This window comes from Nostoc sp. (assembly GCF_036917535.1).
Taxonomy (GTDB): domain Bacteria; phylum Cyanobacteriota; class Cyanobacteriia; order Cyanobacteriales; family Nostocaceae; genus Nostoc.
In genome coordinates this window covers 57,282-106,291 of the sequence record NZ_JBALDA010000107.1, presented here as the reverse complement: position 1 = coordinate 106,291, position 49,010 = coordinate 57,282, and the positions used below count along the sequence as shown (strand labels likewise).

Below are 49,010 nucleotides of genomic sequence, written 5' to 3'. Positions count from 1 at the left end.
TGGTTTTGCCGTCCGGGCTGAAACTCACACCCCAGACTGTGCCTTGATGCCCTTTGAATTCTTGCAGCAGTTGCCCTTGCAGGTTCCACAACCGCGCTGTCTTGTCAGATGATGCCGTGGCGATGGTTTTGCCGTCCGGGCTGAAACTCACACTATAGACTGTGCCTTGATGCCCTTGTAACTGGTTACGTTCTTTAATATTATTGAGAATCGTATCCAAAGCATAAATTGGGCTGATAGCTGGATATTTTTCTAGAGGGCGACCATCTTTTACCAGACTTTTTAACTCTTTGCCACTCTGCATTGCTGCCACTAGCGATTCTAACTGCGTATACTCAAACTGTTTTAAAGCATTAACTCCAGCCCGTTCTAATTCCGTTCCCTTTTGTGCTTCTTTTTGTGCTGCTTCTGCTCCTTTTGTTTCTTTCTGTGCTTGTGTAAGTTTTGCTTGCGCTTGGTTGAGAGTGGTTTGGGCTTGTTGAGCTTGAGATTCTGCTTGCTGTTGTTTTGTCGTTGCTTGTTGTAATTTTACTTCAGCAGTTTTTATTTTTTCACTTGCCGTTTTTATTCTTTCCTGGGCTTGGGCATTTTTATCTTGTAATTCTGAGGCTTTCTGGTTTACTTCTTCCAAGTCTGCTTTAGCGGTAGCAAGGTTTTGGTTTGCCTGTTGAGTTTTCTGTTTTGCTAATTTTGATTCTCTTTGTGCAGTTTGCTGATTCTTCTGCGCTACTTGAAACTTATACTCTGCATCTTGCTTCTTATTATCAGCATCTTTAGCCACTTGAATTTGACTCAATGCGTATCTTGATGATATACCTGCCAATAATAATAGACATAGCGCTAAACCAGAACTCACCCTCAACTGCATCCGCCCTTGGCGAATTTTTCGGTCAGCTTCTTGTTGAGCATCAACTAATATCTGCCTCGCATCTTGTTGTTCGCGCTTCAGCTTCTCTTCTGCTAGCAAGCGTTGTTCTCGCTCTCTAGCTAGTTCTGCTAACATCTCATTGCCCTGTTGTTGGCGAATGAATGACACAAGGTAATCATGTACCAGTTGATAACGGTCAGCAGGCGATTCTGGTAACAGCAAGACTAACCTTGATGCTACGAAAATCTCTAACACTAAATCTAATTTCTCGGCTTCATCTGGCAAATCTACTGCTAACTCAGCACGAGTCTTCAGGGGACGAGTACCATTTTCATCTGTGAGTAAATATAAAACCAGCCGTGCAATTTGTTCATTCTTTGCGCCACAATCATGAATGACTTCTTCTAAAAATCGCTCAACCAGTTTTTCTTTAGTGCCAAGCTGACGATACTTTTCTAAAGTTGTAATTTTGTCAGTTTGCAATTGCGTCCCCACAATTTGTAACTCAATTGGGCGTACTTCCCCCAAATCACCTGCTAAATCTCGGACTAATTCATCAATTAATGCAGGCTCTAGATAAAAATGAGAGCGTTCTGTTAAACTCTGTACAACAGCTTTAGCATCTGCTGGCGAAAAGTTACCCAAATAATAGCGAATATTTTTATCAAGAATATTATTATTAATTGTACTTAAATTAAATAGACGTTCTAATTCTAATAAATTAGGTAAATAATCTTCCCGTAAAGACAGAATTACCTTCACAAAAGGAATATCTAGACAAACTCGCAGAAACTCATAAAATGCTCGTCGTTGACCTTGGTCAGTATAAACAAAGAAAAACTCTTCAAACTGGTCAAACATTAAAACCGTCAACAAATTCCGGTCAGCATTTCTTCGTAATTGTTCTAAAATAGCTGCTGAAGAATTAAGATTAGCAAATAATTGATTACCTCTGACTTCCTCAAAAACCTTAGCCAAACTCTGCCCTAACATCTTTACCCAATCTGTATAAACTCGCACCAAAATAGGTAAAGCATCTCGCTCACCAATTGCTTGCTGTTGCAGCGCTGGTATTAATCCACCCTGCAAAATTGAACTTTTACCCACTCCTGACTGACCATGAATCACAGTCAATTTATGCTCAGTCCCACCAATTCTTTCTCGCAACCGCTTCACACCTTGTCCTCGACCAGAAGCGGCAATTTCTTGAGCAATTGTTTCAGGATTTTCTATTTGCAACTGTGCAGAATTAATTGCTTGTAGCTGCGGGTTGAGATAAGATGCACCAACAAAGGCACGAAAGCCATACTGCTGTTCAATTTGTAATTGTTCTTGTTTAATATGAAAAGCTTTGAGATATTCACCTTGTTCAAAGTAGAGTAAGCATAATCTTTCTAATATAGATATATATAATTGTGGTTTGTACTGATGATTAATTTCCAGCTTTGCAGTTTTTAAACTATTAATCGCTACTTGATATTGACCTAAACCCTGTTGAGATTTGGCTAAAATAAATCGATGCAATCCAAATTCATCTGATTGAATATTATAAATATCAGCGAAGATTTGCAATGCTTGCCCAGCGAGTTGATTAGCTTCTGCCCAACGTGACTGCTCTAAAGCTACTTCTGCCAAAAAACCATAATCTTGAGCCAACTGCAACGATGTGCCATAATTTTGATGTAGTGGCAGAGATTTTTCCACAAGGATTTGCAACTCTGACCATGCTTGCAAATCTCGTAGTACTTCACCCAGTTTAGTAATATGTTTTGCAACTAAATCTGAACGTTGTGCTTGTTCAAAAATATTAATAGCTTGCTGAAAGTAATTTCTCGACTCTTGCCAATAGCGTTGATTTTCTGTTTGGTTTTTTTCAGATTGGCGGTTATAAGCTGAAGCAATATTAACGAGTAGTATACCTTGTCGCTCTAAATAATTATTTTGTCGCCAGAACCCTAAGCTTTGTTGATAATGTGATAAAGCAGAATCTATCTGGTCATGTAGATAATCATTTAAACCAAACAAAAACTCTAAACTTGCTTGAAGTGCTGCTTCTAATACTTCTCCTCGATTTTGCAAATCTTGACGGGCGGTTTCTAGTTCCCGGCACATTTGGGGATTAGGCGTGATATTACCAGCAAAGATTTCATCACTTTTTTGCTGAAGGAAGTTGACTAACTCATCAGTAGGGTTTTCAAACTCAATGATAGTTGCCCAATTTTCTAAATCAGTTGCTAATCGAATAAATTTTTGCAGAACTGAATCATTAACCCACAACAATATCGGAAACGGGAAGTTCTTTCTAAACTCCTCCCGTACTTGGTTAGCTGAAGTCAGAACTGTATCAATATCTTTAACCGACTCTAAACCAAAAATCATCAATGCAGGTGGCTGTTCATCTCCCAGTTGTTCACGTATATTTGTGTAAAGCGTTTTGACTGATGCAGGTAAGGTAATTTCGCATATTTCCACAGGAGAGACTTGGTGCAGCCGTTCTACGATGCGCTGACGTAAAGCAACATAATTACAGCGCAATATAATCAGCGAAAATTGCCCCTGCGAAAGGGTAATTGCTCTGACTAAAGTTTGTAATGAACCCTCATTGTCAAAGGCTAAATTTTCCGGTTCTTGCTGATTACTCATAACATACAGCAGTTTTGTTTTGCATGAAGTACAAAGCTACGGGTTTTGAGGCAGGAGGCAGAAAGGACGATTTATGCTAGTTGTAAAAAGCTGTAGTTGTGAAGATGACGACTGACACGGCTGCCGCACTTGCTGATATAACTCCCACATTTGTTGATGTAGTTCCCACACTTGTTGATATAGCTCCCACACTTGTTGATATAGCTCCCACACTTGCTGATGTAGCTCCCGCACTTGCTGATGTAGTTCCCGCACTTGTTGATATAGCTCCCACACTTGCTGATGTAGCTCCCGCACTTGTTGATACGGTTCCCGTAATTGCTGACCAGAAAGAAAAAGGTACAAGCCCCGAAATTTATTTATGAGGTTCTTACTTTTGACTTTTAACTTTTGACTTTTGACTTCCCCAAAGGGGCATACCTGATAGCTAAGAGCGTACAACTCTACGCCTCTATAGCGGATTTATAACCTAAATTCCTTGGCTTGTGCCAAAATCGGATTGATATCAAACCATGAACCATCCTCATTCCGGTATTCAAATACAAACATACTGCGGAGCAAAAGTTCGTATCTTTCATGACCTCTCAAGTTTTTCTCTTGCGCTACCTCACGTAATAATTCCCATTCATCGGGCGTAATTGCCAAAGTTAGCTCATTGCGGCGTTGTTTAATCACCCTATCCACACACTCCTGCGACAAAGGTGGGTCTTCTTGCTGAAGACAGCGAAACAATAACATCAACAAGTTACGCAAATGACCACCGCTAACTTGGCAAAGTCGCTCTAAAGTATCAGGACTATCAAAAACCTCAGTAATTAAATTCCGACTTTGTTCCCAACTGACACCAGGAAAAGCCCTCGCCATAACCATCTGTTGCAGCAACGTAATTCCTTGTGAAAATTGCGAACCATCTTGTAATTCCACAGGAACCATCGGCAAAACCTTGGGGTCTACGCCAAAACGATTCGTTAACCTTCCTAAAGCGTTGGAAAAAATCAACACTAACGGAATGGTATAAACAACATGACAATTTAGCTGGTTTAACTGTTCGCCCCGTTCCACAAAGAGATATTCTGGCTGATAATGACCAGAAGGTTTTTGAGAATTATCCACTCTGTCGAGATTATCTATAATTACCACTAGTCCTTTTTTACCCTGCTGCTTGAGTTTTTCTCTAGCAGGCTTGAGCAATTCTTTGTTAATTGATTCTAAAATGCCGTTGGTGCGCGGTTCTAAATATTGCCGTAACTGAGAGCGAAGTTTGGGACTATCTTTAGTTTTGGCAGTAATTTTGGCAATACCTACAGATAACTCTCCCCCAAGTTCTATCGGCGTTTGCAAAAATTCGCCAAGTTCAGTAAACAGAGTTTGAAAGTATCCTGGCTTGAGGTTAATTTTGATTGCTTCCAGACTTTGACTAACCTCACGAGCTACTGCTAATAAAATATCTGTAACATCAATATCAGCCATATCCAGGCTTTGGCTAGACTCGAAATAAACCACATGAAATCCCTGCTGCTCTAACTCTGCCTTTAGCCGCAGTAACTCAGTGGATTTGCCACAACCGATATGTCCGGTAAACAATTGACAAGTGGGTTGCTCAGGTGAAAGGCGGGTGATAGTTCGCCCAAGTTCCTCAATAATCTTAGCACCACGCACTTTAGAGAAATCAATATAATATTGTCTATCCTCCGGTTTGCTCACGACCAGAGTTTTACTGGGGTTGCAAGCTTGAAAAAACCTGACTAAATCTAGTTTCATCACAAATTACCCGAAATCAGCCTAACGCTCTTGCCTATTTCAGTGATTATACAGACGATAATACCATACAGTTAGTACCATTTTTCGATTTTGGTACGGGGTGGAATAATCTCGTTAGTAATCCTAGTCTCCAAACCCTTACTAGCTTGGGTTTAGGCTTGCGATGGCAACCGTTTCAGGGATTAAATTTACGCGCAGACTACGCAATTCCACTGTTTGAAGTAGATAATAAAGGTGACTCACTGCAAGATAATGAATTTAATTTCTCAGTGCGCTATCAACCTTTTTAAATGTTTGAAGTTTTAAAGAAATTGTCAGACTATTTATTGTTATTAAATATAGATGTGCATAAAGTTGCAGTCTAAGTAGTAAACTTATGCACATTTATAAGCAGAAATAGTACATGAATTCAGTTATCAATAACTGTAATATACAAATAAAGCAAAAGTAATTGAATTACTCTTTAAATTACTCGAATTGGAAATAAACAAATACCAATTCAAAAAGCTAGTCTGTAACTTGGAGATATTCTTTTTTTTCAAGTAGTATTAAGTGCGATCGCATGTTTTTAAAACGTGCATTTACTAGATTTTTGCATAGTGCGATCGCTCGCGTTCAATAATTAAAAAAATCCTTGGAGTCAAAATATGGATTCTGTTAAGCGATTTCTCCCAATCGTAATGTTTAGCTTCAGTTTTTTTACTGCATTTATCCTACTTGGCGTTCTAGTAAATAATAGCCTGACGGATGAAGTACAACTTTTCGAGGGAATTATAATATCCGTTATTAGCAGTCTGTTATTTGTAACTGGAAAATGGTTTGTTAGTAAGATTGAAGCTGGTGATTCTTTATCAGAGAAGATGGATGATAACCTAGCACAATCAGTCCTCAATATTTGGATGATCATTGGAGCAGCAGCGTTATATATCAGCTTTAATGCTCACAGAAATTTAGAAGATTTTGTGTTGCTAGAAGTAATTGTCTTCTCTCTAATTATATGGAAAACTTCAACTAAACAATTGAAGTTGACTGACAATGATCTTAAAAAAATCAAGAGTGAGTTAGAAGTAACTGAGAGCAAGCTGAAAGCAAACGAGGATGAGTTAGAAGCAACTAAGAGTAAGTTGAAAGCTGCTGAGGCTGAATTAAAAACAACCAAGATTGAACTGAAAACAATCGAGAGTAATCTGAAAGCTACTGAGGCTGAACTCAATGCAGCAAAGGAACAACTCAAAGAAGCTAGTTTCGATAAAGAATACAGCCTCTAAAAGTATGTTTTCAACGAACTAATTGCAAGCTTGAATGAAAATAGGAACGCAACATGATAGAAAATTTAACTGATTTCGTTAATACTTCTGTACACTGGCTGATCGGTGCGTTGGTAAGTATATTGAGTTGGAGTATTATTTGTGTACAGGCGATCGCTTCTGTAGTTTACTTTCTATATATTGCTGTAGTGAGAGTAGCGATCGCAGGATTTCACTGGTTAATTACCTCCTTGGAGTGGCTATTCAATGTCATCGCTACATTCTGTGACTGGCTGATCACATCTTTGGGAATTGCGGAGAATGGGCTTCCATACATTTTAGGTGTGATAATAGTTGCGATGATAATTATGCTTTCCCAACTGATAGGTAAGATAGCTTATCTCAAATCTGAGAACGATCAACTTAAAAAAGATAGACAAGAACAAATAGAGCAAGAGAACAGAAAAGCAATAATCAACGGTGCTATGAAGCTTATACATTGGTTTGTACAACAGTAGTACGAAGACACATGCCATGAAACTTAAAGAGATTAGCTTTAGGCGGCTACTGTCAAATAATTCCACGTAACAATAAAATCGTTGCAGAGACGTTATATGTAATGTCTCTGCATACTAATTCATAAGGCTTTTATTTATTTGGCTTACGCTCCATTTTAGCCAATCATCAAACAGTTTTCTGACTTGCGATCGCAATTATTCGCATGGACGACTCATTACCAGTCGTCCGTCGGAGAGTCGATATACACCAGTTGGTTCCACAATTGGATCGCCTTTTTTCCAAGGACGTGATGTAATTTCATTATTGACATCACGCACTCTATCTGTGGAATAGTTAGACATTAATACATTACCGGGACGATTGGGTAAAGCACCTCCACCTGTGATGATGAAGCTATTTTCTTGTTTTTTATTTGCACGGGCTATACAACTATTAGCAATGAGCGCGTTGGTGTCAATCACATTTGTGGGGAATGAGGTGAGGCTATTTTGAATTGAACTGTTATCAGGGGAGTTAACATCAACGTTTCCCGATAAACCAAGTTGGGAACTTGCTGTAATGTCGTTGGTTTTATCTGATGCTTGGATGCGTGGTTCAATACCAAAAATGCCCCGACTTTGAATGTTAATATTACCACCTTTGCCGCTATAGGCATTTGCTGTTATATCGTTGTTTTGATTGGGTATGGCGACAATAAATCTTGAGTTGATATCGATGTTACCGCCATCACCGCCTGCTTGGGCTGTACCTGCGTTGGTGGTGATTTGACTACTGCGACGGAGTAAGAGTAAATCGCTGTTGAGATTGATGTTACCACCATTACCAGATATAGATTCAGCATTGAGTCGGGCTTGGTTGTCTAGAGTGATTTTGGGTGAGTTGATTTCAATATCACCTGTGATTCCTGAACCTGTGGAACTGACGAACAAGCCACTGTTAGCTCCGATATTGGAGATGCGATCTGGAAAATTGACAACTCGGTCATTGTAATTTGGGTCGTTAGCACTAATAATTACTTTGTCTGTGGCGTTAACTGCAATTTTACCTGCACTTCCACTGCTTGATGTAGTTGTGGTGAGTTGTCCGCCACTAAACGCTTCAAAGACATTTGCGTTTATCGTAATATTTCCACCCCGATTGTTATTTTCAGTGCGTGCATCTAATAAAGCACCATCTCGTACCTTCAACGAATCTGCATTAATAGTAATATTGCCTCCATTCCCTTCTGTACCTATTTCTACACGGCTGAAAATTGCACTGGATAGTCCATTTTTCACACCAGCAATATCAACTTCCCCCGCAACTTTCAAATTTACATTTCCGGCATCACCTCTACCTGCTGGTTGAGTGTCAGATGCATTGCTAGTACTAGTCAGTAGTTGAGCGCCATCCCGTATTGATAAAGTTGCAGCATTAATATAGATATTGCCACCCTTACCCACACCTCCTGCTTCCACCGTGCTAAAAATTGTAGTTTGCTCACCTAAAAGGGAAACAGCATCTTTGGCAGTTACCGTTACATTGCCTGCATTTCCTCGTCCAGAAGTTGAAGCAGCAAGCTGTGCACTGTCTCTTAAATTAAAGGAAGCCGCATCAATAGTAATATTACCCCCATTACCTTCTGCTCCCGTTCCAATATCGCTGAAAATTGTACTATAAAGTGTATCTTTTTTGCCAGCAATATCAAGTTCTCCAGAAACTTTAACACTTACATTTCCCGCGTTTCCCTCTCCATTAGTTGAAGCAATAAGTTGAGCGCCATCTCGTAACTTAAATGAATTTGCATCAATGGTAATATTTCCTCCATTTCCTCTTCTCCCTCTACCAATGCTGCTACCAATACCACTGGGAAATGTACCATTTGTACCAGAAATATCGACTTCACCCGTCACATTAATATTTACATACCCTGCATTTTTTGGTTCTGTGGGTTGATTTTCTGATGTTTCACGAGTAGCAGTTAATATTTGAGCACCATCTTTGAGTGATAAACTTGCTGCTATAATATTAATATTTCCACCTTTGCCTACACCTCCTACTTCTACTGTGCTGAAGATGCTAGTTTGTTCACCAGCTAAAGAAATAGCGTCTTTCGCATTCACTGTTATATTTCCCGCGTTCCCTTGTCCAAAGGTCGAAGCAACAATTTGAGAACCATCCCACAGCTTGAATGAACCTGCATCAATCGTAATATTTCCACCTTTTCCTTCTGCTCCTGTTTCCAGACTACTGACAATTGCCTTTTTTTTACTTGCAATATCGACTTCTCCAGTAACTTTCAAAGTGATATTACCCGCATCTCCTTGTCCTGCCTTTTGAGTATCAGATGCTTCTCTAGTAGAAGTGAGTAACTGAGCGCCATCTTGCAGTGATAGAGTTGCCCCATTGATGTCAATATTGCCACCCTTACCCACACCTCCCGCTTCCACCGTGCTAAAAATTGTAGTTTGCTCACCTAAAAGGGAAACAGCATTTTTGGCTGTTACCGTTACATTGCCTGCATTTCCTTGTCCAAAAGTTGAGGCTGCAAGTTGAGCGCCATCTTGTAAGTTGAAAGAATTAGCATTAATGGTAATATTTCCACCATTTCCTCGTGAACTTGATCGCACTAAATTACTAATTCCACTCCCAAAATCAGCAATCTTAATTTCCCCAGTAACATTAAGCGTAATATCTCCAGCTTTCGTCTCGGATGTCCCCAAACCTTGCCCGATACCAGCAGAAAGCTGACTTCCTCCCAAAATTTCTATATTTCGAGCATTAATTGCAATATCACCGTCACCAGCCCCTTCCACATACACAGCAGCTCGATTTATCAGAGATACATCTGCACGAGCCACATTCTCAGGAAATCCCAACCTCAAATTATTATCATCGAAAAGAAGATTAATATTTCCAGGTTCTACGAATCCTGCTAACTCAATTCTCCCACCATAAGCATTTAATTGACCCCCATCCATACTGACATTGCCACCCACTAGTAGCAAGCTTTTACTATTAGGAACGCGCAAACCAAATACATCAATACCCGCAGGGTCTTTTCCTGCTGGTGCGATCGCGTTATTTTGAATCGACGCAGTTTTATTAATTTGGCTAAACAAAAAAGCAGATGGATTAATTGTCAACAGTTGAGGAACTTTCGGATTGGTAGCACTAAAATTTCCTCTCTCCCCAAACTGAATCGCATTAGCTGTAGTTGCTGCAAACGAACCATCAACATCTAAACTCGCATTCTTACCAAAAATAATTCCATTCGGATTTATTAAAAATAAACTGGCATTAGAAGCAGCTATATTACCGTTAATAATCTGGAAAGTACCCAATCTACCCAATATCTCAGAGCGGTTTCCGCCCGTCACCCTCGCCAAAATATTCTGAATATCTGCACTAGGACTCAAAAAATAAGCTCCCCGTCCCTCGCTGATGTTAAACTCTCGGAAACTATGAAACAGGTTTATTCCGCGAGTTGCACCACCAGTAATTTCTTCAACTGATAAACCATTAAAATTAGTTACAACATTGGAACTCTCAGACCCTAATGTGTTGTCAGGCGCGATGGGCGAAGCCCCACCTTCGGCGATCGCACTTTGGGCAAAAACAGAAGTTGGAACAAATACGACTATTCCAAATAAACTCCACGCACTTGCTATTTTCCAACACAGATTGCAGAACTTTTTATCGCTCGCAGCAGTTTGATTATAAGATTGTCTTCTTCTCAATGGGGATAGTTGCACAGTCATAACTTGACACTGTGGCGATCGCGTAACCATAAGCTGTGATGAAAATAATTAATTTGATTTGTAGTATACCGCTATTTAAATAGTAAACTTATGATTTTCTCTTAATAAGTGTTCATGATAGAAATGTTCTGCAAATTTGTGCTTGCAGTTTTATGCAGTCTGCTTGACTTAAATCTGCAATTATATGAGCAAGAAGTTGAAGTACTTATTTTTAAAATAAGTTTAATCTAAAAAACATCAGGAACGATTAATTAACAAAAAGCACTAAGTTACATATTAATTAGTAAAGAATTTAATCGTTTCTAATTTTCTCTATTGATTGGAGTTCTTCGTTCACTTTTGATTCAGTTTCATACTTGAATTTCAATGGAATGATCACAATATATTCACCAAAAAATCAGGAGTTTTAAATATGTCTGCGTCTGAATATGTTATGCACAATGTATTTAACAAAATTGTTAGTGAGTACCATCCTTTTGCGGAGTATCAGGGTTATACAGAAGGAGAGAATGGATTCATAGTCTACTATCAAGGAACAAATGGTCAGCAACATATGGTAGTAGACACAGAGGGCAATATCATCTCTGATTCGACGATGGGAGCCACTCGTTCTTTAGGCATATTAGCTGTGGGTGCAGCTTTTGTTTCGGCGTTGATGGGTGGTGAGTAGATTATTAATTGCCTGTCAAAGGAGTTAAAGGCGATCGCACTTGTTATTCTGAGTATTTGAAATGCGATCGCTTTAGTGCCTCAGTAAAGAAAATGGATGCCTATTACAGTAAACAAAGGTGCGAAAAAATGAAAAAATTTTCTGGAAAATTGGTAGCAAGTTTATTTGTTGTCCCACTTACTGTTTTCAGCTTTTCACTTAAAAGTAATGCTCAAATCTTTGATCCAGAAACGCTTACAACTCTTCAAATTTGTAATACCATTATGAATTTGCAAGATGCCGATCCTGATAATTACGAATTGAGAATCGGACGTAGGGAATGTGACGTGCGTGCTTATTATGTTCAGCTTTGTACAGCTTCGGGCTACGATTTTGCAGCTTGTTGGGATGAAAATTATACTCAGGCTGTGGATGTTAGTACTGAAGAGCTTGAAGAGATTATTGCTAACAATCAATAAGCTGATTTTTCATCTCCAGAATTATTACGGAGAATTTTGGTAAAAACTATAGCATTAAGAGAAAACGGTAGAATGCGCCCAAATAACTAATGATGCTGCGATCGCTTAACCTGATTGCCGCCAATGTGTCGGTGCTTCGATATAATCAGGTAGGCGAGTGGTGCGATCGCCAAGCGCTTCTCTAATCTGCTGCAACTCTAAGTTTTTCGCTCCTGTCAAAATAGTCCCTTCCAATTTGACATCACTGAGATTAGCTTGTGAAAAGTTAGCTCCCATGAGGTTTGCCTGAGTTAGGTTAGCTTGATAAAAGGTTGCCTTATACAGGTTTGCTCCAATTAGATTAGCCTGATATAGGTCAGCTTCTGTTAAACTGGCTTCCGAAAGGTTGGCAAAATAGACTTCTGTTTGGTGGAGTTTGGCTGCATTCAAATTAGCCCCAGAAAGGTTAGCCCCATTTAAGTTTGCGCCACAAAGATTAGCACCAATCAAACCCGTTTGGTGCAGGTTGGCTTTACCCAATTTTGCTCCTTGCAAGTTAGCTAAAAATAACTTTGCTCCAGAGAGGTTAGCGACTTTTAAGGTCGCTTGTTGGAAGTTAGCTTTATAAAGGTTCGCCCCCTGTAAATTAGCTGCACGCAGACTTGCACCACAGAGGTTGGCTGAACGCAGGTTTGCTCCAGAGAGGTCAGTACGATTCAGGTTAGCCCAACAAAGGTTGGCTCCATACAAACTAGCTTTTAGTAATTTGGTTTCATAAAGAATCGACCTAATAAGTTTAGCGCCAGTAAGGTCTGCTCCACTTAAGTCAGCCCCACGTAAATCAGCCCCACTCAAGTCAGCCCCACGCAGGTCAGCTTGTTGCAGGTTAGTTTTTAGCAGGTCTGCTTGTCTAATATCGGTGTTACGTAAATCAAGTTTCTGATCTTTTGGGTCTTCGAGTAAATTACGCCTGCCGATAACAGTCAGGGCTGCTTGAATATCAGTGCGTATTTTGGGAAATTCTTCATGGAGATTTTGATCTACTTGCGGTGTCAGACGCGACTCAATTCTACCCTTACTTGAGTAAATTGCTCCTTGATATTCCGGCTTTTGTTGCTCTCCTTTTTCGTTTTGGATGGGTGCATTCTCTCGCACAAAGGCTGTGAGAACTTCCATAATTGTCCAGTGTTCTTGAGGAAAATCCTGAGCAACTCTTTCTAATGCATAAATTGCACCTGTCCGAGTTTCCACTTTTTCATGGCCAAGCTGGGCAATTGCGCCCATAAAGCGCTCTGAAATCAATCTGTCTTGATTGAGTTTGGCATTTTGCAGACCAATTTCTAAGTTTTTCTCAGATGCGATCGCACTCTTGTGCATCGCTTGGGCACGCCTTGCTGCATAATAAGTATTAAACATTGCTGCCGATGCCAGAAAAACTATTGCAGTAGTTGTTAAAGCTTGGTTTCTATACTGGATTTTTTCTTGAATTGACAATTCTTTAATACTGGACAAGACAAAGAAAATTACAGTCAGCGAGCAGCCAAATATAGCTGTTAAAGTTATCAACCACTTCAAAAGAGCGTCTGTCTTTTTAGAAGACATGATAAAAATTTTCCTTACAACCTAGAATTATTACTTAGATGTTGAGGAAAAATAGTATAGCACTTAGCAGAAAATTATAATAGGTGTCAAAACACTCATTGAACTAGGCAATCATATCGAATATAATTTTACGTCACGACACAAAGAAACGCCTGCGGTACAAGAATTACAAATTACGCTCAAAAGAGGGAATGGGGAGTAGGGAAAAAATTTTCAATAGGGGAGACAAAGCGTGGTTTCGCTGGGGTGGGGTTTTTAGCGTTTAATAAGCAATCAAACGGATATAACCTGAGTTCGGGATAAGCTGAAACCCTCATTACGCCGTTGCTTAATTTTGGGATCTGTCAACGTGCTTGCGTCGTTTCAGCGAGTTAACGTTGAATAAACCTCCTTAACCCGAACTGAGGTGATATAGCAATCCTAAATGAGTCGTGAAAAATATAGATAAGGAAACGAACCGCCTACTCCTACGGAGAAGCAAGCTACGCGCAGCATCTCGTAGAGAAGAACGCCATCGCGTAGCGTCTCGTTAGAGAAGGACACAAAGGGAAGAAAGAGATATATAATTTTCACAAATGATTTAGGACTGCTATATGATATTACTCAGAAAATTTGGTTTCTCTGAGGTTTGCGTCATCGAGTATGGTGTCATAGAGAATTGCTCCATGCAAGCTAGCTAGATATAAACTAGCACGATGCAGGTTAGCTCCAGAAAGGTTAGCTTCAGAAAGGTTAGCTGCACTGAGGATTGTTCCTTCTAAGTTCGCTAGATATAAATTAGCTCCAGAAAGGTTAGCTGCACTAAGTATTGTCCCAGCTAGATTAGCTTTTCTGAGATTAGCCCCAGCTAGATTAGCTTGATAGAGATTTGTCTGTTGTAGATTCGCCCCTTTCAAGTTTGCTCCTCTCATATCCGTAAAGCTCAAATCAAGTTGCTCATTTACTGGGTCTTCGTTTGCATCTCTTCTGGCAATAACAGTCAGTGCAGCTTGAATATCTAAACGAATTTTTGTTGACAGGTTGCTCGTTACTTCCTCTTGATGCGTATAAGGAGCATTTTTTCGTACAAAAGTAGTAAGAATGTCTACGATCGTCCAGTGGTACTGTGGATGATTATGGGCAATTTGCTCTAAATCATTAATTACAGCTAGATTGGTTTCTATGGTGTTATTTTTTAGCAGTTCATTTGCTATTCTTAAGCGTCGTTTTAGTGACTGATGCTGATTTTGTTTAACTTGTTCCTGGAAAACAGGTATCCGCAGGAATGTTTTTGATAGCTGGATGTGAGTTTTTGATGAAATATTTTTCATAGCATTCAAAGCATTCATAATTAATTGAATTTAAATTTAAATACTTATTTTTTCTGGAAAATTTTATTTGCATATACTATCGTTTAATACATAGTTAGTACTGAAATATCTTAATTTAACCAACAAAATCGCAAATATACAGCATTTTATATCTAAATGAAGTACATCCTTTACCCTCTTAATCCTCCTTCGTAAAGTTACCGTGTACACACAAGTGGGATTCTATTTTCAGATCCAGGTTTTACCCCCCTTAGAAAGGGGGGAGACCGGAAATCTGGTTCCCTCCCCAATACATACAGGGAGGGTTAGGGTGGGGTAAAACGAGATTCTAAACCCAGATTTCAAGCTCTTTCAGACTTGTGTGTACACCGTAGCCTTTCTAAGGGGAGCCACTGCGTTGGAGAGGCAGGTGCTAACAGCGGGTTTCCCGACTTGAAGCAAGTGGCGTGAGGGTTAGGGAGAGGTATTTTTGTACTTCATTAACTTGCAATCTGTTGTAACTTTCGAAGAAGTAGATATAAGCATACATACTCTTGCTATTCCCAATAATTCAGTTGTATTCACTAGTCTTTAGTCTTCACTGACAATTAACGTTCATCATGATAATTTTGATCTATTTATAATCATTGATTAACTAAAAATGACTATTAAAATGCAACAAAATATACAGCCATTAGTTAAAAATCTGGTGTTAATTGGTGGCGGTCACAGCCATGCTATTGTTATGAAAATGTTCGGCATCAAACCGTTAACAGGAGTACGTTTGATACTGATCTGATTACCACAGCATTAGAGACAGCCTACTCTGGGATGTTACCAGGACATATTGCCGGATTTTACAGCCACAATGAATGCCATATTGACTTGCGACCCTTGGCGAACTTTGCTCAAGCACAATTATATATTGACACGGTAGTTGCCCTAGACTTGAAAAACAATAAAGTTCTCTGTGCTAACAGACTTGTGGTAGATTTTGATGTGCTGTCTATAGATATTGGCAGCACTCCGGCTACAATATCTGTATCAGGTGCGGCAGAATATGCGATCACAGCTAAACCAGTATCGCAGCTATTACAGCATTGGCATGAATTAGTTGAAATCGTAGGTAAAAATCCTCAAGAACCAATTAGGATTGCGATCGTAGGTGGAGGCGCTAGCGGTGTAGAATTAACGCTATCGATGCAATCTCGTTTACATCGGATTTTGCATGATCAACAATCAATTCAAAACCTAGAAATTCATTTATTGATGAGAGAGAATAATTGAAAAAGTTTCTTCCCAATGGCCCAATGCCCAATGCCCTCATCTAAGCTGTTCAATTAGCTCAATAATTTGTTGGTAATACTGAATATTTCCTTCTTGATAATATAAGTCTGCGGATTTCTGAAAATCTTTAATTGCTCCTTGAGAGTCTCCCAGATTCCTGTAGACATCTGCCCGAAGGATGTAAGCTGAAGCCCAATTAGGCTGACGCTGTAAGGCTTGGTTTAAATCTGCAAGCGCTCCTTGTAAGTCTCCCAACAGAGAACGGCTACGACCCCGATTGTACCAGTCTTCGGCAAAGCTGGGGTCGATGGCGATCGCTCGACTGTAATCTTCTATTGCCCCTTGATAATCTTCTAGGGCATAGCGAGCATTAGCGCGATCACTGTAAAATGCAGCAGATTGGGGATTGATTTGCAAAGCTTTGGTGTAATCTGCGATCGCACTTTCATAAGCTTCTAAAGCATAGTGGGTTGAACCTCGGTTGTAATATGCTTCAATTAAATCAGGATTAATTTTTAATGCTTGATTATAATCTGCGATCGCTCCATGTTCATCTCCTAAAAGACGACGAGCATTTCCGCGATTGCAGTATGCTTCGGAAAAATCAGGAACAAGCTCTATGGCTTGAGTGTTATCATCAATTGCTCCCTGTAAATCTTGCAGAGCTTCACGGGCAATACTCCGACCATAATAAGCTGCGGCTAAATTATCATTAATTTGCAATGCTCGATCATAATCTTTAATTGCTCCTTTATGATCTCCTAAAGAACGACGAGCTGCCGCGCGATCGCAATATCCTTCAGCTAAATTAGGATTGAGTTGTAATAGGCGATTGCTATCTTCAATTGCACCTTGATAGTCTCCTAATCGGCGACGAGCATTAGCTCGAAAGCCGTATATTAAAGCTTGAGTCGGGTTTTCTTGTAATGCTTGGTCATAATCTGCGATCGCACCCTGATAATCTTCAAGAGTACTACGAACCAGACCTCGCTCACAATAAGCTTGCACATCATCAGGATTCAGCTTTAATGCTTGGTTAAAGTCTTCAATTGCTCCGTGATAGTTTTTGAGGTGAGCAAGCACCAGACCCCGATTATAGTTCGCTCCAGCAAAGTTGGGATTGATTTTTAAGGCGTGGTTGTAATCTGCGATCGCCCTTTGATAATCTGCTAAAGCGTAGTGAGCATTACCTCGGTTATGATAAGCCTCCGCCAAGTTAGGATCTAATTGTAATGCCTGGTTGTGGTCAGCGATCGCTTCTTGATAATTGCCTAAAATATGGTGGATGTTACCGCGATTGCTGTAAGCTGCGGCAAAATGGGGATGCCATTGTAAAGCTTGCTGGAAATCTGCGAGCGCTCCTTGACGATCGCCACGTTCAAAACGAGCTACGCCCCGATTATGATAAGCATTAGCAATATCAATATTAATATTATCAGCTAATTGGGTACTCATTTCTATTGTTTGGATATAATCTGCGAGCGCTTTGTCGTAGTTTTCTAAAGCGAAGTAGGCATTCCCCCGGCTGTGGTAAGATTGCGCCAGATTGGGATCTAATTGTAATGCGACGTTATGATCGGCGATCGCGCCTTGATAATCGGCTAAAAAGTAACGAGCATTGGCCCGGTTGTAAAAAGCTATGGCAAAATTGGGATTGATTTCGATGGCATGATTGAAGTTAGCAATTCCACTGCGATAATCTTTGAGTTGACCACTTAAAATCAGCCCTAGATTATGGTAAGCTTCGGCATAGTTAGGATTTAACTTGATTGCTTGGGTGTAAGCTGCGATCGCGGCTTGATAGTCTCCTTGCAAATTGTGGTTTAATCCTTGATTGAAAAAATCTTCAGCATTCATATAATTTTTTTGGTTTGTGACATTCCCTAGCCTAAAGCATTGGGATTCTTAATGATATGTTTTCAAAATAATTCCAACTACTATTATGCTTGTTAACCCTACAAACCAGTTTTATTTATTTTAAATTAGATACTTTTGAACAATTTGTAAACTATTTGGTATTTAAATTATAACTATCTGTTCTTTCTCAAATTTTATATTTCATTATCTTCTGTAATGATTAAATAGTAGTGAAATGTCAACTATTTAAAGCGTGTTTGGGTCAATTCCTTGCTGTTGTAATCTTGCTAACAGATTTTGCAATTGTTCTTCAGATGTTGAGTATCTGTTACCATACTCATCATACCAATATAACCATTCCCGTATTCTTCCTTGATAAGTACCTTGTTCCCTTCCAATACCTAAACCAATTTCTGGCATCCAAATTTTATCCCCTAATTGTAAAATATATTTACCTTCAAATAAGCGATAAACTTCTAAGCGTTGACGCTTCCGCCGGAGGCGAGTTGGTGCATAAATTACATAATACAAAATGCCTAATTCAGCATAATCAATTTTTTTCTGTTCGTATTCGCCGTTGTAAGTTTGAGAAACAACTTCTAATACTAAAATTGGTGGAATGCCTTCTTCTTCCCACAAAACATAACTAGAACGTCCATTTTCTCCAACAAAACGTTCTACACCTAAACTCAAGAAACCATCAGGAACTATAGCTCCAGTACTTGGTGTATGATAAATACCCATATTAATACCGAAAAACCAGTCATCGCGGTTTTGCCAAATCGAGGCTAAGATGGCTAACAATAAGTTAGGAATTAATATTTGGAGTTCATTATCCACGGGAGTATCATCTGAGTCTGGTAATTCTGCCGATGAAGGTAGGCAGTCTAACGGATTGTAGTTGAACATAACTAGTCCTCAATCCTCAATATCTAAATTTCAACTTATTTTCCCATAATTTAACGATAGCTCAGGTTGCACAATTGAAACGAATTTTACAAGGGGAGAAGGTCTACTGTAAACCTACAAACTTTCAAATAAATCGACCTCTTGGATAAATCATAAATAAGAACCCCACCCCGACAAAGCTATGCTTTGTCTTCCTTCCCCTTGTTAAGGTGAGGGGAGTTAAAGACTTTTACAAGATATATAATGATTAACAATAACTTTTACGAAGTCGGGTATTTGCGGCTTGCAATACTTAAAAATAAGTCAGGATTTCTATATCTTGGATAATGGGAAAGTAGACATAGATAACCTGTAGTCTATGTTTTTAGACTTCGTTTGTAGAATTTCAAACTTCCAGTCTGAATAATAATCAGGCAACTCATAGCCAACACTCTTAACATGAGCCAACATCAACTCATCTCGATGATGCCAAACGTCAAATATTTTTTCCCTGCCATCATATAGCGTTTCTAAATCGATTTGATAAAACTCATTTACGCGCTTCAGCTTCAAACCCAATAAATTTAATAGTCGGCTAAGTATTTTTATTGCTGAAACCTGGTCTTTTTCTCCAACTAAATTAATACCAAGCACTCTTTTAATATGTTTACTATGCTGAAAAGCAATATTTTTTAGCAATATCAAATCTGGATCATTATCATTAAATTCGCGTTTTTCTTCAAGAAACTGAAGCATTCCTAAAACTTTCATAGCTTCAACCTTGAGCGTATAAGTTTTTAAATCTGGGAGAAAAACTTTTCCTTCGCCCCAAAATAATTGTTGATGCCACTCTTGCTCGTCTTTCACATGAAAATACTCGCTTTCATGAGTTAAATAATAGTGAATTAACAATTGACGATAATATCCTTGTTCATCCTGTAATTTCAGCCAAGGAGTAATTTCTACACCATATCTTTGTCTAAGAATATATTTGTTAATTTGGTTGCGTTCTCCATCTATTAGGGAATGCTTAACTAACATCTGCTTATATTCTATATAATCGATGTCTTTAGCATTAGCTACAGCAGTTGCTACCGATAGTTGATTTTGCTGCTTAATTTCTTTTATTTTACGTTTAATTTCTTTAGCTTTTTGACGACTTTGTACCCAATCTTTTTGAACTTTAACAATTTCTAAAATTAACCGTTTACGGGTAGCTAAATCATCAGCATCAGTTGCCAAAAACGCCAGGCGTAAATCTCGAATAATATTATTGTGAACAGCATTACTCCGCATCTGAATTTGATGCCCATCAGCAATCAAACCATCTTGCATCGATTGACGGTAGAGGCGGATAGAAGCATTTACCCGTGCAGATAACTTAGCCCAAGTTCGCAAATGAATAGGGTCATGAACTAAAGGTAAATCCACATCTATTTTATGTATTGGACTAAGCAAAGCTAAGTTTTCTTTTTGATTTTCCTGATACCAATCAGATAGCAAGCGATAATTTGTACTACCACTACCAATTAAGCCAATACCTTGTTTAGCGCACCAGACAACACGCGGCACATCATCCCGCACTCTTGCTAATGCTTGTCTTGCTTCCGAGTCAGGAATCACCCCTTGAAAAATGCCATAAACTCGGTCAAAGTGTTGGACATCAATACTAATTCCCGTACCAAGGCTAGGGGTAACAAAAACGCCGTCATACTCAGAGATTTTTTCATTGATAGCTGCGATAAAATCAACCGCTTCGTGACCAGGTGTGTTTATAGTGTGGCTACTAACTACTAAGGTTTTGGGAAATTGTCGTCGTAATTTTTGTAAGCGTTCTTTAAGATAACGTTCGATTGTTTCACAACTGTAACGCCCAGCACGACTATCGGTAGTAACATAACATTTACGTCCAGCAAGTAAATCTAATTCCAGTTGGTGAATTAGCGGTGTTGGATTCGGCGAATCATAAAAAGTTACGTCCCAACCATGCTGAGGTTTCCACTGGTTAAGAACTACCCAAGGTGTTAATTTTATTCCTGCCAATCCCTGTAAATATTCAAGTGATACATCTGATAAATCAGCATCTTGGGCAATTACTAACCCCCCAGTTGTTAAAACTGTAGAAATTAGTTGCTGGAATAATTTTAATATTTTTACACGCTTTTGTTTACAAGTATTACTATTTAATAGATGCCACAAAGATTGCTCCACCTCATCCAAAATTACTATTGCTCCTCGCCAATTTTCCGGGTTGAGTTTCCAAATCGAATCAACGCACAATCCAAGGGACTGCTGAGGAGAGAGTGAGCGGAGAATGGGAGGAGCAGGAGTAAGTCTTTTATCAATCTTTTTCTCCGTATCTTTTTTATATGTTCCCCATTGAATCCCAATCTTTTCACACAAAAATCTTCCTAGTAAGATTCTGTGAGTAATTAATAAAATGGGTTGATTTTTAATTTTTGCTTGCTTAACAACAGCTTGCAGTGCTGTAGTTTTACCTGTTCCTTTTGCTGATTTGACTCCTACTAATCCACAACTGGGGAAAGGTATTTCACTTATATAAGGGCGATTGAAAGTGAGTGCAGCAGGAATAGTTAACTCAGTGTGGGGTTTGGTTTGAGCAAGATAAATTTCTAAATCAACACTTTGACGATAAGTTTTATCAAAACTACTTGCACCTTTTGCAACGATAAATTCATCAACTCCTTTTTCTATTCCTGGAAGTTCGATAATTTTAACAGTGCATTTTTCTTGTTGGAATAAACAACCAAGTTGAGAAATAGCATTATTTACAGCAGCAATTGTTTTAGGTTGAGTTTCAAAATCAAAGCAAATATAAAAGTTACGCTTTGTAATTGCAAACGCTGCTAAGTCAGGAACTAGCTGACGACGGGTAACTTTGCCAAATTCATCTTTAACAACTCGATAACCACTGGTAATTCCAGGAATGGCAATAGCTGCATATCCTTGTGTCAACAGTGTGGCTGCTTTCTTCACACCCTCGCAGAGAATGAGGGGAATGTTCTGTTGCATCACCCATTGCCAAAAGCCTTCAGCTTCACCATCAGCAGTAATGGTAATATTGTCAGGCATGACCAGATTGTAACGTCCAGCGACTTGCTGCCATACTTGCAGCGTTACCCGTAAACAAAACACCCGCGTTGGCGTGCTGGGAGGATGCTCGTATTTGATGGACTTACCATTGTGATTCTGTCGCGGTTGGTTTGGCTTAAAGCATCCCCATTCCATCATTTGCCAATTATTTAAAGGGTCTAGCCCCGAACACCACCAACCACCTTCAGTAATATGAGCATAACGCTGCAACCATTCAGCTTTCACCATTCCGGTATTGGTGCGGGGGAGTAGCTCAGAAATCAATAGGTACTCAAAAGCTGTTACGCCTTGGAGTGACCTAAAATTGAGTTGCACTAGGTGTAAGTCTATACCACTACTCTTGACTAGTTCTTCAAGATGTTGGGGGTGTAAATAGTGCAGATGCATAGGGAAAGGCTCAAAGGGAAAGTCAATGAGATTAAAACATTAACATGCATCTGCTTTTTTTATTTAAGAGAGATTGCGAAGCTTTTGTGTTGCTTTTCTGACTTCGTTATGGGAGACACATCGGTTAAGACTCTAGTGGGTTATTCTGCCTATTAGATCCCCGAAGTAATAATTTTGTATTGTGATATTTATTCGCAATTAATTTTTATTTATCAGTAAATTTCTACGTTAAGGAATGCGATCGCTATAGGGTAACATCTTGCAAGACAAGCTCTGTCAAGAATCGTAGACGCGCACTGGCTTGTAGCTATGTGCTATTTCAGTAATGATATCGAGCTTGAAGAAAATCAATTCGGTCATCACCTACTAGATAAACAATCCGGTGTTCTTGAGTAAGTCGCCGCGACCAAGCATCTGAATCTAAATATTTCAATGGTTCAGGTTTTCCAATATCTGTAAAAGGATCTCGCATAATCGCTTCAACCAAGTTAAAAGCGCGAAGCACAGTTTTGCGGTTTGTCTCTATCCAATATGCGAGGTCTTCCCGAAATTCTGGATGAAATACAGCATCTCGAACTTTATTTTCTTGGGGTTGGGTTTCATCCTTCTTTTTCTTCGTCAACACTCAACTCCTGACGTAGTTCGTTAATATTTTGAGGTTTTAAAGTTCTAGCTTTTGCTCTTTCCAAAGCAGTTAATAGACGGACTGCATTTTTAGGTGAACGAAGTAAATGAGATGTTTCTAGTAAACTATCTAGTTCATCAACAGCAATTAGGGCGACACTTTCGCCTTCTTGTCAATTAATAATTACCACTTCTCTATCTGCAACTACTTTAGCGCAGAGTTCGGCTAGGTTGTTATGAGCATCAGTCAAGTTTGTCTGGTTGGACATGGTGGGAGATTTCCTAATGCTGTAGGCTTTATAGTAAATAATAGCTTGATTGGTTGGACAATTGTATATTAGCTAAAATTAGTATTGATAAGTGCCTTAAACTTATAACTGGAGTTTAGACTAAAAGCGATATAAGAGAACGCAAATCAAATAAAATTACAGATTAAAAATATTATCTTGTCAGTCTCAAAACATCCACGACTTTTGATAATTATGTAATATGTATGTGTGAAATATAAGTACAATAATGATAATCGTTAAAAAGGTGGGAGAGAAACGAGCGTTGCTCGTTTCTCTCCCACCCCCCGCATTTGATTATCATTATCTTGAGTCTGGGACTAGATGGAGAACGATCAAGAAAAAAGGGGTGTCTGATTGAATACAGTCCCCCTTTTGGCAGAAGGTGAGAAAAGAACTACCATTACTCACCTACCAACATGAAAAATGCCAGACTTGAAGAGTTTCGTCAAGTAGCCTACAAATATTTAGGTAGAGCCAAAGACGCGACCTTTGAATTAACAGATGCCATATTGCTGACCCGAAATATTTATTGCCTAGCAGACTTATCCTTATCACCAGTGTTTAGACGCAAGTGGCCGAGCATCTATGAGGCATTACAAAATAGCAGACCACAGCGACAGAAATTGATGCAGTTATATATAAAACAGATACCAATAGGGAAAAGACCTCTATTGGCAGGCGACCATACTAACTGGTCACGCCCAGATGCAGTCAAACTACAAGAAAGAACTTATGAACATAGTGGCACATCCATAGCGGGAAATAAACCAATAACCGTGGGACAGGGATATAGCACAATTGCCTGGATACCAGAAACTGAAGGAAGTTGGGCATTACCTTTAAGACATGAACGAATCACAAGTGCGGAAAGTCCGATGGGGAAAGCAATTTGGCAATTAAAACAGGTATGTAAATATTTACCCTCCAGACCGATTTCCGTTTGGGATAGTGAATACGGTTGTGCGCCTTTTTTGTTAAAAACTGCCAATATTCCGGTGGATATTCTCGTTCGGTTGCGCTCAAATTTATGTTTATGGGGTGAACCTGAAGCTTATTCTGGGAAGGGGCGACCCAAAAAGCATGGTGATAAATTTAAACTCAATGAACCCATAACATGGAGTGAAGCGACATCTATCTTAGAAGTCAATGACCCAAAATTAGGACGTGTGCGTGTTAGCTTATGGAAAGATTTACACTTCCGTAAAGCGCCTACACTACCCATATTACTGCTCAGGGTTGAACGTCTCGACGCGCAAGGTAACATGAGAGTGTTCAAACCTTTGTGGTTGGCTTGGGTAGGAGAACAAATGCCACCCCTAGAGGAAGTTTGGTGTCTTTACTTGCGTCGCTTTACAATTGATCATTGGTATCGCTTTTTAAAGCAACGTCTACATTGGACTGTGCCAAATTTAAGCACTCCCAAGCAATGTGAGTGCTGGAGTGATTTGATGCCTCTTATGACTTGGGAGTTATGGTTAGCTCGTGATATTGTTACTGACAATCCTCTACCTTGGCAGAAGTCTCAGGGTAATTTGACTCCTGGAAGAGTTGCTCAAGCTATGGGTGGAGTTTTCGCGGTGATTGGCACTCCTGCTGTTGCACCCAAATCTCGCGGAAAGTCCCCTGGTTGGGAACCCGGCAAAAAGCGTCACCGTAAAAACCGATGTCCCATTGTTAAAAAAACAGTAACACCACCACCTAAAGAACCATCAATTGCTGTTTAATACTCAAGATTATTCATAATTTCACTATGTCTCTGATTAACTCAGCCCTGCTGGGTCTTTTTGTATGGCTTAGTCTAAACTCCAGTTGATTTACTTTATAAATCATCTCTTAGTCCATGATATTTAATGTACTTAATTGACGTGCTTTTATAACATTGTTTAAATCATGAAAAATCTCTTTTTCCATCAATATTTTTATACTTGAGAGCTTTTCAAAAACTTTTTCATGGGTAGCGAGAGGATAAAAACCTAATATTAAATTGATTATATTAGTGCGCTTGTCAGGGGAAATGTCTATTTCCAGGTAGATGATAGAAAAAAACTTCTCAGCAATTTTAGATGTTAATTCTGCTAGGGTTCCTGTTTGATTATTTATAATAACTTCATATCCAATCATGCAATTAACATTTGTAACTATGGATTGACTACCATAAAACTCTAGTAGATACTCCTTTAAAAACTCTCCTTCACTAAAGTATTCGTTGGTTTTTTTGTTTTTTTGTTTTCCTGCCTTAGTTTCAGCCTTTATTCTTTCCTGATAAAAAATATAATTTTCTCTTGCTTTTGTACTTAAAAGGAATAATAACTTTTCTAACTTATTGTATTCATTATAATTTACAATACTCTTAATATTTATTTCTTGCAAAGAATTAAACAGTTCAATTAAATTGTGTCGTTTCTGTGTTTTTTTATTTTTGATTTCTTCTGGTATATGTACAATGAGTTGGATCACATTACTATCTTCTTTTGATTTTGCTTGAAAAATATTGACTCCAAAATTAGCTAGCTTATTAGCTATCTCAGCTATAGTTCCATTTAAATTTGATAATACTGTTATTTCTAATTGAACTAATGGAACACATTGTAGCTCTGACTCTAGAGGAGACTTTTTTTTGATCTCTAAGTATCCATTGGCAATTTTAGATAAAAGCTTGCTAATACTTGGCTTTCCATGATACTCACATTTATTTTCCTCTGCTAATTGTTTCAATTTTTGCTCGACATGTTCAGACATTCGTATTCGCTTTACTTGAGTTGCACTTGTCATTTTTAAAATTAATACTTCAAATCTTTACTACCTTAGCTTTTGTGTACCACACTTTTGCCATAAAGTACCACACTTTTTTAAATAAATTAAAAATTATAATTATTTTTTCCGGCTTTAGACCACAGAAGTGTGTTAATCTTTTCTTACTCCCTCTAAACCCCTAAGTCTATAGGGAATTAGTAGAAGGCGCTATGCAAAATAGCAAAGTTATAAGCAATCTTTGGAAAAAAGCTGCTGTAATTGGGGGTAAATGAGCAACAGTACAGAAAGTTACGCTAAGACTGAAAGTCTTACTGGACAAGCTGCAAATCATTTTTTTGCACCTCAATCATTGTGTCCAGCGCCCTGTTCAAAATACCAAATAACCTATACCTCGGTGGATACCCTTCCAGGAGCAAATGCTGCGGGGCTGCCACTTTAAGCGGATTGAAACACAATAAAAATTAAAATATTTTTAGTTGCAAATAATCCTGGCTGAAACGGATGATTGCAGGTTTGAACGATTAGGATTACAGGTTGCTACACGTATATATATTTTTTTAGATAATAATATTTATGTAGCATCACTGAATATGACAGTTCTAAACTGACTTCAAAAATGAAGTTAATAGAATAGTCACATTTTAACCAGTTTAGATACTTAAAATAAATTCCGCAATTTCAAGGACAAAGTAAAAAAAGTAACCGTTCACGGGGGTGAGCAAAAAATGTCCGACATAAGATCATACGGAATCAGTATGAAAACAAATCTAGGTTTGATTTTTAACGGATAATTCTGAGTAGTCAAAAGTCCTACATTGGTCTGCAAATTGTCTTTTAGATATTTGAAGTAAGATTAATCCCGATCATAAATCATCCCAGAGCATTGCACCGCAAAAGCTTTAGCTTTTATACGAATGATCTACCCTCTCCCCCCGCAAACAGTTACAAAAAAATACACAAAACTGGAAATTGCTGCTGTGTTATTTCTATCTATTGATAGGTCACATTTTTAAATTTACTGGTACTGATTGATTGTGATTGCATTTTGAGGAGATAGAGCAAGCGCAGGGATTAATTTAGTTCTCTAACTATTGATGTGATGGATTACAAATCATTATTGTTTTGGTAATGGCGATAATTACTCTTCAAAAGTTAGATGAATTTTATACATCGGTAATAGTTAACTATTCAATAAATCAATTCCCAGAAACATTGTTATTCATTAATAATGTGACGAATTTAACAATACTTCAAATCAACAAAAAAATGATTCACCAACCACATGACCCTGAAGTTTTGCAGGTGATGCAATCTCAAGCGCTTTCTGCTCATATCAAATATCGTCTCTATATATTAAAACCACAACCAAACGTGTCTCGCGAGGATGTACTGCACTACGTGATTTTGTCTTTCATTGAAGCAATAGAATCGGGTAGGGAAGTCAGGAATCCAGTTGCATACTGTAAACGTATTGCCGAACGCTATATCATAAAACAGTATGATCTCTGCCGCCAAAGCATCTTGGTAGAGTCCGGTACGCTCGAATTTCTGGAGAATATTCGTTACCAAAAGCCTTCTTCAGCATTCGATACAGACGATATAGTATATCTCAATTCCCAAATTGCGCGGCTAAAAGATTGCGAGCGCCAAATTATTCAGTGGCGATTTTTCGAGAATTTCTCGTGGAGCCAAATCGCTGTCCTCCTTTCTAGTTCAACCAAAGTTGTCAGCGAACAAACTGCCCGTCAAAGGGGAAAACGCGCTCTCGACGCATTACGCTCTTTATATGTAAATGACTCGCCAAGTTATTGATAGCAATTTTGCTTTTGTAAGGTGCGATTTGAAATTACCGTTCCCATAACACCGCCGACGCATTAAACCCAAGCAAAAGCTATAGGACTCCTATTTGATTTTTGAACAAGATTCAGTACACATCTACCTTCTTTTTTGTTCCCTGTTCCCTACCTACGCAGATAATTTCAGGAATCAAATCGGATTACTATATTACATTTATATTATCATTTTATAGTATAAATGTACTAAATGTCAAATGAGCAACCACTAGGTTAATTGGTACGTTCTAATTTCGCGAAATGAATGGTTTTGGTCATAGTGCGGGTAGTGCAGCCCACTACTTATTTAATATAAATTGTGCTTTTATAATTAGCTCTGATTCGTGACAAGTTAAGGTTTTTTAGGTTTTGTCAAGAGCCAGTATAAAGAAATTAAAAAAGCTGGGAAACTAGTGTTAGTGCATCATCTCGCCCAAAGCAATGCCAGCCAAAAAACCGCTCCCTGCCGACCATGTTCGTCATCGTCATACGCCGCAAGCGGATAATGAAGCTGTTTCCCCGAACATTTAAAAAACTTGCTAAGTCCAGCCATATACGCTCAAAGTGCGTATTATCGCAGCCTGGGACTACGCGAGCACATACTCAATCTGTCATTAATGGTTGCGGCAATGTTGACTGTGATTTGGCGGCAAGTACCATCGGTAGGTTCCTTCTTCTCACTCATCAACCTTGCGTAGCGCATAACCGCCTAATTTTTACACAGCTTTTTAAGATATTTTGATTTAGCGGATTATCCGATTGTTCGATTGTCCTATTTCGGCAGTATGATTGTGGTGTTGCACGTTGCAACAGCAAAACGCAATCGCTCAATCCGGTATTGAAACAACGTTAAATCAAAGGTTTCAAACATCTGCGTCACATATCTTTACAACGAATCACACTTTTGCGGGTATTTCGGCGGCCACCCTATAACCTAATCTTTCGTATGTTTGCGATTATAGCCTCATTGGTGACAGGTTAAGGCAAAATTAGTTTTGTCAATAATAATTACGCTATAAATCACCTGCTTAATAAAGTAAAAAATTAAGCTTTGTACTAGGTTTTGAGGGTAAGAATAAATGATGCTTTTAAATTTAACGCGATCGCTAGCTTAAAAATTGTGTTTTCTACCCCAATTTTCCCAGAATTTTAAGCACTATTGCTTATTGACAAATTATTCATGACCTTAACTTGTCACTGATGTTATAGCTCTAATGCTTACATAGAGAGCATTTACAGATATTAGTTCAAGGAAGATAAGACACGGAAATAGATTCAGTTTTATAATAACTTAACACTTTTTTTTTTTTTTAATGTCACGTCTCGATTGTTCGAGGCACAACTATATACGAATAAGACATTGTACTTCTTTGCTAAAATGATGAATTGTCATCAATTAAAACCTAAGTTGTTAGTAACCGTTCACGAGGAGATCAAAAAAATGTTCGATATGAAATCAGACGGAAACAGTACGAAAAAAAGTCTAGATTTGATTTTTTTTGGTTATTTTTGACTAGTCAAAAGTGCTACACTGTTCTGCCAATTGTGTTTCAGACATTTTAGGACTATTAGCACAGACCAGAAATTCACCCAAACCCTGCTAAATAAGAGCTTTAGCGTTTAGGAGAATGATCTACCCCCCGTAAAAGGTTACATTTGTTATTAATGGGAAAAAGAATGAAATACGTTCCTAACATACCGGAAAGAAGAATTTTGCACTGTTCAAATCATTTAGTTGAAGAATATCGGAAGTTAGTTGTAATTCCGTCTCCTTCTGATGATGAACTCAATCAAATTGATCATATTTTAGAACTTGCAATATACGATGACGAATTAAATGATTTAATCAACGAAATAGACCAAGAACTGGAAGACAGTGTGATTCCGGCATCAACAATTTCAAAATTAGAAGTCACTGATATTAGTAATGCTTTAGGTGAAGCTCAACGCGATTTTTCATCACAAAATAATAATTTTGTAATGCATTACAATGCATCTCAGACAAGTCAAGATGCTCATCTACTATCTAAAAAAAAACTATTAGGAGATAGCCAAGCTTTTATTAGCTCAAGGAAAAAGTTCTTGGTAGGTGGATTGCTTTTGTTGATGATTGAATTAGTTTCTTCTTGTTATCAAATCACCTTCCCAAATGCTATGGTTCCGGTAAATGATAGAATAGGCAATTCAATTAGACAATCAAATAAGGGAGCAAATAATTTAACCCACCAAGGAATTGCACTATTTAGCCTCATAAATGACTCTAATGAGAAGTTAGTTAGAAGTTATAACAATTCTAATGAGACTTTTCTTTTCACTAACAAGCATCATGATAATAAACATAATGCAAATGAAACAAATCAAGAATTTAAAAATAAATTCACTAACCCGGAATTACAAAAGACTTATGATTCACTAAACCTATTAAAGATTAGGATTAGTGATATTTTACAACCTTCACAAAGAATAGGCTTAAGCAGAAAAGCTGAACAAATACAATCGAAAGCCGAATCTAAACAAATAGAAGCTCAATCTAAACAAATGGAAGCTGAATCTAAACAAATAAAAGCTGAATTAAAAAATTATAATGATTTAGCACTTCACTGGCGTACACAAGCACAAAGATATCTTAAAGAATCTGAACAATGGTTAAATTTAGCTCAAAATTCAGTAGATATAGTCAAACAACTATAGTAATGGGTTTTGTAATGGAGTAGAAAACTTTTACTCTTTATTTATGTGACTAACAAAGCTGCGATGGCGAGTAGTCAAGAGGTATAGGACATAAGTAGTCAGACATAATTATTTTCAAAAACTATTGTCGTAGGGTAATAGTTTAGATTTGGATTGCATGTAATTTTGACTAATTACTTTTGCTCAGATTCTTACTTTTGTTATAATTATACTTCAGCCCAAATCTACTAGGCATAGAGTTAGGTCGAGGGGGAGATAATACTCCTCATCGATTTAACTCAACCTCTATTTTCGGCATAGTCATTTTTTACTCATCGCAATCGCAATCCGTCTTAAATATGATATTTTAATTGGGAAATTGACTGCGATCGCGCACCCTACAGTTACCTAGTTCTCATCCTCCTTATCTTCATTCTTGTCTTTATCTTTCTTCTTCAGTCCCAATATCAAAGGGGTTGCAGCAGTAATCAGCACTGGGATTAAAGCCAAGTAATCGTAGGTTGTTAATGGTTTCCCGACTTGGGGAGTAGGAATATTAGATGCTGGTGGAACAGCAATGTAACTTCCAGAGGAGATTTCTTGAGAATTGTTTGTTAACATAGAGATATCTTTGAATTTGATATTTCTGCCTTCACTGAGTGCATCAGTAAGTGCAGGTAAATAATTGACCCAGCAGTGAGTGCAAATCATTGTTGGGTTATTCTATTAGTCGCTTTTTCAAGCTTCAATAATTTAGTACTAATTCCGACTCAACCGTGACCGTATTGCGAGCGCCAGGGATAAAATTGTATCAATTGAAGTCTCTGAAATTTAAGGGCTTCAAACCCTATGAAAAGCGGAACTACGTAAACTTTTATATTTTTGGAAAGACAACAACTAAAAACCAGTTACAACAAGATTTTTAGCGGATTGACATAAGGTGACAGCTTCTCTAGCCTTATACCAGTTTAGTAAGAGTGCTAATTTCCCCCAGAACTAACCCCTTACTACAACCAAAGGGGAGAGTAAAGAGTATTAACTGCGCTCGCGTCCTGATCTCTGTTGTTTGCGATAGTCCCAAGGGCGTTGATAGTTCCCAGACCATACGCCTTTGTGTGCAGATTTGGCGATCTCGCCTCTGCCTTCTCTAAAGCATTGTGATTGGGGCATTTACTACTGGACTTTAGACTAAAACAGAGCGATCAATAAATAATGGGACTGCAAAAAGTGAAGGGATGCCTGTAAGAACAAGCACCCCAGTAACGGAAGATGAAAGAAGCACTACCAACCTTCATCAGCCGCTATGGATGTTTTTGCACAATTGAAAGAGTTCCGTCAAGCAGCATACAAATGTTTATGCCGGGCAAAGGATGCAACTTTTGAATTGATAGATGCAATATTGTTAACACGCAATGCGTATAGCCTGGCAGATTTATCAATGTGTCCGGTATTTCGCCGTCAATGGTCAAGTATCTATGAAGCAATACAGGATACCAGACCGCAGCGTCACAAGTTGATGGAACTGTATAGTCGAAAAATACCAAAAATGGGACGCGTCATTTTAGCAGGAGACCATACAGTATGGTCAAGACCAGATGCTTACACTCTTAAAGAAAGAACTTATGAGCATTATACCCAAGGCGGAAGAGGAGGTCGCCCCATCACCCCGGGATACGGATACAGTACCATCGCTTGGATACCAGAAACTGAAGGCAGTTGGGCATTACCATTGAGGCATGAACGAATTACAAGCTGGGAAAATCCGATAGATAAAGCTGTATGGCAACTAAAACAGCTGTGTCAGCATCTACCTTCACGACCAATTACATTATGGGATATCGAATATGGATGTGCGCCATTTGTGACCAAAACAGCGAACATCAACGCTGATAAACTGATGCGCTTACGTTCCAACTTATGTTTATGGGGAGAACCGCCACAATATTCAGGCAGAGGAAAACCGCGAATACACGGTGATAAGTTTAAGCTAAATGATGCCAGTACTTGGTCAGAACCAACCGAAATAATTGAACAAGAAAATGCCAAACTAGGTAGAGTCAGGATTCGGCTGTGGGCAAGAAAGCATTTTCGGCTGTCTTCACACCACCCGATGTCAATTATACTGGTTGAGAGATTACTTGAGGATGGCTGCCCACGAGTCAATAAACCGATGTGGTTGGCCTTTGTGGGTGAAGAAATGCCACCCCTGTCTGAACTGTGGAAACTCTATTTACGACGCTTTGCGGTTGACCACTAATATCGTTTTGTTAAACAGCGCTTGCATTGGACTTTACCAAAGCTATCTACTCCAGCTCAATGTGACCGATGGAGTGATCTCATGCCAATGATGACTTGGGAGTTATGGCTGGCTCGTGATATTGTCAATGACAATCCGCTCCCGTGGCAAAAACAGATGACTCTGATGACCCCTGGACGCGTTGCACAAGCTATGCCTGGGATTTTAGTCAGAGTTTCTACTCCTGCCCAACCGCCAAAACCACGAGGTAAATCTCCAGGTTGGAAGACTGGGCAGCCCCGGCAACGTAGAATTCGCTATCCAATCGTCAAATAACGGACTACTCCTTCACGTAAAACTGAGCAGAAATCCGCTTGATTTCTAATTTTTTCAATTTTTGTTTTTGCTTTTTCTCAACTCAGCTTCCCTGAGTCATTTTGTGCTTTTTAGTCTAAAGTCCAGTTCTAAGTATCTAGTCTATTTGCTATTCTAAAAAGACTTTATCTCAACTGAGGAAGGATGAAAATGCGTAGGCGTAGCCCGCCGTAGGCATCGCACCTGTCTTCTTCCTTCGTAGTTTGTTCCTCTTAAAAAACAAAAACCAGTGACACAAAACTCTAAAACAGGCGCAGCATTTATTGCAGGCGGAACCATCGCAGGTGCTGGTGTTTTTGCAACGGTAGGCGGGATGGGACTAGCAGGCGGATTTGGTGCAGTTGGCATTGGTGCAACTCCTGTAGTAGCTGCTGGCGCTGTGGCTGGTGCAGCTGCTTATGGTGCAATTAATGCGATCGCACAGAAAGATGCTGCTGCGATCGCCACAATGGGAATTGGTGCAGTCGGCGGTATGGGTTTAGTCGCACCGAAAGTAGGACTGGCATTTGGGATTGGTGCAGTCCCGATGGCGGGAATTGGTGCAGTGGTGGGACTCGCCACTTATGGTATTGCTAAACTTTTAGACGAATCTGGAATTAGCGAAACTCCAGCACAGCTTTTTGAGCGGATGGAAGAGAAAGTTTTGCAGATGAACTACTATTCTGAAGCAGTGATGGAATTAGAAGCATTTTTATCTGGTGAGGAGCTCAACCAAAAATTTGCTGTTTTAGAAATCGAAGATGAGTTACAAGCACTTAAGGCAGAATTCAAGAAAAAATCAGAATTTGTTACGCCTAAACCTTCTACTCCCCATATTGAACTAGAAATAATATCTCTGACAACCCAGCTAGCTGAAACCTGGAGATGTGGACGCACACTCAAAGGACACTTAGCGGCAGTTAATGTGATCGCAATCAGTCCTGATGGTACTACCTTAGTCAGTGGCAGTGATGACAGACAAGTTAATTTGTGGAACTTGAAAACGGGAAAATGGCTGTATACATTCTCTGGACAAGCAGAGGCAGTTTTATCTGTTGCGATCAGTCCTGATGGACAGCAGATTGCAAGTGGTAGTGTTGATCGCAAAATCAGCAGTTGGCAGATGGACACAAAAAAATTTCTCCACACATTCTTTTATTTAAACTCTAGTTATAGTCATAATGGTTTTGTTAACTCAGTAGCCTACAGTCCTGATGGGGCAATTCTTACTAGTGGTGCTGCTGATAAGACAATTAGAATTTGGGGACGCTACACGGGAACAGTAAAACGCACCTTAAATGGACACTCAGATGCAGTTTTGTCTGTCACCATCAGTCCCGATGGTAAAATTCTTGCAAGTGGTAGCGCTGATCGAACTATTAGCCTGTGAGATCTCAAAACTTGGCAACAGCGCTACATTCTTACTGAACATTTGGGTGCAGTGAATACAGTTGCTATCAGTCTTAACAGTCAAACTCTTATTAGTGGTAGCACAGACGCCACAATTAAGGTGTGGAATCTCCAAACTGGAGAATTACTTTCCACTCTAACTGGACACTCGGCGGCAGTTTTGTCTGTTGCCATCAGCCCTGATGGAAAAACCCTCGCCAGTGCCAGCCGAGACGGTACAATCAAACTTTGGAACCTCCACACAGGGGAACTACTACAAAATCTTTCTGGGTGTAATCCCGTTGCTTTCAGTCCTGATGGCAAGACGCTAATAAGTGGCGGTAATGGCGGAAGCATCAAAATTTGGAGTCAATTTACTCTCGACTCTGGATTATCTGGGGAATGGTGGGAAGTCTTGGGCGTAAATCAGAGCGATCGCCCCAATGTTGTTAAACTTGCCTACTGCCGATTAGCAAGATTGTATCATCCTGATGTTAATAGTTCTGTGAGCGCAAAAGCCTCTATGCAAGCAATTAATCAAGCTTATAAAGAATTCAAGAAGCAGATAATATGAAATTAGCAGTTGATCGGTGCTAATCAAAACATGAACAATCATTGAGTAAATAATTTTGCCCTGTTTCATCTGTCAGCAGGGTAAGATATTAACCCTTGAGGAGTATTGACATATTAAGAATTTTGAAAATTAATCTTGCATCTTATGAAAAAACGTTATAAATTATTAGATAATAGGGGAATAATCTAACTTAATTAGTGTCAAAAACTAATCCTGCTTAAGTAAATACACTGCAATCAGTTTTAACTTCACACAACTACCAAACAGCACTGAAGATATGTTTTTGTTTGGTAAAGCAAAGATTCTGGACAGACAACGGAACAAGAAATAATCTAAAAATATATCTTATGTGACTGTTTTTAGGAATTATCTTACTACTTGCGGTGGAGAACAACTATAATTCACCAAAATAGTAATAGATAGCAAGCAATTAACTAACAATAAAGTTATCTAAATGTCAGCAACTTTATTAGTTAATTAATTGTTTTTTACCCAATTATCTTTGCTATTCAAAGAATCGTTTTTGTTATGCTGAGAATAGCAAAAAGAATAAATGAAGACACCTCTAGCACAAATTCACAATCCTTATGGAGTTATTCTGGCAATGCACCTAAACGAATTGGAAACTACTGAGAATTTAAAAGAAGTGGAAGAAGCATGGTTAGCACTAGAAAAATCAATTCTCTATTATCAAGGTCGCCCTGTTGGGACAGTAGCCGCTTATGATGCCTCTGTAGAGGCACTGAATTACGATCAGTGCTTTGTCCGAGATTTTGTTTCTTCTGCTCTAATTTTTCTGATCAAAGGTAGAACCGATATTGTTCGTAATTTCTTAGAAGAAACCTTAAAGTTACAGCCTAAAGAAAAGGCATTAGATGCCTATAAGCCAGGACGAGGATTAATACCAGCTAGCTTTAAAGTGGTATCAGACAATGGGCAAGAATATTTAGAAGCAGACTTTGGCGAACATGCGATCGCTAGAGTTACACCTGTAGATTCTTGCTTATGGTGGATTATTTTATTGCGCGCTTATATAATCGCCACAGAAGATTATTCTCTTGCCTATCAACCTGAATTCCAAAATGGTATCAGGTTAATCATGGAAATCTGTTTGGCAAATCGTTTTGATATGTATCCAACGCTGTTGGTTCCAGATGGCGCTTGTATGATTGACCGTCGTATGGGCATTTATGGGCATCCTCTAGAATTACAAGTTCTTTTTTACACGGCATTGCGTGCATCTCGCGAACTGCTAATTTGTCAAGGTAATGCCGATATTGTTGAAGCCATTGATAACCGTTTGCCTCTTTTATGTGGTCATATTCGCCAGCATTATTGGATAGATATTAATCGTCTGAATGCAATTTATCGCTTCAAAAGTGAAGAATATGGCAAGGCTGCTGTTAATCTGTTCAACATATATGTAGATTCTCTTCCCTATTATGAATTAGATAAGTGGCTACCAAAAAAAGGCGGTTATCTAGCAGGTAATGTTGGTCCGTCGCAGCTAGATACTCGCTTCTTTTCACTTGGAAACTTAATGGCAATCATTTCAGACTTAGCCACTGAAGAACAGTCACAAGCGATTATGACTCTCATTGAGGAACGATGGGATGATTTGGTAGGAGATATGCCAATGAAAATTTGTTTCCCAGCTTTGGAACATGAAGAATACAGAATTGTGACTGGATGTGACCCCAAAAATATACCTTGGTCGTATCATAATGCTGGTAGTTGGCCAGTTTTAATGTGGATGTTGGCGGCGGCTGCTGTAAAAACTAATAGAACAAATCTTGCACAAAAGGCGATTGAAACTGCTCAAGGACGACTTAGTACAGATGAATGGCCAGAGTATTACGATGGGAAAAAAGGGAGACTGATTGGGAAACAAGCTAGGAAATATCAAACTTGGACAATAACTGGGTTCTTATTAGCAAAAGAACTGATGGCAAACCCCACTTCTTTACCATTAATCAGCTTTGGAAAATTACCAGCAGAACAGGTTTCTAGAGCGTGTGAGTTTGAAATTGCTAGTTTAGACCCGTATATTTCTTGATAGAGAAGTTAGGAGAGACGCGATTAATCGCGTCTGTACAGGAGTTGGGAGTTAGAATACAAAAGCCTCTTGACTCCTGAATCGTGTTTTCATGACAAACCCCCGTCAATTAGCTTTTATCACCCTACGAAATGTTCATAAGGGGGCTTATGCTGATGTTGCCCTAGATAGAGTGTTGCAAAAAGTCAGTTTGCCTGATAGCGATCGCCGCTTAGTGACAGAATTAGTTTATGGAAGCGTCAGAAGGCAACGCACCCTCGATACTCTCATCGATCAACTCGCTAAAAAGAAATCTGATCAACAACCACAAGACCTTCGTACCATCTTACATCTGGGCTTCTACCAACTGCGTTATCAAGAGCGTATTCCCGCCTCAGCTGCTGTTAACACCACAGTCCAACTCGCTAAAGAAAACGGTTTTTCTGGACTCACAGGTTTTGTTAACGGTCTATTACGCCAGTATCTCAGAAAAGCAGGAGGAGAAAACACTCCCTTATCTCTCCATACTGATCCGTTAGAACTTCCAGAAAACCCTGTGGAACGCTTGGGTATTTTACACAGCTTTCCTGACTGGATTGTTCAAGTTTGGTTAGAACAACTGGGTTTGATTGAGACAGAACAATTGTGTGAATGGATGAACCAATCACCAACAATTGACTTACGCATCAACCCACTTCGCACTTCCATTGAGGAAGTTGAGGCGGCTTTGCAATCAGCTGGTGTTTTGATAAGACGCATTCCTCATTTACCCCAAGCTTTACGATTTATTGGTAATACTGGGTCAATTCAAAAACTACCGGGTTTTAAAGAAGGTTGGTGGACTGTACAAGATGCTAGCGCTCAATTAGTAGGTCATTTGCTCGACCCTCAACCAGGTGAGGTGGTAATTGATGCCTGTGCAGCACCAGGGGGAAAAACAACCCACATTGCTGAGTTAATGGCAGATCGAGGGAAAATTTGGGCTTGCGATCGCACTCCCTCTCGTCTTCGCAAACTCCAAGAAAATTCTCAACGGCTAAATTTACAATCTGTTCAAATTTGCACTGGCGACAGTCGCCACATCAACCAATTTCAAAACACCGCAGACCGTGTATTACTCGATGCTCCATGTTCTGGTTTGGGAACCATGCACCGTCATGCTGATGCGCGTTGGCGACAGACACCAGCATCTGTCCGGGAACTTTCGGTGCTGCAACGAGAGTTATTAACACATACATCAACTTTTGTCAAACCTGGTGGTGTACTAGTTTATGCCACCTGTACATTGCATCCAGCGGAAAATGAAGAAGTAATTTCGGCGTTTTTAGCTGAGTCACCTGATTGGCAAATTGAATTTCCCAGTGGCGTTGAGTTACCTGATTCTACCGATAGTACACCTCAAGGTTGGTTTAAACTTTGGCCCCATCGACAGGACATAGATGGTTTTTTTATGGTGCGCTTAAGAAAAACAAATAATTCCGAGTGAATACTGTTTGGGATTGTACGATTTGGTGGAGGCCTGAATCTACTAGAGGAGGCAGCAATGGTTTCCCCTGACAATGTGAAAAACTTAGTTAAAATCCTGATTGGAGCAGCCTGGATCGATGGCAGAATCCAGCCAGAAGAACGGCAATATCTCCGCGAAATAGCTCAAGCCAAAGGTTTAGCCAATGACCCAGAAATTAAGCCTTGGCTGTACGAATTAGTTCCTGTGCAGCCAAAAGAATGCTACGACTGGGTGCGAGAATATTTAGGCGATCGCCCCAGTCTTGAAGATTGTGAAAATTTGATTGAAGCCATCAGTGGCTTAATTTATAGCGATGGTGAAGTTGCCGTTGAAGAAGCCAGACTCCTGACGCAATTGCAGGATATAGCGAAGCCGAATGAGTCAACTCAATCAGCTCCTACTGCCCTTCTCAAACAAATTCAAAAGCTTTACCGCCGTTGGGTTGAAGTCCAAAACTAACATCGATTTATAAGTTAATCCAAGAGGAGGCGGTGAATTATCTCACTGCCTTTTTGTGTCTCTTTGTCCCCATCCCCTCGAAAACATCCGCACTTGTTTAAGTAATTTTTATAGCTATTTATTACCTGGAAATTACTGTAATTTTCCTTACTGGGTTTTGCGCTTGCTTAAATCCCATACCTTTACTCAATCAGCTTCTGCCTCAATCCAACCTTTCACTGTCTCTAGAGGAACACTTACAAATGGATTGTTGGTAAAGACTTTTACCATCTCTACTCCTCCTGCTTTTAAAGCGTTGATGAAACGATCTCTAAATGTTGGATTACTCTTCAATTTTTGCCGGATTTCCATTTTTAGAATAGCTTGCCTTTCTAAAAAAGAAGCCACTGAATATCTTGTTGCTAAATCCTCAAGAATATTTTGAAGCTCATCAATTAAATTATTTGAGTTAATTATTTTATTTTGATTGATGATCGAATTATCTCCCGTACTTAAAACACCTTTAAAATTACCAAAAATTTGAGTAGACCTATCCTGTATCATAAGCTTGTCAGTTTCAAATCAATATTTTTAATTAATTGTAGTACCTTCACCCATAGAAACAATCCCCTGCATATCGCCGTGAATTGTGACTGATTTGTCTTGCCAATTAACTGTTACACCATCTACCGATCCTTCTAGCAATTTGTATAGACTTGACACTATTTTACTCAAAAATTTTTGATCAGCACTAATAAAATGTTTAATTTGTCCAGAATTTAGATATAAAGTAAATCCATATCTTTGAACCTGTAAAAAGTGACTTATTGTAATTATAATAGCTAATCCTATTAGTCCAATTCCAATAATAAAAAGCCAATTAATTAGATTATAAGAATAAGGATCAAAATTCTCAGGATTAAGTTGAGAAATGATATAACAAATCAAAAGACCAGTTAAAGCAAACAGGATCACTGCAAAACACGGTATAGGTTTCTTAGAAATAGCGCCAACTGCAAAACCAGTAACGTTTTTTAGTTGGTAAATTGAATCTCCAAATCTAACCGTCTGTTTAGAGAATTCTATAAAGTCCGGCTTCTTAACGGTTTTGTTATCATCATTTATTTTTAAGAAATCAAAGATAATCATTTGTAGCTTATTAATATTTGAAAATTAAAATGAATTATTAGTTAGATACGCACACTTCAGTAAGTTCTAAGTATGGACTTATATATTATGACATTAAAGGTATTTCTAAGGCCAGTAGACTGAAAAATTTTACAATCTTTCTGGGAAGTAGAGTCAAAACCAGTTGAGGGAGTGTTAACAAAAAATGTATCGTACCAAACATTTTTATTTGGTGTGGATCATACCTGCAAGGGTACCAGGGTAAACAAGCATAAGGAAGTTTTATCAGCCAAGCTTTTAGCGTTCCCGCTCTTTAGCAACTGGCGCGAAACAGAGAGAAGAGAAAAAATTCTTAACTGAACTGTATTGCCATACGTTTGGGTTAAGGGTTATTGGTGTAGATAATTGGTCTTGAAAGACGTGATAACTGGGTTTTGAGCTTATCTGAACTGTATGGGCTTAAATACATATTCCTAAAATTGCTACCTTTAGACATTCTTTAAGAAACTGCTGAGGAATTTCTCTACTTTCTCCCCAATGCAGATGAACATAAGAAGCATAAATATTTGCAGGTAAACCCCATCCTTCGCATCCCATATTTTCTTCACAATCGTAGCGAGAAGTTTCAAATAGTGGCTGAGTGGGAGTTAAGGTTAAATGGGAACGATGAAATTCATGTCCGTAAACAGTTGTATTTGCCTTAACTAACAAATTATCTTGCAAAGCTACAGCACGACGATAGCCCAAAGTTAAACGTCCACCCATCACGGCAGATGTTGGTAGCACTCCCGCCATTGACCAAGATTTACCCTCAAAATCGATAATTTGCTCGCACAAGTACATCAATCCTCCGCATTCAGCAACCGTAGGCATTCCTTTAAGTATTGCCGTTTTCACTGCATCACGAACGCTGGTATTTTCTGCTAGTTGCTGGGCAAAAACTTCTGGGAAACCACCGCCAAAATACATTCCCTGGATATCTTTTGGTATACCAGCATCTTCTAAGGGACTCCAGAAAACCAATTCTGCACCAAGCTGTTGCAGCAAATCGAGATTGTCTTGGTAGTAAAAATTAAAAGCGCGATCGCGGGCTACTGCAATCCTAACTGGGAATGACGGAGATAAGGAGGATGAAGTAGAAAAAGAAAAGGGTTCTGATTTTAACAAAGGTAATAAGCGTTGCCAGTCAAAGCAAGTATCTCCTAAATCGGCGAGGCGATCAATTAAAGCGTTGAGTTCGGAGAGTTCGGCTGTGGGTACTAAACCCAAATGGCGATCGGGAATTGTGATGTTATCTTGACGCCGCAGCACGCCAAGAATGGGTAATTGTAAAGGTTCTAGGGAATCTTTGAGAAGAGAGAGATGGCGATCGCTGCCAACACGATTTAATACTACCCCAGCTATTTTAATTCGGGGATCAAAAGATCGATAGCCGTGAGCGATCGCAGCTACAGAACCAGATAAACGACTGCAATCAATCACCAACACCACAGGCAAATCTAAAAGCCGTGAGATGTGTGCTGTACTTGCAAAATCAGTGGGGGATTGGGCATTGAGCATTGGGCATTGGGCATTGTTCTTCTCCTCCTCTGCTCCTCTGCCCCTCTGCTCCCCTGCTCCCTCCTCACTCCCTTTCACTCCATCAAACAATCCCATTACCCCTTCCACTAGGGCATATTCACTAAGTTGGCTATGATGGGCAAAACATTGCTGAACATAGGCTTCAGAAGTCAATACGGGGTCTAAATTGCGACAAGCACGACCAGTTACGTGTTGATGAAACATCGGATCGATGTAGTCTGGCCCTACCTTGAAAGATTGCACCTGGCGATCGCGACGGCGTAAAGATGCTAAAAGGGTGAGCGTGACTGTTGTCTTACCCACCCCACTACGTTCCCCAGCAATGACTAAAGCCATAAATTAAACAAATTAGGTTTTTATGCAGCAACTATTTGATTATTGGCGTGTCTATCGTCACTTTTTGCAAAAGCAGATACACCAGTTTTTCCAACCGACTAACTCAAACTTATACCAGTTAGAAACAAGAAAACCAGCCAATTAGGGGAGTAAGGCTGAAAAAGTCTAATAGTATAGTTGGAAATTAGCCAAGAGTCAGATAACAATAGGCTACCAAAAGAGGAACGTTTTATGATAGTTGTGCATCATCTTAACAACTCGCGATCGCAGCGTGTGTTGTGGCTGCTTGAGGAATTAGGTATCGAATACGAGATCAAATTCTATGAACGCGATCCAAAGACGATGATGGCACCGGAATCGCTGCGCCAAGTCCATCCCCTCGGCAAGTCACCAGTAATCACAGATGCAGACTTGACGATCGCTGAGTCGGGTGCAATTATCGAATACCTAGTTGATCGCTACGGTAATGGTCGGCTAGTTCCAGCCTCCGGTACGCCAGAGTATCTGCGATATAAGTATTGGCTGCATTACGCCGAAGGCTCGGCAATGCCACCACTGGTGATGCGGGTGATATTGAACAATTTCGGGGCAGGGGACAGCAGTGTGGTTAGCGGATTCGTCGCGCCGCAGATCAAACTTCACTTTGACTACATAGAAGGCGAACTCCGTAAAAATACGTGGTTTGCAGGCAATGAATTTACCGCCGCCGATATCCAAATGAGCTTTCCCCTGGAAATAGTCGCTACGCTCCCCGAAGAGGTCAAGAACCGGGCAAAGCTCAAAGAATTTGTCGAGCGCATTCATGAGCGACCTGCTTACAAACACGCTCTTGAGCGTGGAGGCGAATACGACCTATCCTTTCAATAGACTTCTTAGATGAATCTAAAAGTCCTTACCCTAAATCCTTCTCCTGTAGAAAAAGTTGAAATTCTCAACTTAATTGCCCATTCTTTCTTAGAAGATCGAAAAATTACTGGGACAGGTGAATTGATATCAGCAGTATGATTCATAGCAATCCCATGATATTAGTGAACATAAGGGATATTATGTGGACTTGTTGCTTGCTCATATCCAATCTTAAAGCGATGTAATTGGATAATCTCCATGTTCGTCAATCCAAAATACTTGCATCGTAAGGATTTTGTGCGGAGATGGTCAAGTGGTTTAAGGCATAAACTCATGATCAACTAATTAACATTATTAACTTTATTTAGTTGAGTAATTGCTGTATCGCTGTATCTCTGAATAGTGCCAAACAAATAACAAACTACAAAGCCAAATGATCTGGTTCAACTGCCGCATAGTTGTAGCGTTGATCTGCGGTAACAGGCATTGTAACAGTGATAGGATATCTGGCATGGGCTGAAGAGTAGTTTCTGAGTTGTTGTTGTGACAGACAACAACTCTACTACGTCAGCCCTATTTCTTCATACTCTTTTTTTAGCGAAGATATTGGTAAAGGAGGAGTAATTTTATCTGGTTTATTGGTAGCGATGATGGTGATAGGAGTGTGGTCTTTTGGTTTATTACAACCTTTATAATTTCAAGCTTTCGACTGGTTGATGAGAATGCGTCCCTATGAAGGGGTAGATTCTCGATTGTTAATAGTTGAAGCTACAGAAAAGGATATCAATCACTTGGGTTATCCTATATCTGATGGTAAACTAGCTGAAACTATCGAGCGCATAAAACAGCATCAACCTAGCATAATCAGTGAGCAAAAATACCAGGAACTGATTCTCAAAAACCTCCGACAAAAAGCTCAGGCTCTTGGTTTGGAACTTATTCCTATTTCTCACTCCACCAAATGTGTTTCTTGAAAGACAAAGTGTGATCGCTTTCCTGTACAAAGAATTCGGTAGTTTGCGTAATTTATGAGATTTGACTGCGAAATACCTACTAGAGTTATCACGTTTACCCACATTAAAGACACACACATAAAATCATGGAAATTATTACAGGTAGCGGCAACGACACTGTTATCAGACCAGTTTTTGTGAACAGCACAGTATTTCGTAGCAATGACACCATTCTAACTGGTGCTGGTAACGACACCATTAACCCTGGACTAGGTAAGTATGAGTATGTTGATGGTGGTGAAGGCTTTGACCACCTGATTTTAGATTACTCTGTTGCTGATACAGGCGGTGGTATGGATTTTTATAGCAACTACGCCAATTCAGGCACAGGCTCTGCTTATCGATCTAGCGGTGTTCCAAACACCCTATCATTAGATGATGTCCAATTCAAAAATATTGAGAAGTTCACCGTCACAGGTACTAGCAAAAATGACACCATCAAAACATACTATGGAAACAATGTAATTAAAGCTGGTGCTGGCAATGATAATGTAACTGCTGTTGCTGGCACTTTGGATGGTGGTTCAGGCTTAGACTACCTCACCCTTGACCTCTCCACACAAACATCTAACCTCAACCTTTCCAACCTCTCAAATATCAATGTTTCTGGTGTTGTCACTGCCATCAATTTTGAGGGATTTTCTATCACTACAGGCAGCGGTAACGACATTGTTACCCATAGTGGAATTGTTAACGGTGCTGTCCTTCGGACTAATGACCTAATCAAAACTGGTGCTGGCGATGACACTATTAACGCCGGATTGGGTGGTGGAAGTATCAACGATGGTGATACCGTCTATGGTGATGATGGTATTGACCGTCTGATTGTGGACTATTCCGTTGGCGATACCGGCACTGGTATGCGTTTTGTTGGTAGTAGCACTTATGGATTTGCCATACGACAAGTCAGCAATACAGACAGCACTCGCTTGGATTTCATTGGTTTCCATAATATTGAACAGTTCACGGTCATAGGTACTAGCAAAGATGACACCATCAATACTGTTGCTGGAAACGACTCTATCAATGGTGGCGCTGGAAACGACATTATCAATACTGCCGCTGGAAACGATACTATCAATGGTGGCGCTGGAAACGATACTATCAATGGGGGTGCTGGCAATGATCGCATGACTGGCGGCACTGGTAACGATACTTACATTGTTGACAGCACCGGAGATATTGTCACTGAAACCTCTACACTCAGTACCGAAATTGACACAGTTAAAGCCTCTATTACTTACATTCTGGGAGCAAACCTAGAAAACTTGATTCTCACAGGTTCAGGGGCAATTAATGGGACTGGCAATAGCCTGAATAATCAGTTAACTGGCAATCAAGGTAAAAATATCTTGAATAGTGGTGCTGGTAATGACACTCTTGACGGTGGTAATGGAGATGACACTCTCGAAGGTGGTGCTGGTAATGACACCCTGATTGCCAGTTCAGGCAAAGATGTAATCAGGGGCGGCACTGGCAACGACACCTACATTGTGGGTAATTTAAATGATGACATTATTATCGAGAATGCAGGCGAAGGAATCGATACTGTTCAAGCCCCTTATACTTCCGCCCAGGGATACACCTTGGGTGCTAACCTAGAGAACCTAATTTTGCTAGAAACAGGAACTGATGGGACTGGCAACTCTCTCGACAACATTCTGACGGGCAACACCAGAAATAATACTCTCAACGGAGAAGGCGGCAAGGATACGCTAATTGGGGGAAGTGGTAATGATATCTTGATTGGAGGGGCTGGTGATGACATCTTAACCGGTGGTAGTGGCAGCGATTTCTTCCTTTACAATACCAATGCTGCCTTTAACAGTACAGCGATCGCCATTGATCGGATTACAGATTTCCAAAAAGCGAGTGATAAAATCATTCTAGATAAAACCACATTCACAGCCTTACAAAGCTCAGCTGGTAATGGATTTAGCCTGAATAATGAATTTGCGATCGTTACTAACGACGCCGCGGCGGCCATCAGTGCAGCCAAAATTGTTTACAACCAAAGTAGCGGATCTCTGTTCTACAATCAAAATGGACTTGCGGCTGGCTTGGGAACGGGATCGCTGTTTGCTAATCTCACCGGCAACCCATCACTGACTGCATCAGACTTTGTAATCCAAACTTGATGAGGATTTAGAAATCTCTCTAGCAAACTACCAATCTTCTCGATGAGATGTTGGTGATCGCCTACGGTGGGTGCTTGCTGTTTATGCTTGTTTTATTTAAGACAAATGCCAACATTTCAAGTATTAGGAATATTGTTTGGTAGTGTCAAAGACGCTACATGTAGCTTGCTTCCACGAAGTGGTATAGGTTGCCGTAGCCATGTATCCAAACTACTGACTTACTAGAAGGAAAATAGAAAAACCCTTCAGATTATTGAAATATCCAAAAATCTGAAGGGGTTATGGTTGATTTTCGCAATTTTGGTAAATTTTATAATTTCCAGGCGAAACTAACTATTTGTTTCCAATTTAATAATATTCGCTGTCACTCCCAGACTTTCTTCAAAAAGTGACTCACGACCCCAGCGTTGTACCTGCTGACTCAGCAATGCTTCTGCCTTTTGTTCTGAAAGTGAAGTCACCTGTTGAAACAGACCAGCAGATTGAGCACCGCCGTGGGTTTCCATCCGCATACAACCACCAGTTTCCGAGCAAATTACTGTACCACAGTCTGCATTTGGATTAGTCGAACTCAGGCGCAAAGCAATCAAGTCGCCAGCAATTTCACCCACATCAGCAAGGGGAACACCCGCTAATTCGGCTTCTATTTGCCGTTGGTCTTGGGCAATAAAGTTAATGCGAGTGATGTCATAATCTCCGGTTTCCTTTTGATAGGAAACTGGCTGCCATTCTAGACGACTTGCCAACCAACCCAAAAACAATAATGCTTGTGCGGGGTTGCCTTTTTCGTAATCAATAGTTACTCGATCAACTTCTCGAAGGGCAACCCGACGATGAGGTGAATCGTAAGCTTCAGCTGTCAATTCCTCCCATGCTGAGAGGCGACGCCAGTTGAGGTCAGCCAGGGGAACACCACTTTCCACCAATTCTTGGAGGCGGAGTAAATCACTTTCTGGCTCGTTAAAGCGGCAAGAATCGACAATTACATTATTGCAAACTGCTGCCAGCCGCTTGAATAGAGTATTGTTGGGGTCTGGTGTTGCTTTCCACCAGAGAAACTTTGGTAAGCCGCCAATTAACAATGCTGGAATCATGCCCCCTACCCGTTCCAAGGCAGCAGCAGTTCCACTGAGAGTTATGTATTCGCAGCAAACTAGTGTACTTGACGATTGCTTTTGGATAGGGCAATAGGCAGAAACTTGAGCTTTGACCCCTTTATCTTCGCCAGTAATGGGAAATAGGGCAATAATCCGGCAAGGGTTGCGGAGGGCGATTTCATCGGCAATTCTAGGGCTTGGGGCATTTAAGCTTAAGCTGGGAAGTTCAATAGAACCATTGTCTCCCGTAGCCCCGTTTCCTTGACGTTTAATGAATTCTTCTCTCAAGAAAGCAACGGTTTCAGGTGTTGCTGTTCCAGTATTTAGCAGTGCATATTTTGTCTGCACTTGCCGCAAGGCAGCTTCCATCTGAGGCCCTAAAATCCCATCAAGCGGGCCGTTGTAAAATCCCAAAGTAGCCAAAAGATACTGGGTTTCTTCGGGTTCGTAAACCACTAAGGTAAATGTTGTGGCGCGAGTAGCAGCAGGAAGGCCACCGTCTTTGCCAGTAATGCCGTAACTTTGCCAAATTTGATTCAGTTCCGCATCTAATTCGTCAAGCGAAATATCTTTTGGTGCCTGAAGTGAATAAATTGTAGAAGCTTGGGGAGCCATAGGAAATTTTGGATTTTGGATTTTGGATTTTGGATTTTGTCATTCGTCATTTGTCCTTTGTCCTCTCTTACAAAGTTCTGTTCGGAGGAAACCTCTCTTCGAGACGCTACGCGAACACAAGAGACTTTGCGCTTTGTCATTTGTTAGGTATCCTTTATTTTTTTACTAATGACTAATGACTAATGACCAATGACCAATGACTAATGACTAATATTTACAGTCTGCGCCAGCGACGACCATCCTGGTTAATTAAGAATTCTGCTTCTGCTGGTTCCCAGGTACCAGCTTCGTACTGGGGAATAGTATTTGCATCGGCGGGTGCATCCCAAACGGAAAGGGCTGGCGTTACTAGCTGCCAAGCTGCTTCTACTTCGTCCGCGCGGGTGAACAATGTTTGATCGCCCATCATACAATCTAGGAATAAGCGATCATAGGCATCAGATGTTGCTTGAATGCCAAAGGAACCATAAGTAAAATCCATGTCAACGGAACGGGTACGGAATTCTGCCCCTGGCATTTTCACATCAAAACGCAGGGAAATACCTTCATTCGGCTGAATCCGCATAGCCAAAATATTGGCGTTTGTTTGTTGTGCGGCAGATTGGAACATCCGAGATGGAACTTCGCGGAAGTGAATGGCAATCTCACTGACTTTTTTCGGCATCCGCTTTCCGGTACGCAAATAAAAAGGCACACCTTTCCAGCGCCAGTTATCTACCAAAAACTTCATGGCGACGTAGGTCGGTGTGGTAGAGTTGGGATTAACACCTGGTTCTGTCCGATACCCTGGCACTGCTTGACCCTTCATCCAGCCAGCACTATACTGACCGCGGACTGCTGACCGCGACAGATTGTGCACATCCGCTAAACGGGTAGCTTGGAGTGCCTTGACTTTTTCTGTGCGGATGCTGTCGGCATCCATTGCGTTGGGTGCTTCCATCGCCGTTAAGCAGTAAAGTTGCATGAGGTGATTTTGCAACATATCCCGTAGTGCGCCGGCGCTTTCATAGTAACCAGCCCGGTCTTCCACTCCCACGGTTTCTGCTACGGTAATTTGTACGTGGTCAACAAATTGACGATTCCACAACGGCTCAAAAATTGCATTGGCAAAACGAAACACCAACAAATTCTGAACTGTTTCTTTACCCAAGTAGTGGTCAATGCGGTATACTTGGTTTTCTTTACAAAATTTCTGTACCACTTGGTTAAGACTCTGGGCAGAAGCCAAGTCTCGACCAAAGGGT

Annotated in this window: 35 protein-coding genes and 2 pseudogenes (1 of these 37 only partly in view); 21 read left to right on the top strand and 16 right to left on the bottom strand. The window is 39.8% G+C overall.

All coding sequences use genetic code 11. The annotated features are described in order from the left end of the window. Positions 1 to 3,511, bottom strand: a 3,511-nt coding sequence (locus tag V7K56_RS35400) for an nSTAND1 domain-containing NTPase (protein ID WP_334918574.1), incomplete at its 3' end; no start/stop codon positions are given. A 104-nt stretch (positions 3,512 to 3,615) separates the two neighbouring features. On the opposite strand from V7K56_RS35400, the gene V7K56_RS35395 reads away from it, so the two are divergent. Next, positions 3,616 to 3,876 carry a hypothetical protein gene (locus tag V7K56_RS35395; protein WP_334918572.1) on the top strand — a complete coding sequence of 87 codons (261 nt, stop codon included), beginning with the start codon at positions 3,616 to 3,618 and terminating at the stop codon, positions 3,874 to 3,876. 97 nt (positions 3,877 to 3,973) lie between these two features. Here V7K56_RS35395 and V7K56_RS35390 read toward each other — a convergent pair whose 3' ends face one another. After that, positions 3,974 to 5,272 carry a P-loop NTPase fold protein gene (locus tag V7K56_RS35390; RefSeq protein WP_334918570.1) on the bottom strand — a complete coding sequence of 433 codons (1,299 nt, stop codon included), beginning with the start codon at positions 5,270 to 5,272 and terminating at the stop codon, positions 3,974 to 3,976. 5 nt (positions 5,273 to 5,277) lie between these two features. Here V7K56_RS35390 and V7K56_RS35385 point away from each other — a divergent pair, with 5 nt between their 5' ends. The 3 genes from V7K56_RS35385 (at position 5,278) to V7K56_RS35375 (ending at position 7,037) form a co-directional block, all read left to right on the top strand. After that, on the top strand, positions 5,278 to 5,562 hold the full coding sequence (locus tag V7K56_RS35385) for a BamA/TamA family outer membrane protein (RefSeq protein WP_334918584.1): 285 nt from the start codon (positions 5,278 to 5,280) through the stop codon (positions 5,560 to 5,562). A 357-nt stretch (positions 5,563 to 5,919) separates the two neighbouring features. Then, positions 5,920 to 6,540: a coiled-coil domain-containing protein gene (locus V7K56_RS35380; protein WP_334918569.1), complete on the top strand. Its 621-nt coding sequence runs from the start codon at positions 5,920 to 5,922 to the stop codon at positions 6,538 to 6,540. Between the two features lie 53 nt (positions 6,541 to 6,593). Further along, positions 6,594 to 7,037, top strand: a complete 444-nt coding sequence (locus V7K56_RS35375) for a hypothetical protein (RefSeq protein WP_334918568.1) — start codon at positions 6,594 to 6,596, stop codon at positions 7,035 to 7,037. 195 nt (positions 7,038 to 7,232) lie between these two features. Here V7K56_RS35375 and V7K56_RS35370 read toward each other — a convergent pair whose 3' ends face one another. Then, positions 7,233 to 10,778: a two-partner secretion domain-containing protein gene (locus V7K56_RS35370; RefSeq protein ID WP_334918566.1), complete on the bottom strand. Its 3,546-nt coding sequence runs from the start codon at positions 10,776 to 10,778 to the stop codon at positions 7,233 to 7,235. 412 nt (positions 10,779 to 11,190) lie between these two features. Here V7K56_RS35370 and V7K56_RS35365 point away from each other — a divergent pair, with 412 nt between their 5' ends. Then, entirely contained in the window at positions 11,191 to 11,448 is a 258-nt protein-coding gene (locus tag V7K56_RS35365; RefSeq protein ID WP_334918564.1) for a hypothetical protein, read from the top strand. A gap of 8 nt (positions 11,449 to 11,456) precedes the next feature. Next, the gene (locus V7K56_RS35360; RefSeq protein WP_334918562.1) at positions 11,457 to 11,906 is read left to right on the top strand and encodes a hypothetical protein; all 450 of its coding nucleotides are present in this window, start codon (positions 11,457 to 11,459) and stop codon (positions 11,904 to 11,906) included. Positions 11,907 to 12,011: 105 nt separating this feature from the next. Here V7K56_RS35360 and V7K56_RS35355 read toward each other — a convergent pair whose 3' ends face one another. Together V7K56_RS35355 and V7K56_RS35350 are read right to left on the bottom strand one after the other, a co-directional pair. Beyond that, positions 12,012 to 13,487, bottom strand: coding sequence for a pentapeptide repeat-containing protein (locus V7K56_RS35355; RefSeq protein WP_334918560.1), 1,476 nt, complete (start codon positions 13,485 to 13,487; stop codon positions 12,012 to 12,014). Positions 13,488 to 14,086: 599 nt separating this feature from the next. Further along, a complete protein-coding gene (locus V7K56_RS35350) occupies positions 14,087 to 14,815 on the bottom strand; it encodes a pentapeptide repeat-containing protein (RefSeq protein WP_334918558.1) in 729 nt (242 codons plus the stop codon). Positions 14,816 to 15,449: 634 nt separating this feature from the next. On the opposite strand from V7K56_RS35350, the pseudogene V7K56_RS35345 reads away from it, so the two are divergent. Continuing rightward, positions 15,450 to 16,054: pseudogene (locus V7K56_RS35345) on the top strand (FAD-dependent oxidoreductase); the annotation flags it as partial. A gap of 45 nt (positions 16,055 to 16,099) precedes the next feature. Here V7K56_RS35345 and V7K56_RS35340 read toward each other — a convergent pair. From V7K56_RS35340 to V7K56_RS35325, 4 genes are all read right to left on the bottom strand, one after another. Then, on the bottom strand, positions 16,100 to 17,920 hold the full coding sequence (locus tag V7K56_RS35340; RefSeq protein ID WP_334918556.1) for a tetratricopeptide repeat protein: 1,821 nt from the start codon (positions 17,918 to 17,920) through the stop codon (positions 16,100 to 16,102). A gap of 246 nt (positions 17,921 to 18,166) precedes the next feature. Next, positions 18,167 to 18,829, bottom strand: a complete 663-nt coding sequence (locus V7K56_RS35335) for a Uma2 family endonuclease (RefSeq protein WP_334918554.1) — start codon at positions 18,827 to 18,829, stop codon at positions 18,167 to 18,169. Positions 18,830 to 19,141: 312 nt separating this feature from the next. Further along, the gene (locus V7K56_RS35330; RefSeq protein WP_334918552.1) at positions 19,142 to 22,309 is read right to left on the bottom strand and encodes a plasmid replication protein, CyRepA1 family; all 3,168 of its coding nucleotides are present in this window, start codon (positions 22,307 to 22,309) and stop codon (positions 19,142 to 19,144) included. 319 nt (positions 22,310 to 22,628) lie between these two features. Next, a complete protein-coding gene (locus V7K56_RS35325; protein ID WP_334918550.1) occupies positions 22,629 to 22,931 on the bottom strand; it encodes a Txe/YoeB family addiction module toxin in 303 nt (100 codons plus the stop codon). Between the two features lie 708 nt (positions 22,932 to 23,639). Between V7K56_RS35325 and V7K56_RS35320 the strand changes: the two genes are divergently transcribed. Then, positions 23,640 to 24,947: an NF041680 family putative transposase gene (locus V7K56_RS35320; protein ID WP_334918548.1), complete on the top strand. Its 1,308-nt coding sequence runs from the start codon at positions 23,640 to 23,642 to the stop codon at positions 24,945 to 24,947. A 109-nt stretch (positions 24,948 to 25,056) separates the two neighbouring features. Here the strand turns inward: V7K56_RS35320 and V7K56_RS35315 are convergent, their stop codons facing one another. Next, positions 25,057 to 25,962 (bottom strand): hypothetical protein, encoded by a 906-nt coding sequence (locus tag V7K56_RS35315; protein WP_334918546.1) that lies wholly within the window; start codon positions 25,960 to 25,962, stop codon positions 25,057 to 25,059. A 1,281-nt stretch (positions 25,963 to 27,243) separates the two neighbouring features. Between V7K56_RS35315 and V7K56_RS35310 the strand changes: the two genes are divergently transcribed. Beyond that, on the top strand, positions 27,244 to 27,789 hold the full coding sequence (locus V7K56_RS35310) for a sigma-70 family RNA polymerase sigma factor (protein WP_334918544.1): 546 nt from the start codon (positions 27,244 to 27,246) through the stop codon (positions 27,787 to 27,789). 1,697 nt (positions 27,790 to 29,486) lie between these two features. Continuing rightward, complete coding sequence (locus tag V7K56_RS35305) at positions 29,487 to 30,500, top strand: hypothetical protein (protein WP_334918542.1); 1,014 nt, start codon at positions 29,487 to 29,489, stop codon at positions 30,498 to 30,500. A gap of 387 nt (positions 30,501 to 30,887) precedes the next feature. Here V7K56_RS35305 and V7K56_RS35300 read toward each other — a convergent pair whose 3' ends face one another. Then, positions 30,888 to 31,190, bottom strand: a complete 303-nt coding sequence (locus V7K56_RS35300; RefSeq protein ID WP_334918540.1) for a hypothetical protein — start codon at positions 31,188 to 31,190, stop codon at positions 30,888 to 30,890. A 592-nt stretch (positions 31,191 to 31,782) separates the two neighbouring features. Between V7K56_RS35300 and V7K56_RS35295 the strand changes: the two genes are divergently transcribed. The 7 genes from V7K56_RS35295 to V7K56_RS35265 all read left to right on the top strand — a co-directional run bounded on the left by V7K56_RS35295 (position 31,783) and on the right by V7K56_RS35265 (position 39,033). Next, entirely contained in the window at positions 31,783 to 32,736 is a 954-nt protein-coding gene (locus V7K56_RS35295; RefSeq protein ID WP_334918538.1) for a transposase, read from the top strand. Positions 32,737 to 32,817: 81 nt separating this feature from the next. Further along, positions 32,818 to 33,051: a hypothetical protein gene (locus V7K56_RS35290; RefSeq protein WP_334918536.1), complete on the top strand. Its 234-nt coding sequence runs from the start codon at positions 32,818 to 32,820 to the stop codon at positions 33,049 to 33,051. Between the two features lie 268 nt (positions 33,052 to 33,319). Further along, the gene (locus V7K56_RS35285; protein ID WP_334918535.1) at positions 33,320 to 34,459 is read left to right on the top strand and encodes a hypothetical protein; all 1,140 of its coding nucleotides are present in this window, start codon (positions 33,320 to 33,322) and stop codon (positions 34,457 to 34,459) included. A gap of 27 nt (positions 34,460 to 34,486) precedes the next feature. After that, positions 34,487 to 35,032, top strand: a complete 546-nt coding sequence (locus V7K56_RS35280) for a DnaJ domain-containing protein (RefSeq protein WP_334918582.1) — start codon at positions 34,487 to 34,489, stop codon at positions 35,030 to 35,032. A gap of 604 nt (positions 35,033 to 35,636) precedes the next feature. Continuing rightward, positions 35,637 to 37,088: a glycoside hydrolase 100 family protein gene (locus tag V7K56_RS35275; protein ID WP_334918580.1), complete on the top strand. Its 1,452-nt coding sequence runs from the start codon at positions 35,637 to 35,639 to the stop codon at positions 37,086 to 37,088. A 91-nt stretch (positions 37,089 to 37,179) separates the two neighbouring features. Further along, complete coding sequence (locus V7K56_RS35270) at positions 37,180 to 38,553, top strand: 16S rRNA (cytosine(967)-C(5))-methyltransferase (protein WP_334918533.1); 1,374 nt, start codon at positions 37,180 to 37,182, stop codon at positions 38,551 to 38,553. Between the two features lie 57 nt (positions 38,554 to 38,610). Further along, positions 38,611 to 39,033 (top strand): tellurite resistance TerB family protein, encoded by a 423-nt coding sequence (locus V7K56_RS35265; protein WP_334918531.1) that lies wholly within the window; start codon positions 38,611 to 38,613, stop codon positions 39,031 to 39,033. A gap of 186 nt (positions 39,034 to 39,219) precedes the next feature. Here V7K56_RS35265 and V7K56_RS35260 read toward each other — a convergent pair whose 3' ends face one another. The 3 genes from V7K56_RS35260 to V7K56_RS35250 form a co-directional block, all read right to left on the bottom strand. Next, complete coding sequence (locus V7K56_RS35260) at positions 39,220 to 39,576, bottom strand: hypothetical protein (RefSeq protein WP_334918529.1); 357 nt, start codon at positions 39,574 to 39,576, stop codon at positions 39,220 to 39,222. A 27-nt stretch (positions 39,577 to 39,603) separates the two neighbouring features. Then, positions 39,604 to 40,161 carry a DUF6232 family protein gene (locus tag V7K56_RS35255; protein ID WP_334918527.1) on the bottom strand — a complete coding sequence of 186 codons (558 nt, stop codon included), beginning with the start codon at positions 40,159 to 40,161 and terminating at the stop codon, positions 39,604 to 39,606. Between the two features lie 438 nt (positions 40,162 to 40,599). Next, a complete protein-coding gene (locus V7K56_RS35250) occupies positions 40,600 to 42,057 on the bottom strand; it encodes a cobyrinate a,c-diamide synthase (protein ID WP_334918525.1) in 1,458 nt (485 codons plus the stop codon). A gap of 231 nt (positions 42,058 to 42,288) precedes the next feature. Between V7K56_RS35250 and V7K56_RS35245 the strand changes: the two genes are divergently transcribed. The 4 genes and pseudogenes from V7K56_RS35245 to V7K56_RS35230 all read left to right on the top strand — a co-directional run bounded on the left by V7K56_RS35245 (position 42,289) and on the right by V7K56_RS35230 (position 46,054). Beyond that, the gene (locus tag V7K56_RS35245; RefSeq protein ID WP_334918523.1) at positions 42,289 to 42,924 is read left to right on the top strand and encodes a glutathione S-transferase family protein; all 636 of its coding nucleotides are present in this window, start codon (positions 42,289 to 42,291) and stop codon (positions 42,922 to 42,924) included. Positions 42,925 to 42,933: 9 nt separating this feature from the next. Next, entirely contained in the window at positions 42,934 to 43,062 is a 129-nt protein-coding gene (locus V7K56_RS35240) for a hypothetical protein (RefSeq protein ID WP_334918521.1), read from the top strand. Between the two features lie 551 nt (positions 43,063 to 43,613). Beyond that, positions 43,614 to 43,877 (top strand): annotated as a pseudogene (locus V7K56_RS35235) (CHASE2 domain-containing protein); the annotation flags it as partial. Between the two features lie 125 nt (positions 43,878 to 44,002). Continuing rightward, a complete protein-coding gene (locus V7K56_RS35230) occupies positions 44,003 to 46,054 on the top strand; it encodes a calcium-binding protein (RefSeq protein WP_334918519.1) in 2,052 nt (683 codons plus the stop codon). A gap of 329 nt (positions 46,055 to 46,383) precedes the next feature. Here V7K56_RS35230 and opcA read toward each other — a convergent pair whose 3' ends face one another. Continuing rightward, positions 46,384 to 47,766 (bottom strand): glucose-6-phosphate dehydrogenase assembly protein OpcA, encoded by a 1,383-nt coding sequence (gene opcA / locus V7K56_RS35225; protein ID WP_334918517.1) that lies wholly within the window; start codon positions 47,764 to 47,766, stop codon positions 46,384 to 46,386. A gap of 214 nt (positions 47,767 to 47,980) precedes the next feature. Next, positions 47,981 to 49,010 carry the 3' portion of a glucose-6-phosphate dehydrogenase gene (zwf, locus tag V7K56_RS35220; protein WP_334918515.1) on the bottom strand. It continues 500 nt past the right edge of the window, so 1,030 of the gene's 1,530 nt are visible here — the last part of the coding sequence; its start codon lies beyond the right edge, outside the window — the gene reads right to left on this strand; its stop codon occupies positions 47,981 to 47,983.

Excerpts from the sequence above, each read along its gene's own strand:
- V7K56_RS35395 (WP_334918572.1), top strand. The coding sequence starts at position 3,616 with ATGACGACTGACACGGCTGCCGCACTTGCTGATATAACTCCCACATTT.
- V7K56_RS35390 (WP_334918570.1), bottom strand. The coding sequence starts at position 5,272 with ATGAAACTAGATTTAGTCAGGTTTTTTCAAGCTTGCAACCCCAGTAAA.
- V7K56_RS35380 (WP_334918569.1), top strand. The coding sequence starts at position 5,920 with ATGGATTCTGTTAAGCGATTTCTCCCAATCGTAATGTTTAGCTTCAGT.
- V7K56_RS35375 (WP_334918568.1), top strand. The coding sequence starts at position 6,594 with ATGATAGAAAATTTAACTGATTTCGTTAATACTTCTGTACACTGGCTG.
- V7K56_RS35370 (WP_334918566.1), bottom strand. The coding sequence starts at position 10,778 with ATGACTGTGCAACTATCCCCATTGAGAAGAAGACAATCTTATAATCAA.
- V7K56_RS35365 (WP_334918564.1), top strand. The coding sequence starts at position 11,191 with ATGTCTGCGTCTGAATATGTTATGCACAATGTATTTAACAAAATTGTT.
- V7K56_RS35355 (WP_334918560.1), bottom strand. The coding sequence starts at position 13,487 with ATGTCTTCTAAAAAGACAGACGCTCTTTTGAAGTGGTTGATAACTTTA.
- V7K56_RS35350 (WP_334918558.1), bottom strand. The coding sequence starts at position 14,815 with ATGAATGCTTTGAATGCTATGAAAAATATTTCATCAAAAACTCACATC.
- V7K56_RS35340 (WP_334918556.1), bottom strand. The coding sequence starts at position 17,920 with ATGAATGCTGAAGATTTTTTCAATCAAGGATTAAACCACAATTTGCAA.
- V7K56_RS35335 (WP_334918554.1), bottom strand. The coding sequence starts at position 18,829 with ATGTTCAACTACAATCCGTTAGACTGCCTACCTTCATCGGCAGAATTA.
- V7K56_RS35330 (WP_334918552.1), bottom strand. The coding sequence starts at position 22,309 with ATGCATCTGCACTATTTACACCCCCAACATCTTGAAGAACTAGTCAAG.
- V7K56_RS35320 (WP_334918548.1), top strand. The coding sequence starts at position 23,640 with ATGAAAAATGCCAGACTTGAAGAGTTTCGTCAAGTAGCCTACAAATAT.
- V7K56_RS35315 (WP_334918546.1), bottom strand. The coding sequence starts at position 25,962 with ATGTCTGAACATGTCGAGCAAAAATTGAAACAATTAGCAGAGGAAAAT.
- V7K56_RS35310 (WP_334918544.1), top strand. The coding sequence starts at position 27,244 with ATGATTCACCAACCACATGACCCTGAAGTTTTGCAGGTGATGCAATCT.
- V7K56_RS35305 (WP_334918542.1), top strand. The coding sequence starts at position 29,487 with ATGAAATACGTTCCTAACATACCGGAAAGAAGAATTTTGCACTGTTCA.
- V7K56_RS35300 (WP_334918540.1), bottom strand. The coding sequence starts at position 31,190 with ATGATTTGCACTCACTGCTGGGTCAATTATTTACCTGCACTTACTGAT.
- V7K56_RS35295 (WP_334918538.1), top strand. The coding sequence starts at position 31,783 with ATGGATGTTTTTGCACAATTGAAAGAGTTCCGTCAAGCAGCATACAAA.
- V7K56_RS35290 (WP_334918536.1), top strand. The coding sequence starts at position 32,818 with ATGCCAATGATGACTTGGGAGTTATGGCTGGCTCGTGATATTGTCAAT.
- V7K56_RS35275 (WP_334918580.1), top strand. The coding sequence starts at position 35,637 with ATGCACCTAAACGAATTGGAAACTACTGAGAATTTAAAAGAAGTGGAA.
- V7K56_RS35270 (WP_334918533.1), top strand. The coding sequence starts at position 37,180 with ATGACAAACCCCCGTCAATTAGCTTTTATCACCCTACGAAATGTTCAT.
- V7K56_RS35265 (WP_334918531.1), top strand. The coding sequence starts at position 38,611 with ATGGTTTCCCCTGACAATGTGAAAAACTTAGTTAAAATCCTGATTGGA.
- V7K56_RS35260 (WP_334918529.1), bottom strand. The coding sequence starts at position 39,576 with ATGATACAGGATAGGTCTACTCAAATTTTTGGTAATTTTAAAGGTGTT.
- V7K56_RS35255 (WP_334918527.1), bottom strand. The coding sequence starts at position 40,161 with ATGATTATCTTTGATTTCTTAAAAATAAATGATGATAACAAAACCGTT.
- V7K56_RS35250 (WP_334918525.1), bottom strand. The coding sequence starts at position 42,057 with ATGGCTTTAGTCATTGCTGGGGAACGTAGTGGGGTGGGTAAGACAACA.
- V7K56_RS35245 (WP_334918523.1), top strand. The coding sequence starts at position 42,289 with ATGATAGTTGTGCATCATCTTAACAACTCGCGATCGCAGCGTGTGTTG.
- V7K56_RS35240 (WP_334918521.1), top strand. The coding sequence starts at position 42,934 with ATGAATCTAAAAGTCCTTACCCTAAATCCTTCTCCTGTAGAAAAAGTT.
- V7K56_RS35230 (WP_334918519.1), top strand. The coding sequence starts at position 44,003 with ATGGAAATTATTACAGGTAGCGGCAACGACACTGTTATCAGACCAGTT.
- opcA (WP_334918517.1), bottom strand. The coding sequence starts at position 47,766 with ATGGCTCCCCAAGCTTCTACAATTTATTCACTTCAGGCACCAAAAGAT.